The 57,671-nt window shown below is 72.8% G+C and carries 38 protein-coding genes and 4 pseudogenes; 28 read left to right on the top strand and 14 right to left on the bottom strand.

The genetic code is table 11. From position 1 onward, the window contains the following. Window positions 1–637 precede the first annotated feature (637 nt). From ACGFZN_RS37805 to ACGFZN_RS37785, 5 genes and pseudogenes are all read left to right on the top strand, one after another. On the top strand, window positions 638–1,354 hold the full coding sequence (locus tag ACGFZN_RS37805; RefSeq protein ID WP_393863009.1) for an SDR family NAD(P)-dependent oxidoreductase: 717 nt from the start codon (window positions 638–640) through the stop codon (window positions 1,352–1,354). A gap of 24 nt (window positions 1,355–1,378) precedes the next feature. After that, a complete protein-coding gene (locus ACGFZN_RS37800; protein WP_393863008.1) occupies window positions 1,379–2,965 on the top strand; it encodes a Na+/H+ antiporter in 1,587 nt (528 codons plus the stop codon). A 200-nt stretch (window positions 2,966–3,165) separates the two neighbouring features. Further along, window positions 3,166–3,730, top strand: a pseudogene (locus tag ACGFZN_RS37795) (DUF2243 domain-containing protein). Further along, window positions 3,730–4,569, top strand: coding sequence for a cytochrome c oxidase assembly protein (locus tag ACGFZN_RS37790; protein WP_393863007.1), 840 nt, complete (start codon window positions 3,730–3,732; stop codon window positions 4,567–4,569). Before ACGFZN_RS37795 ends, ACGFZN_RS37790 begins: the two are co-directional and overlap by 1 nt. A gap of 296 nt (window positions 4,570–4,865) precedes the next feature. Further along, window positions 4,866–7,298 carry a SpoIIE family protein phosphatase gene (locus ACGFZN_RS37785; protein WP_393863006.1) on the top strand — a complete coding sequence of 811 codons (2,433 nt, stop codon included), beginning with the start codon at window positions 4,866–4,868 and terminating at the stop codon, window positions 7,296–7,298. Here ACGFZN_RS37785 and ACGFZN_RS37780 read toward each other — a convergent pair. The 7 genes from ACGFZN_RS37780 to ACGFZN_RS37750 form a co-directional block, all read right to left on the bottom strand. Continuing rightward, window positions 7,238–8,305, bottom strand: a complete 1,068-nt coding sequence (locus ACGFZN_RS37780; RefSeq protein ID WP_393863005.1) for a histidinol-phosphate transaminase — start codon at window positions 8,303–8,305, stop codon at window positions 7,238–7,240. The genes ACGFZN_RS37785 and ACGFZN_RS37780 overlap by 61 nt on opposite strands. A 5-nt stretch (window positions 8,306–8,310) precedes the next feature. Then, window positions 8,311–9,330, bottom strand: a complete 1,020-nt coding sequence (locus tag ACGFZN_RS37775) for a 3-oxoacyl-ACP synthase III family protein (RefSeq protein ID WP_393863004.1) — start codon at window positions 9,328–9,330, stop codon at window positions 8,311–8,313. Then, window positions 9,327–9,980, bottom strand: a complete 654-nt coding sequence (locus tag ACGFZN_RS37770; RefSeq protein WP_393863003.1) for an SRPBCC family protein — start codon at window positions 9,978–9,980, stop codon at window positions 9,327–9,329. The genes ACGFZN_RS37775 and ACGFZN_RS37770 overlap by 4 nt, the downstream gene beginning before the upstream one ends. Beyond that, entirely contained in the window at window positions 9,952–11,700 is a 1,749-nt protein-coding gene (locus ACGFZN_RS37765; RefSeq protein ID WP_393863002.1) for a thiamine pyrophosphate-binding protein, read from the bottom strand. Before ACGFZN_RS37765 ends, ACGFZN_RS37770 begins: the two co-directional genes overlap by 29 nt. Further along, window positions 11,697–12,713: a GlxA family transcriptional regulator gene (locus ACGFZN_RS37760; RefSeq protein ID WP_393863001.1), complete on the bottom strand. Its 1,017-nt coding sequence runs from the start codon at window positions 12,711–12,713 to the stop codon at window positions 11,697–11,699. The genes ACGFZN_RS37765 and ACGFZN_RS37760 overlap by 4 nt, the downstream gene beginning before the upstream one ends. A gap of 154 nt (window positions 12,714–12,867) precedes the next feature. Further along, complete coding sequence (locus ACGFZN_RS37755; protein ID WP_393863000.1) at window positions 12,868–14,484, bottom strand: cation acetate symporter; 1,617 nt, start codon at window positions 14,482–14,484, stop codon at window positions 12,868–12,870. Further along, the gene (locus tag ACGFZN_RS37750; RefSeq protein WP_393862999.1) at window positions 14,481–15,059 is read right to left on the bottom strand and encodes a DUF485 domain-containing protein; all 579 of its coding nucleotides are present in this window, start codon (window positions 15,057–15,059) and stop codon (window positions 14,481–14,483) included. The genes ACGFZN_RS37755 and ACGFZN_RS37750 overlap by 4 nt, the downstream gene beginning before the upstream one ends. Before the next feature lie 275 nt (window positions 15,060–15,334). Between ACGFZN_RS37750 and ACGFZN_RS37745 the strand changes: the two genes are divergently transcribed. Continuing rightward, window positions 15,335–16,342: an NADP-dependent oxidoreductase gene (locus ACGFZN_RS37745; RefSeq protein WP_393862998.1), complete on the top strand. Its 1,008-nt coding sequence runs from the start codon at window positions 15,335–15,337 to the stop codon at window positions 16,340–16,342. Further along, a complete protein-coding gene (locus ACGFZN_RS37740; protein ID WP_393862997.1) occupies window positions 16,339–17,127 on the top strand; it encodes an SDR family NAD(P)-dependent oxidoreductase in 789 nt (262 codons plus the stop codon). The genes ACGFZN_RS37745 and ACGFZN_RS37740 overlap by 4 nt, the downstream gene beginning before the upstream one ends. Before the next feature lie 537 nt (window positions 17,128–17,664). Here ACGFZN_RS37740 and ACGFZN_RS37735 read toward each other — a convergent pair. Further along, window positions 17,665–18,576 carry an RNA repair domain-containing protein gene (locus tag ACGFZN_RS37735; RefSeq protein WP_393862996.1) on the bottom strand — a complete coding sequence of 304 codons (912 nt, stop codon included), beginning with the start codon at window positions 18,574–18,576 and terminating at the stop codon, window positions 17,665–17,667. A 99-nt stretch (window positions 18,577–18,675) separates the two neighbouring features. Between ACGFZN_RS37735 and ACGFZN_RS37730 the strand changes: the two genes are divergently transcribed. From ACGFZN_RS37730 to ACGFZN_RS37710, 5 genes are all read left to right on the top strand, one after another. Then, window positions 18,676–19,638, top strand: coding sequence for an SDR family NAD(P)-dependent oxidoreductase (locus ACGFZN_RS37730; RefSeq protein WP_393862995.1), 963 nt, complete (start codon window positions 18,676–18,678; stop codon window positions 19,636–19,638). A gap of 236 nt (window positions 19,639–19,874) precedes the next feature. Beyond that, window positions 19,875–22,493 carry a LamG-like jellyroll fold domain-containing protein gene (locus tag ACGFZN_RS37725; RefSeq protein WP_393862994.1) on the top strand — a complete coding sequence of 873 codons (2,619 nt, stop codon included), beginning with the start codon at window positions 19,875–19,877 and terminating at the stop codon, window positions 22,491–22,493. Window positions 22,494–22,691: 198 nt separating this feature from the next. Next, entirely contained in the window at window positions 22,692–23,678 is a 987-nt protein-coding gene (locus tag ACGFZN_RS37720) for a hypothetical protein (protein ID WP_393862993.1), read from the top strand. Between the two features lie 43 nt (window positions 23,679–23,721). Beyond that, entirely contained in the window at window positions 23,722–25,569 is a 1,848-nt protein-coding gene (locus ACGFZN_RS37715; RefSeq protein WP_393862992.1) for an HSP90 family protein, read from the top strand. 2 nt (window positions 25,570–25,571) lie between these two features. Then, window positions 25,572–28,502, top strand: a complete 2,931-nt coding sequence (locus ACGFZN_RS37710) for a hypothetical protein (RefSeq protein WP_393862991.1) — start codon at window positions 25,572–25,574, stop codon at window positions 28,500–28,502. A gap of 84 nt (window positions 28,503–28,586) precedes the next feature. On the opposite strand, the gene ACGFZN_RS37705 is transcribed toward ACGFZN_RS37710, so the two are convergent. After that, window positions 28,587–31,061, bottom strand: a complete 2,475-nt coding sequence (locus ACGFZN_RS37705) for a PQQ-dependent sugar dehydrogenase (protein ID WP_393862990.1) — start codon at window positions 31,059–31,061, stop codon at window positions 28,587–28,589. A gap of 536 nt (window positions 31,062–31,597) precedes the next feature. Between ACGFZN_RS37705 and ACGFZN_RS37700 the strand changes: the two genes are divergently transcribed. After that, on the top strand, window positions 31,598–32,590 hold the full coding sequence (locus ACGFZN_RS37700; protein WP_393862989.1) for a sugar phosphate isomerase/epimerase family protein: 993 nt from the start codon (window positions 31,598–31,600) through the stop codon (window positions 32,588–32,590). Window positions 32,591–32,681: 91 nt separating this feature from the next. Here the strand turns inward: ACGFZN_RS37700 and ACGFZN_RS37695 are convergent, their stop codons facing one another. The 5 genes and pseudogenes from ACGFZN_RS37695 to ACGFZN_RS37675 form a co-directional block, all read right to left on the bottom strand. After that, a complete protein-coding gene (locus tag ACGFZN_RS37695) occupies window positions 32,682–32,915 on the bottom strand; it encodes a LuxR C-terminal-related transcriptional regulator (RefSeq protein ID WP_393863031.1) in 234 nt (77 codons plus the stop codon). Between the two features lie 257 nt (window positions 32,916–33,172). Further along, a pseudogene (locus tag ACGFZN_RS37690) lies at window positions 33,173–34,279 on the bottom strand (family 16 glycoside hydrolase); the annotation flags it as partial. 36 nt (window positions 34,280–34,315) lie between these two features. Then, window positions 34,316–36,277: pseudogene (locus ACGFZN_RS37685) on the bottom strand (ThuA domain-containing protein); the annotation flags it as partial. After that, window positions 36,278–37,225 (bottom strand): annotated as a pseudogene (locus ACGFZN_RS37680) (ThuA domain-containing protein); the annotation flags it as partial. It lies immediately after the preceding pseudogene. A gap of 170 nt (window positions 37,226–37,395) precedes the next feature. After that, window positions 37,396–38,364 (bottom strand): multicopper oxidase domain-containing protein, encoded by a 969-nt coding sequence (locus tag ACGFZN_RS37675; RefSeq protein ID WP_393862988.1) that lies wholly within the window; start codon window positions 38,362–38,364, stop codon window positions 37,396–37,398. A 651-nt stretch (window positions 38,365–39,015) separates the two neighbouring features. On the opposite strand from ACGFZN_RS37675, the gene ACGFZN_RS37670 reads away from it, so the two are divergent. From ACGFZN_RS37670 to ACGFZN_RS37600, 15 genes are all read left to right on the top strand, one after another. Beyond that, window positions 39,016–40,839, top strand: coding sequence for an OmpL47-type beta-barrel domain-containing protein (locus ACGFZN_RS37670; protein WP_393863030.1), 1,824 nt, complete (start codon window positions 39,016–39,018; stop codon window positions 40,837–40,839). A 238-nt stretch (window positions 40,840–41,077) separates the two neighbouring features. Beyond that, a complete protein-coding gene (locus ACGFZN_RS37665) occupies window positions 41,078–42,259 on the top strand; it encodes an ROK family protein (RefSeq protein WP_393862987.1) in 1,182 nt (393 codons plus the stop codon). 86 nt (window positions 42,260–42,345) lie between these two features. Then, a complete protein-coding gene (locus tag ACGFZN_RS37660) occupies window positions 42,346–43,602 on the top strand; it encodes a Gfo/Idh/MocA family protein (protein ID WP_393862986.1) in 1,257 nt (418 codons plus the stop codon). 564 nt (window positions 43,603–44,166) lie between these two features. Beyond that, the gene (locus ACGFZN_RS37655) at window positions 44,167–45,678 is read left to right on the top strand and encodes a sugar ABC transporter ATP-binding protein (protein WP_393862985.1); all 1,512 of its coding nucleotides are present in this window, start codon (window positions 44,167–44,169) and stop codon (window positions 45,676–45,678) included. Further along, window positions 45,675–46,736, top strand: coding sequence for an ABC transporter permease (locus ACGFZN_RS37650; RefSeq protein WP_393862984.1), 1,062 nt, complete (start codon window positions 45,675–45,677; stop codon window positions 46,734–46,736). Before ACGFZN_RS37655 ends, ACGFZN_RS37650 begins: the two co-directional genes overlap by 4 nt. A gap of 131 nt (window positions 46,737–46,867) precedes the next feature. Next, window positions 46,868–47,929, top strand: a complete 1,062-nt coding sequence (locus tag ACGFZN_RS37645; RefSeq protein ID WP_393862983.1) for a substrate-binding domain-containing protein — start codon at window positions 46,868–46,870, stop codon at window positions 47,927–47,929. An 80-nt stretch (window positions 47,930–48,009) separates the two neighbouring features. Then, complete coding sequence (locus ACGFZN_RS37640; protein WP_393862982.1) at window positions 48,010–48,810, top strand: ThuA domain-containing protein; 801 nt, start codon at window positions 48,010–48,012, stop codon at window positions 48,808–48,810. Window positions 48,811–49,231: 421 nt separating this feature from the next. Next, on the top strand, window positions 49,232–50,398 hold the full coding sequence (locus tag ACGFZN_RS37635; protein ID WP_393862981.1) for an inositol-3-phosphate synthase: 1,167 nt from the start codon (window positions 49,232–49,234) through the stop codon (window positions 50,396–50,398). 101 nt (window positions 50,399–50,499) lie between these two features. Then, entirely contained in the window at window positions 50,500–51,408 is a 909-nt protein-coding gene (locus ACGFZN_RS37630; protein WP_393862980.1) for an SCO3242 family prenyltransferase, read from the top strand. After that, window positions 51,405–52,304: a sugar phosphate isomerase/epimerase family protein gene (locus ACGFZN_RS37625; RefSeq protein WP_393862979.1), complete on the top strand. Its 900-nt coding sequence runs from the start codon at window positions 51,405–51,407 to the stop codon at window positions 52,302–52,304. Before ACGFZN_RS37630 ends, ACGFZN_RS37625 begins: the two co-directional genes overlap by 4 nt. Then, window positions 52,301–52,993 (top strand): EboA domain-containing protein, encoded by a 693-nt coding sequence (locus ACGFZN_RS37620; protein ID WP_393862978.1) that lies wholly within the window; start codon window positions 52,301–52,303, stop codon window positions 52,991–52,993. Before ACGFZN_RS37625 ends, ACGFZN_RS37620 begins: the two co-directional genes overlap by 4 nt. Next, window positions 52,993–53,859: a TatD family hydrolase gene (locus ACGFZN_RS37615; protein WP_393862977.1), complete on the top strand. Its 867-nt coding sequence runs from the start codon at window positions 52,993–52,995 to the stop codon at window positions 53,857–53,859. Before ACGFZN_RS37620 ends, ACGFZN_RS37615 begins: the two co-directional genes overlap by 1 nt. 2 nt (window positions 53,860–53,861) lie before the next feature. Then, the gene (gene eboE / locus ACGFZN_RS37610; RefSeq protein WP_393862976.1) at window positions 53,862–55,028 is read left to right on the top strand and encodes a metabolite traffic protein EboE; all 1,167 of its coding nucleotides are present in this window, start codon (window positions 53,862–53,864) and stop codon (window positions 55,026–55,028) included. Next, complete coding sequence (locus ACGFZN_RS37605) at window positions 55,025–56,404, top strand: alkaline phosphatase family protein (protein ID WP_393862975.1); 1,380 nt, start codon at window positions 55,025–55,027, stop codon at window positions 56,402–56,404. The genes eboE and ACGFZN_RS37605 overlap by 4 nt, the downstream gene beginning before the upstream one ends. Window positions 56,405–56,435: 31 nt before the next feature. Further along, a complete protein-coding gene (locus ACGFZN_RS37600) occupies window positions 56,436–57,443 on the top strand; it encodes a sugar phosphate isomerase/epimerase family protein (RefSeq protein WP_393862974.1) in 1,008 nt (335 codons plus the stop codon). Window positions 57,444–57,671: the final 228 nt, after the last annotated feature.

Below are 57,671 nucleotides of genomic sequence, written 5' to 3'. Positions count from 1 at the left end.
GTCGGGCGGTATGACATTCGTGTCGTCGGGCGAAGCGGGCATGGCGGTCATGCGGCGGCTCCTGGGTTCGGGCCCCATGGGCCCGGTGCGGTGGGTGCGGGCAGTCCACGCCTTGCGGTGGGGCGGGCACGAGCACTGTTCGGCCAGGTGGGCCGAATCCCGGGGTCTGTGTCCGGACGGGGAGATGTGCGCAGAGGCTAGTACCGACCAGTCGGTACGGCCTAGGGGTGTGCGCGGGGATACCGAAACGTGACCTGGCGCCCGGGAAGCCGCGGGGCCCTGTTGCACCGGGAAGCGGCCGGGTCACGCGGCCGGGAGGTGCCCGCCTCCGTGCAGCCGACGGCGGTCACCCGGCGGATGCCCCCGTTCGAGGCGGCCGACGGCACGCTCGAAGCGTGCGCGGAGGCGGTCTTGGGCCAGGTGGTGCAAGCTTCGAAGAACAGGGCGGCACCTCGCCGGCGGGCGGCGGCGCCGGGTTCGCGGCACCGCGGCCTGCCCTGGGCGGGATGACCTGTGAAGGGTGATCATGAGTGTGAGGGATCCGGATGCCGGACACGCGGCAGCCGCGGATCAGCGCGTTGCGGCGGCAGGCGGCGCCGCCGGCGGCGACGCCCCCTTGGCGGGGTGCGCGGCGCTGGTGACGGGCGCGTCCAGCGGCATCGGTGCGGCCACGGCCCTGTCGCTCGCCCGGCAGGGCGCCGCCGTGGCAGTGGCCGCCCGCCGAACCGGGCGGCTGGAGGACCTGGCCGCGGTGATCCGCGACGAGGGCGGCTCCTGCCGGGTGCTCACCGCCGACCTCCGGGACGCGGCGCAGGCACGCCGGGCCGTCGAGGACGCCGTGGAGTGCTTCACCCGGTTGGACGTGCTGGTGAACAACGCGGGTTACGTGGCCATGGGCACCATCGAGGAGGGCGACCCGGCCGAGTGGGAACGGATGGTCGGTCTCAACCTCACCGCCGTCCTGCACCTGTCGCAGGCGGCCCTGCCGCATCTGCTCCGCGCGGCGGCGGACGGCCCGCGCGGGGTCGCCGATCTGGTGAACGTCAGCTCGGTCGGCGGCCGGGTGGCGCGCAGGAACAACGGTGTGTACTCGGCGACCAAGCACGCGGTGGGCGCGTTCAGCGAGGCCCTGCGCCAGGAGGTGACCGGAAGAGGCCTCCGGGTGGGGCTGGTCGAGCCGGGTCTGACGGCGACGGAGATGGGGGCCGGCCCCGGCGCCGCCGCCCGCGGCCTGCCGCGAGACGCCTGGCTGGCTGCCGAGGACATCGCCCGCGCCATCACCTTCGTGATCACCCAGCCCCGGCATGTCGCGGTCAACGAGATCATGGTCCGCCCCACCGCCCAGGAACACTGACCGCCGACCCCCCGGGGACGCTCCATGACCGGCCTGATCGTCGTCCTGCTGCTCGTCATCCTGGCCACGGCGGTGGCGGCCGGCGCCCGGCGCTGGAGCCTGCCCGCACCGTCGCTGCTCGTGATCGCCGGTGTGATCGTGGGGCTGATGCCGTGGGTTCCCGAGGTGCGGCTGGCGCCTCATGTGATCAGCGTGCTCGTGCTGCCACCCCTCCTGTACGCCTCGGCCGGGGAGATCTCCGTCCGCGACCTGCGCGCCGTGTGGAGGCCCGTGAGCGGGCTGGTCTTCGGCCTGGTCCTCGCCTCCGCCGTCGGCGTCGGGTACGTGGCCGCCGCGATCACCCCGCTCACCTCCGCGACCGCGCTCATCCTCGGCGCCGTCCTGGCCAGCACCGACCCCGTGGCCGTCACCGCGCTCGGCCGGCGGCTGGCGCTGCCGCCGCGCGTGCAGGCCCTGGTGCAGGCGGAAAGCCTGTTCAACGACGCCACCTCGCTGGTCCTGTACAAGGTCGCCGTGGCGACCGCGGTGACCGGCAGCGCCGTCAGCGTGCCCGGGACCGCCCTGCAGTTCCTCCTCCTGGCCGGCGGAGGAGCCCTCATGGGCGCGGCGGTCGCCACCGTGGTGACCCTGATCCGCAGACGGACCGACGACCTCATGCTGGAGACCGTCATCGCACTGGTCACCCCCTACGCCTCCTACGTCATCGCGGAGCAGGCGCACACCTCGGGCGTGACCGCCGTCATCGTGGCCGGGGTCGTCCTCGGCAGCACCGGCCACAAGCTCGGCGACGCCTCCGTCCGCCTCCAGGTCCACACCGTCTACGACACCGTGAGCTTCCTGCTGGAGAGCGTCGTCTTCGCGCTGATCGGCCTCGAGCTGCCCTCGGCCGTCCACCATCTCGCGCGCGACGAGCAGGGCTGGCCGCTGTGGGTGCCGGTGATCGCCTTCACCCTGCTGGCGATCCGGCTGCTGTGGATCTTCCCGTTGTCCGCCCTGATCCACCACCGGCATAGCCTGGGCGAGAACCGCCTGTCCTGGCGCGTTCCGGCCGTCCTGTCCTGGGCGGGCACCCGGGGCGTCATGCCGCTGGCCGCCGCGCTGGCCATCCCGCTGGTCACCCACACGGGCGCGCCGCTGCCGCACCGGGCCCTCATCCTCACGCTGACGACCGGGACCGTCGCGCTCACCCTCGTCTTCCAGGGGTTCACCCTGGCCCCTGTCGTGCGCCGCTCCGGTATCGCCCTGGAACCGGAGCACACCGCCCGCGAGGAGGCGCGGACCCGCCGGCGCATCGCCGCCGCCGCTCTCGAAGAGCTCAAGCAGGTCGGCGATCCGGACGAACTCGCCGACCTGGGCGCCGCCGCGCAGGCCGCGCTGAAACAGGCCCGGCGCCATCTGGAAGCGCGCATCCACCAAGTGGAAGACGCCCACTACAGCGACCCGGACGCCCGTCCCGCCGACGCCTACCGCGAGATCCGCCGGACCCTCATCGCCATCGAGGCGGCCGAACTGCAGCACCTCTACGAAGCGAACAGGATCAGCAACGCCACCCGGCGCCGTATCCAGCACGAACTCGACCTCGAAGAGGCCAGCCTCCGCCCCCGCGACTGACGGACGCCGGGTCCGGCGGGGACGGGACCGCCCCATCCGGTCAGGAAGCGACCCCGGGGACCGGCTGCGGCGGGGCCGGATGGCGGGGCCGGAAGGCGGGGCCGGATGGAGGACACGCCCGCGCGTGAGCGCCGCGGAGCGGGGAACCTGCCGCTGAGGCGACTTCCAGCGGACTCCAGAGGCGGGAGCGGGGACAGGCGATGGCCACCACGACGGGCGAGGCGCGGGCCGGCCTTCCGCAGCCGGGGAGCATCCGACTGCCGGGCATCGTGCTCGGTGTGGGGCTGGGCGGGTTCGTCGACGGCATCCTGTTGCACCAGCTGCTCCAGTGGCACCACATGCTCACCAGCACCAACCACGACCGCATCGGCGTGAAGTACTACGACCCCCACACGGTGTCCGGGCTGGAGATGAACACCGTGTGGGACGGCATCTTCCACGCCGTGTGCTGGCTCGCCGTACTCACCGGCCTGGCGATCCTGTACTCCCGGGTCACGCACCACCGGCGTGCGGTGTGGACCTCGCGCGTGCTGTGGGGCTGGATCCTGGCCGGGTGGGGCCTGTTTCAATCTGGTCGAGGGCCTCCTCGACCACCAGATCCTGGGGATCCACCACGTCCACGGCGGCCCCTACCAGGCGTGGTGGGACGCCGGATTCCTCGTGCTGGGCGGACTGTTCGTGATCGGCGGCCACCTGCTTCAGCGCAGCGGCCGGCCCTTCGACCCGGGCGACCCCGCCGACCGGCACGAGACCCGGCGCGCCTGATGGACCACTCGCACCTGCCCGCGCACGGGCACACCGCGGAACACGGCCTCGCGGGGTGGCTGCTGCCCGCGCTCGTCCTGGCGGCCGCCGCCTGCGCCTACCTGCTGCTCACCCGCCGGGCACGCCGCCGCAATCCGGCCCTGGGCCAAAACCGGTGGCGGACCGCCGGATTCCTGACCGGGACCGTCCTGCTCGCCGTCGCACTGCTGCCGCCCGTGGGCCCGTTCGCGCACGAGGACTTCCGCGGACACATGGCCCAGCACATGCTCATCGGCATGTACGCGCCGCTCGCGTTCGTCCTCTCGGCCCCCGTCACCCTCCTGCTGCGCACGCTGCCCGCGGCCCGGGCGCGGCAGCTGACCGCGGTGCTGCACAGCCCGCCCGCCCGCGTCGTCACCCACCCGGCGGTGGCGCTCGCGCTGTCCACGGGCAGCCTCGCCGTGCTCTACTTCACCCCCCTCTACAACGCGACCATGGCCGACCCGACGGCGCACCGGCTGCTGCACACACACTTCCTGCTGTCCGGATGCCTGTTCGCCCACGCCATAGCCGGACCCGACCCCGCACCCTCCCGCCCCGGCGTGCCCGCCCGGCTGGTCTGCCTCGGTGTCGCCATCGCGGCCCACGCGGTGATCGCCCAGCTGATGTACGGCGGCTTCTGGGTCGACATCCACGCGCCCGTCGACCAGGTCCGGGCGGGTGCGGAGATCATGTACTACGGCGGTGACATCGCCGAACTCCTGCTCGCCGCCGCGCTGGTCGCCACCTGGCGCCCCGCCCCCCGCCGTACGGCACGCCGGGCGGCTGCCGCTCCCCGGCGGGCATCGTCCGCCGTCTGACACCGCAGGCGCCGTCCACGGCGCCCTCCCCGCCGCCGGGCCGGGCCACGGCATCGGCAGCCCAGCACCCCGCTCGCCCGGCGGGCTGCGCTGCGGGGAAGGAGCGTCCGCCGCCGGAGCCGCGCGGCGGGCGCGAGCGCGGCCGGTCTCCGGTTTCAATAGGCTTGCAGGGCATCAGCAGGTCGGCGCGGCCCGGGGAACGCCGGGTCACCGCCCCGGACGCCGCCACGCCGGTCACCGGCCGGGGCGGGGACCTGCGGCACAACATCGGTGACCGTACAAGGTGGTGGCGAGCGGTGCAGAAGCGGACGAGCGAGCCCGGCGCGAGCCACGACGATCCGTTCGCCCCGCACCTCGCCGCCCTGGCGGTGCTCGACGACGCGGGCACCGTGGTCGGCTGGAGCCGGCGGGCCGAGGAACTGCTGGGCCACCCGGCTACGGCCGTGATCGGCCGTCCGGCCTGCCAGGTCCTCGTCGATCCGCGGGATCTGCCGGGCGTCCGGGAGGCCGTGGCGGGGTGCCGACGAGCCGGCTGCTGGTCCGGGATGCTCACGGTGCGGCACCGCGACGGACGGCTCGTGGAGCTGGGAATCCGGGCCCAGGCGCTGACCCGCGACGGCCGCGCCCGTGAGTGGCTTCTCGCCGGGGTGCTCGCGGCCGACGTCCTGGAGTGGCAGAGGGACAGCGCCGTACTCGACGGGCTGTACCGCCGCTGCCCGATCGGCCTGGTCGTCCACGGCCCCGACCTGAGGATTCTCCGGGTCAACCGGGCCATCGAACGCTTCACCGGCGTCCCGGCAGCGGAGTTCGTGGGGCTGCCCACCGGGCACATGCTCCTGCCCGACGACGCGCGCAGCGCCGTGGACCGGGTACGCCACGTCATCGACACCGGCAGACCGCTGATCTACTCCGAGCAATTCGCCCGCCTGGAGCGGGATCCGGCCCGGGAGCGGGTCGCGATGGTGTCGTCGTTCCGGATGCAGGACCCATCCGGCCGCATCCTGGGCGTGGCGGAGATGATCGAGGACATCACCGAACGCCACCGGGCCCAGCGTCGCCTCGCACTCCTCGACCAGGCCGGCAGCCGTATCGGAACCACCCTCGACGTGGCGGAGACCGCCCGGGAACTGGCCGAGGTGATGGTGCCTCATCTCGCCGACCACGCGTCGGTGGACCTGCTGCAGCCGGTGACGCGGGGTGAGGAGCCGGCGCGCGCCCTGGCCGGGCCCGTGGTGCGTGTGGGGGCCTGCGGTGTCGGCGCCCAGCAGCCCGGCCCGCCCCATCCCCAGGGCGAGCACGTCGAGTTCGGGTCCGGCACCCCGCAGGCCACGTGCCTGGCCGAGGGGCGGCCCGTGCTGGAACCGGTGCTCCCGCCCGACTGGTTCTCCCGGGAGGGCCGCGAGGGGGCCCACGCTCCGGACCTGGGCGTCCATTCGCTGATCGCGGTCCCTCTGGCCGCTCGTGGCCTGGTGCTGGGCGTGATGACCCTGTGGCGTTCGCGGCGCCCCGATCCCTTCGAGCCGGACGATCTCACCCTCGCCCAGGAACTCGCCTCGCGCGCCGCCGTCGCCGTCGACAACGCCCGGCGCTTCACCCAGCAGCAGCAGGCCGCGTTCACCCTGCAGAGCAGCCTGCTGCCCCGGGCGGTTCCGGACCAGTCGGCCGTCGAGGTGGCCCTGCGGTACCTGCCGGCCAGCGCGGCCCCGGGCCTGGGCGGCGACTGGTTCGACGTCATCCCGCTGTCCGGGGCCCGGGTCGCCCTCGTCGTCGGCGACGTGGTGGGACGCGGCATCCACGCCGCCGCCACCATGGGCCGGCTGCGCACCGCCGTCCACACGCTCGCCAGCCTCGACCTGGAGCCGGACGAGGTCCTGTCCCGGCTGGACGACCTGGTCGGCCTGCTGGCGGCCGAACAGGAGGCGGCCGGCGAACGGCCCGTGGGCGAGCAGGTCGTCGGCGCCACCTGCCTGTACGCCGTGTACGACCCGGTCTCCCGGCTGTGCTCCATGGCCCGCGCCGGCCACCCGCCGCCGGTGGTGACCGCTCCCGGCGGGCAGGCCGCTCCGCTGGACCTGCCCGCCGGCCCGCCGCTCGGTCTGGGCGGCCTGCCGTTCGAGGCGCAGGAGACCGAACTCGCCGAGGGAAGCCTGCTGTGCCTGTACACCAACGGACTCGTCGGCGAACGGCACATCGACGCCGACATCGGCCTGACCAGGCTGTGCGCAGCACTCGGCCGCCCTGCGGAGGCCCTCGAACGGACCTGCCAGGCGGTGGTCGACTCGCTCGTGCCCTCGCGCCCCACCGACGACGTCGCCCTGCTGCTCGCCCGCACCCGCATGCTGCCCCCGGACGACGTCGCCTCTTGGAAGCTGCCGCCGGAGCCCGCCAGCGCCGCCCTGGCCCGGGAACTGACCTCGGCCAAGCTGACCGAATGGGGCCTGGAGCACCTGGCGTTCACCACCGAGCTGATCGCCAGCGAACTGGTCACCAACGTCTACCGGTACGCCGGCGGCCCCGCGACCCTGCGGCTGATCCGTGAACGGTCTCTGGTGTGCGAGGTCAGCGACACCAGCCACACCTCGCCCCACCTGCGCCGCGCCCGCAGCACCGACGAGGGCGGGCGCGGCCTGTTCCTGGTGGCCCAGCTGACCGAACGCTGGGGCACCCGCTACTCCCGCGAGGGCAAGACGGTGTGGACCGAGCAGCCGCTGACCGGCACGCTCACCTGACGGGGTCGGCCCGCGCCGAGGCCCGTCAGCGCGGTGAGCACCGTGTCGTTGGCCTTCCGGGTGCCGACGGTGATCCGCAGTCCCTCGCCGGGGTAGTGGCGGGCCAGCACACCGGCCCCGGCGAGCACCGCGGCGCCCGCGTCGACCGGGTCGGGCGCGGCGAGCCAGACGGAGTTGGCGTGGCCCGGGCGCACATGCCAGCCGAGGCCGGCGAGTTCCCGGCGGAGCCGTTCGCGTTCGGTGACGATGGTGTCCACGCGCCGGCGCAGTTCGCCGCCGGCCCGCAGCGACGCCTCCACCGCCGCCGTCGCCACCGCGTTGATCCCGAAGGGCAGTTGCTGCCGGCGGACCCGCTCCACCAGGTCCGGGGCGCCGAGTCCGTAGCCGATCCGCAGGGCGGCGAGGCCGTACGCCTTGGAGAAGGTGCGCAGGACCAGCACGTTGGGGTGTGCGCCCAGGAACGCGGGCAGGTCCGGCGGCCCGGCGGCGCGGGCGAACTCCACGTACGCCTCGTCCAGGAGCACGGTCACGTGCCGGGGGACCCGGCGCAGGAACTCCGCCAGGGCGTCCGCGGCGATCAGGCTCCCGGTGGGGTTGTGCGGGTTGCACACCACCACGACCCGGGTGCGGTGGTCGACCGCGGCCAGCAGGGCGCCCAGATCCTGGTGCCCCTCCGGCGACAGGGGCACGGGCACGGGCCGGGCGCCCGTCATCCCCGCCAGCAGCGGATACGCGTCGAAGGTCCGCCAGGCGTGCACCATGGTGTCGCCCGGCTCGACGACCGCCCGCAGCAACTGCAGTGCCACCCCCACCGATCCGCTGCCGGCCGCGACGCTGTCCGGGGCCACCCGGCACCAGGCGGCGATCCGCTCGGTGAGGCCGTCGGGGTGGAACTGCGGGTACCGGTGCGCCTGCGCCACGGCCCGCCGCATCGCCCTGCGCACCGAGGGCAACGGAGGGTACGGGCTCTCGTTCAGGGCCAGCCGGTGCAGTACGGGAACGTCCACGGCCGTCACCTCCGCCCGCCGTGCCAGCGGACGGCGGCCGCCCCGGCGAAGTCGCCCGCGTGGGCGAAGCCCGCCAGCACCACCAGGTCACCGTCCTTGACCCGGCCCGAGCGGACCGCGTGGTCCAGGGTGACCGGAATCGCCGCTCCGAAGAGGTTCCCGTACCGGTCGAAGGTGTTCAGGTGCCGTTCGGCGGGCAGTTGCAGAGCCTCCCGCCAGTTCCGCAGGAAGGTGCGGTTGGGCTGGTTGGTGATGAGGACGTCGATGCCGGCGGCCGGCACGCCGAGCCGCCGGCACAGGTCCGTGACCACCTCGGGGACCAGCCGGTTGCCGCGTGCCAGGACCTTGGCGACGCTCGCGTCGGTGAACCCGATGCGCAGCTGGGACTCGCCCGGCTCCCAGTACTTGCGGCCGTCGTCGACCGCCACCGTCATGTCCCCGGCGTACGCGCCGATGTGCCGGGCCTCCACGTCGAGGACCGGGGCGCCGGCCGACGTCGTCACGTACCCCACGCCGCAGCCGTCGCCCGGGATGGCGGCCTGGGCGAGCTTGCGGACCTCGGACTGGGTGAACCACTGGCCCGCCGCGCTCTGCGCGTTGCAGATCAGCGCGGTCTTCGCGGCGGTGGTGGTGAGGATCTGCCGGGCCAGCTTCAGCATGTGCACGAAGGAGGCGCAGCCGGCGTTGGCCACGTCGACGAGCCACTCGGGGTTCAGGCCCAGCCGGCGCGCCACCTCGGTCCCGGCGCCCACGAACGGCAGGTCCGGCAGCTGGCTGTGCACCAGCAGCACGTCCACCCCTCGGATCTCCGCCCTGCCGTGCCGTTCGATCAGCGGCTGTACGGCGCGTTCGACCATGTCCGCGTTGGTCTCGTCCGGTGCCACGTGGTGCCGTGACGGCGGGACCTTGAACATCGGGTGGTCGCGGAGCTTGTCCTCCGCTCCGGGGTGGTCGGTGTAGAACGCGGCGGGGACCGGATCGCCGGGAAGGTAGCTCGCGACGTCGGTGAGACTGACCGTGGTCACCGCTCCACCGCCCGTGCCGGGGCCACGCCGACCGGCAGGCCGCGCCGGTGGCGGTGTTCCAGGATGGCCTTGAGGTTGTTCATCTCCACGGTGTGCCCGGCGTAGAAGAGGTCCCAGTAGTCGCCCACCCAGGGCCGGTCCGGGCGGGGCGCCTTCTCGGGGTGCGGGTTGGCGTCGTAGTAGGGGTGCCGGCAGTTGGTCCAGGTGATCACCGATCCCGGCTTGCCGAGCACCGATCGGGCCGGCACGACGCGCATCAGGTAGATCATCCACAGGGTGTCGCCCTGGTCCCAGGCGCAGTGGTAGTCCACGGTCATGGCCTCGGGGCTGGCCACCACCCTGCAGTAGATCCTGGTGTCGTCCTCCAGCCGGTCGCGGCCGACCCACAGCCCCGGCGTGCCGGACGGCGCGAAGTCCCGCAGGCTGCAGGTCCACTCCTCCAGATGATGACCCTGGCGCAGGTAGTCGTAGACCTGCTCGGGCGGGCAGTCGACGTACTCGTGGATGGTGCAGTACCGGCCGTACACCTGATGGTGGGGGTAGACGGCGTGGGTGAGTTCCACGCAGTGGGCGGTCAGCTCCTCCCGGCCCGTGTTCTCGATCCGCATCAGGCCGGGGATGTCAGCCAACGTGGACGACTTCTCGCTCATCCGGGTTCTCCTTGCTGTCGGGGTGTCCGGTACGGCCGGCGGCTTCGGCGAAGGGCCGGAAGGGGAGGAACGGGGGGATCTCCCGCGGGTCGCAGTCCAGCGCGACGAACGCCGGGCCGCCGCCCGCGTTGCCGCGCAGCAGCGCCTCGCGCAGCCGCGCCGCGTCCGCGGCGGCGGTGACGTCGAGGGACGGGAAGGCGGCGGCCACCCCGGCGGCGATGTCGGTCCGGCCGAACAGGTCGTCGCCGCGGACGCCGCCCTGGAGGAACTCCTCCCGCAGGGCGCACATGGCGTGGGCGTTGTTGTTGAAGATCACGAACGTCACGGGTGCGGCGTGCTCCACGGCGGTGTGCACTTCCATCCCGTGCATGAAGAAGGCCCCGTCGCCGGCGAGGACGTAGGTGCGCCGCCCGGTGGCGAGGGCGGCGCCGATGCCGGCGCCGAAGGTGTAGCCCATGCCGCCCATGCCGACCGCCACCACGAAACGTCCGCGGCGCGGTGCCGGGAGGAGATGGACCGCGCCGGCGCCGGCGTTGCCGGCGTCCACGAAGACGTGCGCGTCCTCGGGGAGCGCCGCCTCCACCGCGGCGATCGCCTGGGCGTAGGGGACGGCGCCCGCGCGGACGGCCGGGGCGGCAGGCGCCGGCAGGGGCCCGGTGTGCGGGGGGCAGGCAGGGGAGCGGGCCGGGAGCCGGCCGGTCACCGCGCGCAGCGCCTCCCGCAGGTCCCCGGAAAGCACGGTGCCCGGCACGAACGGCGGTTCCGCACCGAGGGACACGACATGGACGGCGCCCAGGGCCCGGTCGAGGCCGCCGCGCGCCAGGAGCGGCAGCCGGGTGCCCGCCAGCAGGCACACATCGGCCCGCCGCAGACACTCCTCGACGTTGGCATGGCCCATCACCCCGGCCACGCCCGCGAAGCGGGGGTCACGGTTGTCGAAGACGTCCTTGGCGTCGGGGGTGACCGCCACCCATGCCCCCAGACGCCGGGCCAGCGCGGCCAGTTCGGCGCGCGCGTCCGCGGTGGCGACGCCCTCTCCGGCGATGACGAGGACGCGGCCGGCCCCGCGAAGGGTGTCCGCCACGGCGGCGAGGGCCGCGCCGTCGAGTTCTGTCACCGGTGCCGTCGGCGCCGGCGCCGGGAGGCGGCCGGGCAACCGGATCCGGGCCTGCTGGACGTCCTTGGGCAGCAGCAGTACCGCCGGGCCGCGCGGACCGGCCTGGGCCGCCGCCATCGCCCGGGGCAGCAGCTCCGGGAGCGCGTCCGGGTCCTCGACCCGGGCGCAGAACCGGGAGACGGGGGCGAAGACCTCGCGGGCGTCGAAGGAGCCCGCCCTGCCGCTGGAGTCCTGGAACGCCCCGTGCCCCTCCTGGCCGGTCGGCGGCTGGCCCACCAGGGCCAGCACGGACACCCGGGACGCGTACGCCTCCGCCAGGCCCGGTACGAGGTTCATCGCGCCGCCGCCCGAGGTAGCGGCGACGACGCCCAGGCGCCGGGTGGTCCGCGCGCAGCCGTCGGCCATCGTGACGGCGGAGAACTCGTGCTTGGCCACGACGGGTCGGAGGACGCCGCCGCGGTGGACGGCGTCGTACAGGTCCTCGATGTTCGCGCCGCCGACGCCGAACAGGTGGGTGACGCCGGCCCTGGCCAGCTCCGCGGCCAGGTGGTCCACCAGCCGTACCGTGCCTGTCGTGGGTAAGTGCGGGGTCGTGGTGGTCATACGGGGGTCCTCTCCGTCTCGTGGTGCCGGTCGACGAGGCCGGACGGCGAGATGGTCTGGAAGCGGTGCCGGTACTCCTTCGGGGTGAGCCCCAGGGTCCGCCCGAAGGAGCGGCAGAACGTCTCGGGGGCGCCGAACCCGCAGCGGCCCGCTATCTGACTCATCGGCAGATCGGTGGTCTCCAGCAGCTCGCGGGCGCGGGCGATGCGGGTCCGCTCCACGTACTGGCCGGGGGTCGTGCCCACCTCGCGCCGGAAGACCCGGGCGAAGTTGCGCACGCTCATGTTGGCCCGCCGGGCGATCTCGGCCACGGGCAAGGGATGGTGCAGGTTCTGCAGGATCCACTCCTGCGCGGTCCGGATCGGCGGATGGTCGGCGAGCTGGGCGTCCAGGACCGCGCTGAACTGGGACTGCCCTCCGTGCCGTTTGAGGAAGAGCACCAGGAACCGCGCCGTCTCCAGCGCGAGCCCCGCGCCGTGGTCGGCCTCCACCAGGGCCAGCGCCATGTCGATCCCGGTCGACACACCCGCGGAGGTCACATAGGGGCCGTCCCAGACGAAGATCGGCTCGGCGTCCACCGTCACGTCCGGGTAGCGGCCGGCCATCGCCTCGCTGTACGCCCAGTGGGTGGTGGCTCGTCTGCCGTCCAGGAGCCCCGCCTCGGCCAGCAGAAAGGATCCGCCGCAGACGGAGGCGACCCTGCGGGACCGGGCCGCCGCCTCGCCGATCCACGACACCAGCGCCCGGTCCCGGAGCGCGTCACCGAGGCTCCAGCCGCCCGGGACGAGAAGGGTGTCGATGGGGCCCTGCCCCTCCTGGAGCGGGGAGGCCGCCACACTCACGCCGGAACTCGTGCGCACCAGCGGCGCGTCGGCCGAGACCAGGTCGATCCGGTAGGGGGCGGCCGCCGGGGCCAGGAGCCGGTTGGCGGTGTCGAACACTTCGATCGGTCCGGTGATGTCCAGGGCCATGGCGCCCGCGTACACCACCACCACAACACGTCGCTCTGCCACGGTCACAGCCTGTATCGGCTGCCGCACGGGCTGCAATGACAGTTTATTGACGCATCCGGCCATCAGGCGGCCGCCGGTCCGGTACGGGGCTGCCGACCAGGCGGTTCATGCGCGCCGGCAGCCCCGCCCGGTGAGGCAGTTCACAGTGACCGGGTCAGTCGGCCGCGGCCAGCAGCCGGGCCTCGCTCTCCTCGTACAGCCGCCGGTTCTCCTGGCTGTCGGCGGCGCGGCGGCGGTGGTCCAGCCGGCTGCCCAGCCAGCCCGCCAGATAGCCGAACGGCACCGAGACCAGGCCGGTGGACTGCAGCGGGAACCAGTGGAAGTCCGCGTGCGGGAAGACCGCGGCGGGGGTGCCGGAGACCGCCTTGGAGAAGACCATCAGCACCACCGCGCAGGCCGTGCCGCCGTAGAGGGAGGCGAGCAGGCCGGTGCGGGTGAACCTGCGCCAGAACAGCGAGTAGGTCAGCGCGGGCGCCACGGCCGACGCCCCGATGCAGACCGCCAGCGTGGTCAGCACGGCGACGTCCCAGTTCTGGACCATCACGGAGAGCAGGATGGCGACGGTCCCCACCGCCACGCTCGTCCACGCCGCCACCGTCATCTCCGTACGCGGCGCCGCCCTTTCCCGCCGTACCACGTGGGCGAACAGGTCGTGGGCGAGCGACGAGGCCGCGGCCAGCGTCATGCCCGCCACGGAGGACAGCAGGGTGAGGAACACCGTGCCCGCCATGGCCGCGTACAGAACCGTCGTGCCCACGGAGCCGGGGCCGCCGCCCAGCGCCCGGGACAGCATGAGCACCGACGTCCTGCCGTGCGGGTCGACGGCGGTGATGTACCGCGATCCGACCAGGGCCGCCGCGCCCGTGCCCATGATGATCACCGTGAGGCAGAAGGTGCTGACCGTGCCGACCGCCCAGGACATGGAGCGGCGCACGGCGGGCACGTCCCGCGCGGAGTACAGGCGCATCGTGATGTGCGGCAGGCAGGCCGCGCCGAGGATCACGGTGATCTGGAGACTGGCGAAGTCCAGCCGTTCGCTCGCCGACGTCCCCAGCTGGACGCCCTGCCGGAGGAAGGCCGGGCCGGTTCCGCTGCCGTGCTCGGCGGCCCGGAGCAGTGCGCCGAGGTCCCAGTCGAAGCGGTTCAGGACGAGGGCGGCCACGGTGAGGCTGGTGCCGAGCAGGATCACGATCTTGATCACGTGGATGAGCGCGGTGCCCCGCATGCCGCCGATCGCCGCGTAGATGATCATCAGGCTGCCGACCAGGGCGATGCACGCCGTCCTGGCGCCGGCCTCGTGCGGCAGGCCCACGATGAAGGTGAGCAGCGACCCGGCCCCGGAGAGCTGGACGACCAGGAAGGGCAGGGTCGCCGAGAGCGTCACCACGCAGGAGGCGATGCGCGCGGCCCGCCCGGGCACGGTGCGGGCCAGCACGTCGCCCATGGTGAAACTGCCGGAGTTGCGCAGCGGTTCGGCCAGCAGGAACATCATCAGCACCAGCGACAGGGCGGTGCTGACCGCCAGCACGTAACCGTCGTATCCGGCGAGCGCGATGATGCCGGTGGTGCTCAGCACCGTGGCCGCGGAGATGTAGTCGCCCGCGATCGCCAGGCCGTTCTTGAGCGGGGTGAGCGAGCGGTAGCCGGTGTAGAAGTTGGTCAGGTCGTCGCGGTCCGGTCCCGCCATCACGCACATCAGCAGGGTGAGGGTCACCAGCGTGCTGAACAGGACCAGGACGATCGCCTGCGTCCCCGAGCCGAAGTCGTTCATCCCGCCACCCCGGCGTCCCGGCCCGGCCGGACCGCTCGCTCCCTGACGGCCAGCGCCAGCGGGTCCACGGAGCGCCGTGCGCTGCGCCCGTACCACAGGACGGCCGCGAAGGTGACGACCAGTTGGAGGATCCCCAGGCCCATGCCCAGGCTCAGTCCTCCGGCGATCCCGGACCCCATCAGGTCCGGCGCACAGCAGGACAGGACCACGTACACCGCGAAGGAACCGAGCGCGGTGAGCGTGGAGACCCGGCGGAGCACCTGGTAGGCCGAGCGGAGGGCGGCGAGGTCGGTGCCGTGCGGACGGCTCTCGTACGCGTGCGGTTCGCGCGCGGGGGCCTGTCCGTACGGGTCGAAGCCGAAGGCGCCGGGTCCCCAGGGGGCGTCCTGCGGCGCGTGGTGTCCGTACGGCTCCTGCGGTGGAGATCCGTACGGCGCCTGGGGCGGCCGGCCGTACGGCTCCTGGCGCTGAGCCGGCCGGTACGGCTCGGGGCGTGGGGCGTGGCCACGGGGCTCGGTCCGCTGTGTCCATCCCGGCGGTGCTGGCGGCGGGTACCGGTCGTCGGGGTGTGTCATCGCATGGCCTTCCGGTGCGGCTCGGATCCGTGGGAGGTGGCGGTGCAGCGTCGGTGTGGCGGCGCACGATACCGACTGGTTGGGATGCCTGATAACCCCGCCGAAAATCACGTTTTCGGCTCGTTGCGGCATCCGGTCGGCGGCGGTCCGCCGGAGGGTGCGCGGCCCCCGGACCCTAGCCCCCCGGCCCCCCGGACGGCCTGTGGGGAATGTCACGCCACCGGGCCTACCTACTGGTCGGTATGGTCACGGGAGCCGCGACAACAGGAGGCGCGATGTCCGTGACCAACCGTCAGATCCGTCTGGCAGCCCGCCCGGTGGGCGACGTGAAACCCGAAGACTGGGAGCACTGTTCGGCGCCGCTCGAGGAACCCGGTCCGGGCCGGTTCGCCGGCCGGACGCGCGTCATCTCCCTGGATCCTGCCATGCGGGGCTGGCTGGACGACCGCCCCTCCTACCTGCCGCCGGTGGGCATCGGAGAGGTGATGCGCGCCGGATCGGTCGTCGAGGTCACCGCCTCCGACCACCCCGGCTTCCAGCCCGGCGACCACGTCGTCGGCACCTTCGGCGTCCAGGAGTACGTGGTCTCCGACGGCCGGGGCGCCCTGAAGATCGACACCTCCCTCGCCCCGCCCTCGACCTACCTGGGAGCGCTGGGCATGCCCGGCATGACCGCCTACTTCGGCCTGCTGGACGTCGGCGCGCTGAAGGAGGGCGAGACCGTCGTGGTGTCCGGTGCCGCCGGCGCGGTCGGCACCATCGCGGGCCAGATCGCGAAGGCCAGGGGCTGCCGTGTCGTGGGCATCGCCGGCGGGCCGGAGAAGTGCGCCATGCTCACCGGTGAACTGGGCTTCGACGCGGCGATCGACTACCGCGCCGACGACGTGAAGAAGGCGCTGCGCGCGCACGCCCCCGACGGCATCGACGTCTACTTCGACAACGTCGGAGGCGACATCCTCGACATCGCCCTGACCCGGCTGGCGATGCACGCCCGCGTCGTGGTCTGCGGCGCGATCAGCCAGTACAACAACGCCACGCCGGTCAAGGGCCCCTCCAACTACCTGTCGCTGCTGGTGCGCCGCGCCCGCATGGAGGGTTTCGTCGTCTTCGACTACGCCAAGCGCTACCCGGAGGCCGCGCGGGAGATCGCCGCCTGGATCGGCGACGGCCGCATCAAGGTCAAGGAACACGTGGTGCGCGGCACCGTGGACGACTTCCCCGAGACCCTCCAGATGCTCTTCCGCGGCGAGAACGTCGGCAAGCTCGTGCTGGAGCTGGCATGACCGCCGCTCCGCGGGGTGAGCGGCAGGGCGGCGGGGTTCTCCAGGGCAAGGTGGCGATCGTCACCGGCGCCGCGAGCGGACTGGGCCGGGCCTCGGCGCTGGCACTGGCGAGGGCGGGCGCGCGCGTGGTCGTCGCCGACCTCGACGAGCAGGGCGGCCGGGAGGTGGCCGGCCTGGTCGACGGCCACTTCCGCGTCTGCGACGTCTCCGACCTCGACGCCAACCGCGCGCTGGTGGAGTTCACCCGGGAACGGTACGGCGGTGTCGACATCGCCCTGCTCAACGCGGGGGTGGCGACCGGATGCGGGGTCGGCGAGGACTTCGACCCCGCGCGCTACCGCCGGGCGATGGGCGCCAACCTCGACGGCGTGGTCTACGGCACCCACGCGGTGCTGCCCGCGCTGCGGGCCCGCGGCGGAGGATCCATCGTGGCGACCGCGTCGCTCGCGGGCCTGGCCGCGGTGCCGCTCGATCCGCTGTACGCGGCCAACAAGCACGCGGTCGTGGGACTCGCGCGCTCCCTGGGGCCGGCTCTCGCCCCGGACAACGTACGGTTCAACGCGGTCTGCCCCGGGTTCGCCGAGTCGCGCATCATCGACCACCTGCGCGGCATGCTCTCCGAGCAGGGCCTGCCGGTCATCCCGGCCGAGGCAGTCGCGGACACCGTGCTGCGGATCATCACCGGCGGGGGCACGGGGGAGTGCTGGTTCGTCCAGGCCGGCCGCGAACCGGAGCCGTTCCGCTTCCGCAACGTGCCCGGCCCGGCCACGCCGGCCGGCGTCTGAGCGGGCGGGACGGCCGGTCCGCCGGCGGGCGGGCGGATGCCGATGCGCTGAGCGGCCGGACCCCGTCGCGTGACGGTCCGGTCGCTTCGGCGGTGCGGCTCACCTGCCGGTGATCGGGGTGAGCCAGGTGGTGTGCTTCGGCTCGGCCTCTTCGGGTCGTGTGGGCTCGTCTGTTGGTGATTGGTGAGCCGTGTGGTGTGCTTCGGGTCCGGGCGTTTCGGGTCGTGCGGGTTCACCTGCCGGTGATCGGGGTGAGCCGCGCGGTGTCCTCCGGGCTCGGCCTCTTCGGGCAGCGCGGGCTCATCGGCTGGTGATCGGGGTGAGCCGCGCGGTGTCCTCCGGGCTCGGCCGTTTCGGGTCGGGCGGGTTCACCTGCCGGTGATCGGGGTGAGCCGCGCCGTATCCTCCGGGCCCGGCCTCTTCGGGCGGTGCGGGCTTGTCTGCTGGTGATTGGGGGAGCCGTGCGGTGTGTTTCGGGCTTGGCCGTTTCGAGCCATGTGGTGTGCTTCGGGCTCGGCCGCTTCGGGTCGGGCGGGCTCATCGGCTGGTGATCGGGGTGAGCCACGCCGTGTCCTCCGGGCCCGGTGTTTCCGGGTCGGGCGGGGGGAGACGGCGGATCTCGCCGGTGCGCAGGGCGACCGTGGCCCGTGGCCGCATCGGGCCGTCGCCCCGGCGGGAGAGCAGGACGAGTTCCCAGACCGTCGCCGTCATGGCCTCGAGCCGGGCGGCGCAGTCGGCGCCGGCCCGCCACGGGTCCCGGGTCCGGCCGAGCGACAGATGCGGGGTGAAGTCCTCGGCGGGCCCACGACAGCGCGGGAACCGCTGCCGCAGTGCGCGGTGCAGCTCCGTCCACGGCGCGCTGCCGGCCGCCGCCGGGTCGAGCCACACGGTGGAGTACGCCCGGTGCCGGAAGGTGCGCACCCCGTCCAGCCGGGCGGTGAACACCGGGATCTCGGCCGTCGCGGCGGTCAGCAGCGGGGCGGCCCGCTCGAAGTCGGACTCCGGTACGAAGCCGAAGAGGACGTTGACGTGCGGCGGCCAGCGGTGGATCTGCGGATCGTAGTCCCGGCGGATGTCCTGGACCGGCGGCCACAGCTCCGCGGGCGGGATCCAGGCCACCGCCGTGCGGGCCGTCGGCGGCACGTCCAGGACACCGGCGGGCGTGGCCGCGCCGGGGCTCGTGCCGAAGCCCCCGTCGTGCCGTTCCCGCACCCGGCCGGCGTCCGACGCGTCGATGCGGTCCACACCCGTGGCCCGGTCCCAGACCACCTCGCCGTCCACCTCGACGAAGACCACCCGGTGCCACGGGATGTCGCCCCCCGGCACGAAGGAGGACAGCGGGAGGCGGGTGCAGCCACCTCCGCGCCGGCTGATCCCCAGCACGAACCGGGCCGGGTCGAACCGAGGGTCCCAGCGGATGCGGTGATAGATCTCGTCGCTGGTGCGCATGAGAGCACCTCCTCTTCCAGGGTGCGCCAAGGAGGTCGCCTTCCAGAGCGCGGCGTCACGCTTGACTTCGAGTGCGCTCGAATTCGTAGCGTTCCGGACATGACTACCGCACAGCACAAGATCGGATCCGGCTTCGGCGCCACCAGCACCGCCGACGACGTCCTGCGGGGGATCGACCTGACCGGGAAGCTCGCCCTCGTCACCGGCGGCTACTCGGGGATCGGCCTGGAGACCACCCGGGCGCTCGCCGGGGCCGGGGCCCGCGTGGTCGTGCCCGCCCGCCGCCCGGACGTGGCCGAGCAGGCGCTGACCGGCATCCCCGGAGCCGAGCTGGACGAGCTGGACCTCGCCGACCTGGAGAGTGTGCGCGGCTTCTCCGAGCGGTTCCTGGCCTCCGGACGGACCCTCGACATGGTGATCGACAGCGCCGGGATCATGGCGTGCCCGGAGACACGGGTGGGGCCGGGCTGGGAGATGCAGTTCGCCACCAACCACCTCGGCCACTTCGCCCTCGTCAACCGTCTGTGGCCCGCGATCGCGCCGGGCGGCGCCCGGGTCGTCTCCGTCTCCTCCCGCGGCCACCACTTCTCCGGCATCCGCTGGGACGACGTCCACTGGCGGCAGGGCTACGACAAGTGGGGCGCCTACGGCCAGGCCAAGACCGCCAACGTCCTGTTCGCCGTCCACCTCGACAAGCTCGGCCGGGACGCCGGCGTCCGCGCCTTCGCCCTGCACCCCGGCGGCATCATCACCCCGCTCCAACGGCACCTGCCCAAGGAGGAGATGATCGAGCGCGGCTGGATCGACGAGGACGGCAACGTGCTCAACCCCGAGGGCTTCAAGACCCCGCAGCAGGGCGCGGCCACCCAGGTGTGGGCGGCGACCTCACCGCAGCTGGACGGCCTCGGCGGCGTCTATCTGGAGGACTGCGACATCGCCGAGCCCGCGCCCGAGGGCGAGGAGCGGCTCGGCGTGAAGGACTGGGCGATCGACCCGGAGCAGGCGGCTCGCCTGTGGCAGCTGTCGGCGGAACTGACCGGCGTCGACGCGTTCGCCGCGTAGAACTGCCCGGAAGGGGAGCGGTGTTGGGGGGCCGGGCGTGCACCGGCCCCCCGATCCGGGCTGACGGCCGCTGGGGACGGTGAGGCGGACGACGTCTCGAGAAGCATTGCCGTACGAGGGGTGTTGACGGGTCGTTCCGACGCTCTAGGATCCCTGCTGCTCGAAGTACCGACCGTCGTACGGTATATCGAACGGCGGTGCGTCACGCAACGGTCCGTCACAAAGGAATGAGCCGCATGCCTTCAGAAGCCGGAGTGCCGCGCAGAACCGTCCTCAGCGTCCTCGGAGCGGCCTCCCTCGCCGGGACCTTCGCCGCCGCCGCTCCCGCCGGGGCCGCCCAGCTCACCGGCACCGCCGCGGGCGCCGCGGCCGCGGACCTCCCCGCCGCAGCCGCCCACTGGGCCTTCGACGAGGGCTCCGGCACCTCGGCCGCCGACTCCTCCGGCAACGGCCGTACCGCCACGCTGCAGGGCGCGGCCGGCTGGGGCACGGGGAAGGCCGGCGCCCACAGCCTGAGCCTCACGGTGGGCGGCAACGCCACGGCGTCCGGGCCGGCCCTCGACACCTCCAAGGCGTTCTCGGTGGGCGCCTGGGTGAACCTCGCCCAGCTCGGCGGCTACCAGACTGCCGTCAGCGTCGACGGCAAGGCCGTCAGCTCCTTCTACCTGGGGCTGCGCGACGACACCGGCACCTTCGCCTTCGCCCGGCTGGCCTCGGACGCCACCCAGAACGCCGCCGTGGCGGCCGCCGCCTCCGCGCCGTCCACCGGCGCCTGGACCCATCTGACCGGCGTCAGCGACCCGGCCGCCGGCGTCATCCGCCTCTACGTCAACGGCGTACTGGAGGGCGAGACCGCCTACACCGCGGGCTGGGCCGGCAGCGGCGACACCGCCATCGGCCGTGCGCTGTACGGCGGCGGGCATGTCGACCAGTGGCACGGCCTGATCGACGACGTGTGGATGTTCCCGTCCGCCCTCACCTCCGAGCAGGTGGCGGCGCTGGCCGGGGTGCCCGTGGAGACCATGACGCCGCTGCTGAGCGTGGACGCCGGCACGCCCGCGCACGCCGTGTCGCCCATCCTGCCCGGGTTGATGTTCGAGGACATCAACCACTCCGGGGAGGGCGGCATCTACGCCGAACTGGTGCAGAACCGCTCGATGATGGCCAGTGACACCGAGCCCGTCCACTGGTCCGCCGTCGGCGGCACCACCCTCGCACTCGACACCGACACCCCGCTCAACGCCGCGCTCGACCGTTCCCTCAAGGTCGTGCTGCCGAGCGGCACCGGCGCCGGGAACCGGGGCGGCGTCGCCAACGACGGCTTCTGGGGCATACCGGTGCGGCCCGGAACCACCTACACCGCCCGGCTGTTCGCCAAGGCCTCGCGCCGCATCGGCCCGCTGACGGTGGCCCTGGAGTCGGCGGACGGCACGGCCGTGTACGCGTCAGCGCGGGTGCCGTACATCGGCACCGCCTTCCCCGGCCGCCCCTTCGAGCTGACCCTGCGCACCGGCGCGCGCACCCCCGTGACCGGGGACGCGAGGCTGACCGTCACCACCGCCGACCCCGCCGCAGCGGGCGAGACGCTGTGGCTCCAGCACGTGTCCCTCTTCCCGCCCACCTACAACAACCGCCCCAACGGCCTGCGCATCGACCTGATGGAGAAACTGGTCGCGCTGAAGCCGAAGTTCCTGCGCCTGCCCGGCGGGAACTACCTCGAGGGCAACACGATCGCGACCCGGTTCGACTGGAAGAACACCATCGGCCCGGTGTGGGAACGCCCCGGCCACATGGACGACGCCTGGGGCTACTGGTCCACGGACGGCCTCGGACTCCTCGAATACCTGCAGTGGGCCGAGGACATGCACGCCCAGCCGGTCCTCGCCGTGTACGCCGGCTACTCCCTCAAGGGGGAACACGTCACCGGGGACGCGCTGAAGCCGTTCGTCCAGGACGCGCTGGACGAGATCGAGTACGTCACCGGTCCGGTCACCAGCACCTGGGGCGCACGGCGTGCCGCCGGCGGACACCCGGAGCCATTCCCGCTCCGGTTCGTGGAGATCGGCAACGAGGACTGGTTCGACGCCTCGGGGTCGTACGACGAGCGGTTCGCGGCCTTCCACGACGCGATCAAGGCGAAGTACCCGCATCTGAAGCTGATCGCCACGACACCGGTGACGAGCCGCACACCGGACCTGATCGACGAGCACTACTACCTCGCGCCGTCCGCCGCGCAGGCCTCCACCCACAAGTACGACAACCGGGACCGCGGTTCGACGAAGGTCTTCGTCGGCGAGTGGGCCGCCCAGGAGGGCCGTCCCACGCCCGACCTCAACGCGGCGCTCGGCGACGCCGCCTGGCTGGCCGGGCTGATCCGCAACTCCGACCAGGTCCTCATGGAGTGCTACGCGCCGCTGTTCTCGCACGTCAAGAACAACGTCTGGGCCACCAACCTGATCGCCTACGACAACCTCACCAGCTATGTGTCGCCCAGCTACTGGGCGCAGCACATGCTGACGAGCAGACTCGGCGACACGGTGCTGCCGGCCACCGCACGGGCGCTGCCCGGCCTCGCCACCGTGGCCACCCGCTCCGGAAACCGCCTCTACCTCACGGTCGTCAACTGCGGGACGGAGAAGCTGAGCGTGCCGGTCGAGCTGAAGGGGCTGGCCAAGGGCGTCAGGAGCCAGGCCACCGCGACGGTGCTGACCGGCCCCGCGCGCACCACCACCAACACGCTGACCGCGCCCGACACGCTGGTGCCCAGGACGACGACCGTGACCGGCGCGGCGGCGTCCTTCACCAGCATCGTGCCGCCGCTCTCGGTCACCGTACTGGAACTCGTCCTGACCTGACCGGCCACCGCCCGGCGCCCCGGCACGGCAGCGAGGGCCTCGGCCTCTGGGCCGCGGTCCTCGCTCGCGCGGACGGGACGCCGGGTCCCGCGGCAGCGGGGGAGGGGGAGCGGGCCGGCGGAAACCCTGTGGAAGCGGTGTCGGTGGTGACGCTTATGCTGCACCGAACGATCACGCGGAACCTGGGGAGGGCGCGGCATGTTCGGCAAGCTGTTCGGCAGGGGCGGGGACAGACCGGCGGCGGATCCGCACGCCCTGCCCGTCCCGCGCGCCGCGAAGAACGGGATGTACACGCTGCACGCGCTCGGCGACGCGCGGGTGCTGGCGCTGGTGGAGGCGGCGGGCAGCGGCGACTGGCCTGCGGTCAGGGCGGCGCTGGCCCCCTTCGACCTCGGCCGCGACCATCAGGTCCTCGCTGAACTGGCCGACCTGGACGGTGTGCAGGACTGGATCGGCCGGGCCGTCGAGGACGACAAGGAGAACCGGCCGACGGCCCTGCTGATATCCGGGGCGCGCCACATCGCCTGGGGCTGGGAGGCCCGCACCTCCGCGCGTGCCGTGGACGTCACCCAGGAGCAGTGGCGGATCTTCCACGAGCGGCTCCGCATCGCCGAGGAACAGCTCTTCGAGGCCGCCGAGGCGCGACCGGACTGGATCACGCCGTGGCGCCGCCTGCTGACCTCCGCCCGCGGCATGTCGCTGGGCCCCGCCGTCAGCGAGACCCGGCTCGACGCCGCCCTGCGCCGCGACCCGCTGGACCTGGAGACCCACATCGAGTGGGTGTCGCAGCTGCAGCCCCGCTGGGGCGGCGAGCCGGGCCAGGCCCTGGCGTTCGCCCGCGAAGCGTTCACCCGGGCGCCCGAGGGCCACCGCCTCGGCTGTGTGATCGCCATGGCGCACATCGAGGACTGGGTGGAGTCGGACAGCAAGGACTGCCTCGACCGGCCCGAGATCCAGGCCGAGTTGGCACAGGCGGCCCGGCACAGCATCCTCCACCCCGCCTACGAGCGCCGCCCGGGCTGGCAGCAGGACTTCAACGTGTTCGCCATGGCGCTGGGCCTGTCCGCCGAGAGCGTCGTGGCCCCGCGTGTCTTCCACGAGCTGGGCGGCGCCTACACCCCTTGGCCATGGAAGTACATGGCGCAGCCGGAGAAGATGTACGCCCGCTTCCGGCGCACCGCCTGACCCCGCCACCCCGACCGTCACGATCAACACCCCGGACTGCCCGATGACTCTGCCCGTCACACCGCCCGGCCCGGCCGGCGCCGACCGCACCTTCCAGGTGGACCTGCGCGGCCTCGTCGACCTCCTGTCCCACCACCTCTACTCCAGCCCCCGCGTCTACCTGCGCGAACTGATGCAGAACGCGGTGGACGCGCTGACCGCCCGGCACGGCGTCGAACCCGCCGCCCCCGCCGGCGCCTTCGGCATCCGCCTGTACGCCGACGGTTCGGTCGTACGCGTCGAGGACGACGGCGTCGGCCTCACCGAGGCCGACGTGCACACCTTCCTCGCCACGATCGGCCGCAGCAGCAAGCGCGCCGACCAGATCGCCGAACAGCGCGGCGACTTCATTGGCCAGTTCGGCATCGGCCTGCTCTCCTGCTTCCTGGTCGCGGACGAGATCCACGTCCTCAGCCGCTCCGCCCGCACCCCCGACGCACCCGCCGTGGAGTGGCGCGGACGCGGCGACGGCAGCTACACCGTGCGCACCCTGCCCGCCTCCGCCCGCCCCCGGCCCGGCACCACCGTCACCCTGACCCCGCGCGCCGACGCCGGCGAGTGGACCCGGCCCGCCCAGGTGCAGGCGCTGGCCCGCCACTTCGGCTCCCTGCTGCGCCACCCGGTGACCTTCGATGACGGCACCGGTGGTCCCGGCGCGCCCGTCAACCCCGAGCCCGCACCCTGGGCGCGCACGTACCCCACGCCGGGCGCACGCTCCCGCGCGCTCGCCGCGTACGGCGAGGAGGTCTTCGACTTCACGCCGCTGGACACCATCGAGCTGGACCTGCCGGCCGTGGGCCTGAAGGGCATCGCGTGCGTGCTGCCCGAGGCGGTGCCGGCCGGACGCCGCCACGGCCACCGCGTGCACGTCAAGGGCATGCTGCTGTCCGAGCAGGCCGCGGAGATCCTGCCCGAGTGGGCGTTCTTCGTCCGCTGCGTCGTCGACGCCGAGAGCCTGCGCCCGACGGCGTCCCGCGAGTCCCTGTACGAGGACGACACCCTCGCCGCCGTACGCGACGCACTCGCCGAACGGCTGCGCGCGTGGATCGCCCGCACCGCCGCCAGCGACCCGGACCTCCTCGGCCGCTTCCTCCAGGCCCACCACCTGGCCGTGAAGTCGCTGGCCGTGCACGACGACGAGATCCTGCGGATGCTGCTGCCCTGGCTGCCGTTCGAGACCACCGACGGACACGCCACCCTGGACGAGTTCGCCCGCACCCACCGCACCGTGCTCGTGACCTCCAGCGTGGAGGAGTTCCGGCAGATCGCGGCGATCGCCTCGGCCGCCGGACTCGGCGTCGTCAACGGCGGCTACACCTACGACCGCGAACTGGTCCACCGGCTGCCGGAGATCAGGCCGGAGGTGAGCGTCGCCGACCTCGACCCGGCCACCCTCACCGCCCACCTCGACCCCGTCGACCGGGAGACGGAACTGGCCGCCGCGGCCTACCTCACCCTGGCCCGCGACGCGCTCGCCGTCTTCGACTGCGACGTCGCGCTGCGCACCTTCCAGCCCGCCTCCGCCCCCGCCCTGCTCCTCGACAGCCGCGAGGCCCGGCACGAGCGCACCCGCTCCCGGCTCGCCCGCGAGCAGCAGGGCGGTGTGTGGGGCGACATCCTCGGCCACCTGCGCCAGGAGGCCCCGCGCGCCCAGCTGATCCTCAACCAGCTCAACCCGCTGGTCCGCAGCGCCGTCACCATCGACGAACCCGAACTGGCCCGCACCAGCGCCGAAGCCCTCTACGGGCAGGCCGCGATGCTGTCCCGGCGCCCGCTCAGGCCCGCCGAGTCCAGCCTGATCAACCGCTCCTTCCTCGACCTTCTCGCCCACGCCCTCCGCAAGGACAGCTGACGATGCCGACCGCGCCCCAGACCATCGACGAGCTGTACCAGGCGCTCCAGGAGAACGACCGGCGCCCCTACGGCCGCACCCGCACCGTCACCGCGGAGGAACTGGCCGAGGCGGCCGAGCAGTTCGCCGAGCCCCTGCCGCTCGTCCACGCGCTCCTCGAACTGCAGGAGGCGTACACCTACGGCTCCGAACCCCGCAAGTCGCCCGTCGTCTTCGCCCGCCTGCTCACCCTCTTCGACGAGCAGCCCGACGTCTTCGACGAGCGCCTGCGCCACTCGCTGTTCTGGCGGTTCAAGTGGGTGGCGAACGCCCTGCGCCAGCTGCCCGAGATACCGCTGGCCAGCCTGCGCCAGTGGCTGACGGAGATGCGCGACCGGTACGAGAAGGCCGGCCTCGGGCTGCAGCCGTACTACGGGCAGGCCTACCAGCTCGCCGCCCACGTCGGCGAGGACACCACCCGCGCCTACGAGCTGTGGGCGGGCCGCGCCCGCACCCGGCTCAGCGACTGCGAGGCCTGCGAGACCTGCGAACGCGCCCTCTACCACCTCGCGGCGGGCGACGACGAGCGGGCCCTCGCCACCTGGGAGCCCGTCCTGGCCGGGAAGGAGTCCTGCCGGGAGGAGCCCGCCCGGTCCGTCTCCTACGCGCTGCTGCCCCTGCTGCGCACCGGCCACGCCGACCGGGCCCGCGCACTGCACCTCGCCGGCTACCGCGCCTGCCGCCGCGACCCCTCGATGTCCGGGGAGGTCGGCCGGCACCTGGAGTTCTGCGCGCTGACCGGCAACGAGGCACGCGGCCTGGAACTGCTCGCCGAGAACCGGACCCTGTTCGACGAGGTCGACTCGCCGCTGGACCAGCTCGGCTTCCTCACCGGCGTCGAGGTCCTGCTGAACCGCGTCGAACTCCTCGGCCACGGCGACCTGCCCGCCGCCGGATACGCGGGCCGCACCTGGACGGTGACCGCGCTGCGCGCCGAGGTGCGCCGCCGTGCCGACGACCTCGCCGCCCGCTTCGACGCGCGCAACGGCACCACGGCCCACACCGACCGGCGCAGGGCCCGCCTGGAGCGCGCCCCCCTCCTGGACGCGCTCGAACTGACCCTGCGCACCCGCGCCCTCGACGACGTGGCCCCCGCCGCCCCGGCCGCCGCACCCGCCACCCGCACCGCCGAGGACCTCCCCGCATCGCTGCCCGAACTCATCCTGCGCGCACGGGAACTGGACGAGCAGGGACACCCGGACGCGGCGGCCTGCTGGGCCCGGCTGCGCACCCTCGTCGCCGCCCCCGGCTACGCCCACCCCGACGACCCGGCCGTCGGGCCCCTCGCGCGGCTGCGCGCCGACCTGCTCGCCGACGAGGCGAGCCGGGAGGGCGACAAGGACCGCTTCGAGGCATCCGCCGCCCTGTACGAGGAGGCCGCGCGCCTGTACGACGAGGCGGCGGCGCCGGAACACGCGGTGGTCGCCCGCGGCTGCGCCCTGCTCCAGGCAGCCCAGGCCGCCGAGCCGGCCGGCGACGGCGAGGCGCAGGCCGCCGCGCTGACCGACGCCCACACGCGCCTCGTCCGGCTGCACGAGGAGGCGCCCGGCCTCGCCCCGTACCAGGAGGCCCGGCTGCTGCGGCTGCGGGCGACCGCGCTGGGCCTGCGGCTGCAGGTGTCGGGCGACAAGGAGTACGGCGCGCCGGTCTTCGCCGAGGTGGACCTGCTGCTCGACTTCGCCACCCGGCACGGCATCGCCGGGCAGGTCTCCGGCGCCCTGCTGCTGCGGGCCGGCACCCACGCCCTGGCCGGCGACCTGCCCGCCGCGGCCGCGGAGACCGACGCCCTCCTCGACCGGCTGAAGGCACACGGACCCGCCTGGCACCTGCCCCGTACGCTCGGACTGCGCGCCCGCATCCGGCTCGGCCTGCGGGACGCGCAGGCCGCGCACGCGGACCTCACTGAAAGCCTGCGCCTGGCCGCCGAATGGCCGTCCGACACGGCCGACACCGCCCGCCTCCACGGCGACCTGGCCCAGACCTGCATGTACCTGGGCCGCCCCGACGAGGCGCTGCGGCACCTGACGCGCTCCGCGGAGCTCGACCTTCGCCGCGGCAGCCGCACGGACGCGTTCTGCACCTACAGCAACGCGGCCCGGCTCAGCCTGGATCTCGGCCGCGTCGAGGACTGCATCGCGCTGCTCGACTCCCTCCTGGCCGAACCGGACGTCGCCGCCGGAGAGCTGGACGACCGGCTCGTCGCCCAGCTGCGCCTGACCCGCGCCCGCGCCCTGCACGCCGGCGAGGACCTCAAGGCGGCCACGGCGGAGTTCGCCGCCCTCGCGGCCGAGTCGGCCGGCTGGGACGACGACCCCGGCAGCCACGCCATGATCGCCGCGGAGACCGCCGTACTCCTCGGCGAGTCCGGCGAGTTCGGCCGGGCCCGCGAGGCCGCCGACCAGGCCCTCGCCGCCCACGCCAAGGCCCCGCGCTACGAGCAGCTCAGCAACTGCCTGCGCGAACTCGCCCGTCTCCAGGCCCAGCAGCAGGGCTCCGAGGGCCTGCCGGGCGCCCTCGCCTTCCTCGCCGACGCCGGCCGGGTCGCCGACGAGGCGCGCGCCGCGGAATACGAGGCCCGCGGCCGGTCCCTGGACCCCGCCCTCGCCTACGAACACGGACGGGTCAACGCCTACGCCGGTGAGTACGAGACCGCCCTGACCGCCCTGGAGAAGGCTCTCACCCTGCTCGGCGAGCCCGGCCCCGACGCGGACCAGGCCGGCGAGTGGGCCGAGTGCGTCCGTCTCACGGCCGCCGTGGAGGGCATCTACCTGGAACGCCCCGCCCCGGCCCTGACCCGCCTGGACGCGGCGGTCTCCCGCCTCACGACGCTGGGCCACACCGAGGAGGCCGGACCGCTGACCTCGCTGGCGGCCCGTCTGCGCGACGAGGCGTGAGGCGGCGCACGCACCCGCCGGGGCACGCCCCGGCACCGGAACGAAGGGCCCCTGCGCACAGGGGCCCTTCGTCGTGTGCGGCTGTCAGCTCATCGTGAAGGAGTCCAGGCTGAACAGGTCGCCGCTGCCGCCCTTGAAGACGAAGTACAGCTTGTGCGTCCCGCCCGGGTCGGTCACCGGTGCGCTGACCGTCGTGAAGGCGCCGGAGGTGTCGCCGACCGTCGCCGTGCCCGCCAGCGGGCCGTCGGGGGCGTCGGTGCGGACCTCGATGGTGCCGCCGGCGCCGTTGGACGCCACCCGGAAGTCGATCTTGCTGACACCCTGGAGGTCGTACGGGTCGAACTCGATCCAGTCACCGTTGCCGATCGACGTGACCGCCTCGCCGCCCTGGGCGCCGGCGACGGAGGTCGTCTGCACACCGGACTGCGTGCGGTAGAACTCCGCCTGCCGGCCCTTGGGCATCAGGATGATCTGCGTCGTGCCGGTGAGGTCGGGGACCCCGGCGGTCGGGGAGCTGTCGGTGTAGCTCGCCGAGAAGATGCCGTAGAAGTCGTCGGAATCCGTGTGGCCCGCCGTGGTCATGGTGAACGTCCCGCTGCACCCCGTGGCCTGCGAGAGGTTGTGGGCGTGCATGTCGTGGCCGAGCGAGTAGCCGACCTGGACCTTGGAGCAGTCCACCGGGGTGCCGTCCGGGTCGGTCGCGTCGATCTTCCACGCGACCTGGTCCCCGTCCTTGAACGTCAGCCCGTTCGGGGGCTCGGAGAACTTCAGCACCGGCGCGGAGTTGCCCACCGTGACCAGGATGGCGGCGACGCCCGTCCGGCCGCTCGGGTCGCTGACCGTGAGCTTGGCGTGGTACTGCCCGTTCGCGGAGTAGGTGAACGAGGGGCTGGCGCTCGTGGAGTCGGTCGTGCCGTCGTTGTCGAAGTCCCACGCGTAGGTGAGGGCGTCGTTCTCGGGGTCGGTCGAGCCCGTGCCGTCGAACTTCACCGTCAGCGGGTTCTTGCCCGACGTGGTGTCCGTCTTGATCACCGCGGTCGGTGCCTTGTTGCCCGGCGAGTACTCGATCTTGTAGAGCCCGGCGTCCAGGGAACCGCCGAACCAGGCGCTGCCGTAGTCGAGCACGTACAGCGAGCCGTCGGGACCGAACTCGGTGTCGATGGGCTCGACCAGGCGGGCCCAGTCGTTGCCGCCGGTCAGCGTGTCGATCGACTGGATCTTTCCGCTGGCGTCCGAGGTGATCGGCTTGATCCAGTGGGCGCCGAACTCGTAGGCGAAGAACTTCCCGTCATAGCTCTGGGGGAACTTGACCGCGGACTTCAGCCCCGGGTCGTAGTCGTAGACGGGGCCGCCCATCGGCGCGCCCTCGCCGCCGAGCTGGGGGAACAGCGGGTTGCCCGCGTAGTGGTTCCAGATCCAGGCCGGCTGGGCCGGGGGCAGGTTCTTCAGACCGGTGTTCAGCGGTGCGTCGTTCACCGGGTGGGCGCAGTCGAAGGGCTGCCCGGACTCCCTGGTGGCGAAGTCGTACTGGACGTACGGGGTGTTGTTCCCGATGCAGTACGGCCAGCCGAAGAAGCCGGGCTTGGTGATCCGGTTGAACTCGACGGTGTTCTCCGGCCCGCGCTTGGGGTTCGCGGTGCTGGCGTCCGGCCCGTAGTCGGCCAGGTAGATCACGCCGGTCTTCTGGTCGACGCTGAACCGGAAGGGGTTGCGGAAGCCCATCGCGTAGATTTCGGGACGGGTCTTGGCGGTGCCCTTCGGGAACAGGTTGCCGTCCGGGATCGTGTAGGTGCCGTTGTCGTGCACCTTGATCCGCAGCAGCTTGCCGCGCAGGTCGTTGGTGTTGGCCGTGGAACGCTCGTTGTCGAAGACGGGGTTGCGGCCCGGGCGCCGGTCGATGGGGGCGTAGCCGTCGGACTCGAACGGGTTGGAGTCGTCGCCGGTGCTCAGCAGCAGGTTGCCGTCGCCGTCGAAGTGCATGTCGCCGGCGACATGGCAGCACTGCCCGCGGTCGGTGTCGACGCGCAGGATCTTCTTCTCGCTGGACAGGTCCAGCTTGCCGTCGGTGAAGGTGAACCGGGACAGCTGGTTGTAGCCCTTGTACGGCGCGAAGTCGGCGGCCGTCCCGTTCTCCGGGGCGTCGGTCATGGGGGTGTCGAGCCGCGGCGCGTAGTACGCGTACACCCAGTGGTTCTTGGCGAAGTGCGGGTCGAGCGCGATGGTCTGCAACCCGTCCTCGTCATGGGTGTACACCGACAGCTTCGCCGCCACGTCGGTGAGCCCGTCGAGGGTCGTGTGGTAGACGGTGCCGTCGCGGGAGCTGTGCAGTGCGCTGCCGTCGGGCAGCACCGCGAGCCCCATCGGCTCGCCCACCTGCTCCGGTCCCTTGGCCAGTGTGACCTGCTGGAAGTCGGACGTCGCCGCGGCGGAGGCGGCCGCTGCCGTTCTGTCCGGTGCCTGGGTGCGCGCATGCGCGGACGTCACTCCGGCCACCGCGACCCCCACGCCGAGCATGGTGCTCAGCGTGGCGGTGAGTAGCCGGCTCACTGGTGTACGCACGTACTGCCTGCCTCTCTTGGGGCGCTGCGAATGGACATCGGCGCGAGCGGTCGCGTCGCGCGGGGCCGGCCGGACCCGGACGCCCGGGCCGGCGGGAGCCGGTCGATCGGTCGATCGGTCGAGGGGGCGAGCGGGCGGGTGGCCGTGGGAGGAAGAGAGGGCTCGCAGGGGTTCGCGGCCCCCTGGTGAAGCGTCATGAGCGTGGCTCCATGACCATGGCCCGTCAAGGAGGTACTGCTCGGTAGCAGCGTTTTGCGCCCTGAAGTGGACACATCTTTTGCTCATCTGGTGAAAAGTGACGCCGGTCTGTGCTCAACTATCGACGACTTCAGGCGTTCATCGTCCTCCAGAGACGCTCGTGACTCCGGTCGCCCCGCACCCCGTCAGGCCGACCGCCCGATCCGCCCGACCGCCCGGACGCCCCGGCCGATGAACGCCCCGCACCACCACGCCGCCCGGACGCCGGGCGGGGCGGCTCCCCTTGACGGCCCCTCGCCGCAGCCCACCGCGGCCGGGTGCTTCCCAACGAAGGAGTGATGATGGGTCAGTTCGCCCATGACTTCGACCGCAGAGGCTTCCTGCGTGCGGCAGCCGCAGGCACGGTGGCCATCGGCGCGGCCACCCTCGCCGGCGCGGCCCCCGCCGCCGCCCGGACGACCGCCCCGGACGCCCCGCCCAACGGCGCCGCCCTGAGCATCCCCAAGGACGCCATCGGCATCCAGCTCTACAGCGTCCGCGACAAGGTCTACCAACTCGGCTTCCGCGTCGTCTTCGAGGAACTGTCGCGGATGGGCTTCAAGGAGGTCGAGTTCGCCGGCTACACGCAGGACCCCGCCATCCTCGGCCGGCAGATCACCGTCCGGGAGATCCGCACGCTGCTCGACGACAACGGCCTGCGGGCCATCGGCAGCCACATCGGCATCGGCAGCTTCCGCAGCAACCTGCAGCAGGAGCTCGACAACGCCGAGATCCTCGGCATGCCGAACATCGGCACCCCGAACGCCCCCTCGGACACCCCGACGGTCGCCGGGTACCAGGCGGCCGCCGAGGAGTTCAACCGCTGGGGCGCGGCCGCGTCGGCACGCGGACTCAAGCTCTACCAGCACAACCACTGGTCCGAGTTCGCCTTCGCCGCGGACCAGCCCGCGGTGCGCCTGTACGACGTGTTCCTGCAGAACACCGACCCCGCCCACGTGTACCTCGAGATGGACGTGTACTGGGCCTTCGTCGGCCAGTTCCGCTACCCGGGCTTCGACCCCGCCGCGTACGTGCGCAACCACCCCTACCGCTACACGCTGTTCCACATGAAGGACGGCACGTCCGACGCCAACGCCGACGACGGTTACGACATGACCGAGTTCGGCGCCGGCGACATGCCCTACCAGCGCTTCATCCACGCGATCGGGCCGTTCGGCAACCACCACGGCATCTGGGAGCAGGACACCGCCCCCGACACCCGGCCCAACCCGCCCGGCTCGTTCGGCGCCGCCCAGCGCAGCTACACGGCGCTCGCCGACCTGCTCTCCTGACCCACCGACACATCCGCGCCCTGCCGCAGCCGGAAGGCTCGGCAGGGCGCGGACGCGTGTGGTGCGGGAATGCGGGGAACCGGGGGCGGGTTCAGATCAGGCCGCGCCGTGCGGCCCAGGCGACGGCCTCGATGACGCTGCTGACGCCTATCTTGTCGCACACGCCTCGGTAACGTCGCCGCACGGTGCGGGGGCAGACGTGGAGCCGCCGGGCGACGGACTCGACCGGCAGGCCGGTCGCCAGAAGCGACAGCAGGTGCACCTCGTCGCTGCGCAGACAGGGGTTGCCGGCCTGGGGCCGCCGGTCCGTCTCGTGGCTGAGCATGGACACTTTCGTCCTCCTTCGCCAGTGCGGCCGGCAGGGAACGCGGGGAAGGCCGCCGCCCGGAGAGGTGGCCAGAACCCGTGATCGACCGCGGGTCGTCAATCGCTGTCACGTTTCAACTAGCTTGGGTAACTGATCGCATGCGCAGGGTCAAGAGTGGCGCCGCCGCATCGATGGGGCCTGCGTGAAAGGTTTCATCCCGGTCCGCGCGGAGCCGGGCCCGGGGCCGCCGCCCCGAGCCCGGCAGGAACCGCTCCTTACGACAGGTCCCGTACCCGGATGTTGCGGAACTCGATCAGGTCGTCGTCACTGTGGTTCTGCAGCCCCACGTAGCCGCGGACGAACTGACGCAGGTCCGTGGGCGGATCGCCCGCCCGCGACGACGACTTGCCGGGCGTGTTGTCGAACTCGTTGATCACCACGCCGTTGCGGATGATCGTGTAGTGCTGCCCGACGACCCGGATCTCGTAGTCGTTCCACTGGTTCTTCGCGGTGACCCTCGCATGGTCCAGGTCGACCGGATCGAAGTTGTACACCGAGCCGGTCTTCTGGGGTTCGCCGGTGCCACCGTCGTAGATCTGGATCTCGTTGCCGCAGTAGATCGCCACCCACTCCGGAGCGGTGCGCGCCGATCCCGTCGTACTGCAGCCCTCGGGCCGCTGGTCCAGCGGCGTCCGCGGGTCGGGGAACCGCACGAACACACCGCTGTTGGCCCGGTGGCCGTCGGGAGCGACGTCCCGGAACTGCAGCCGGATCGAGTAGTCCGCGAACTGCTGCTTGCTGTACCACAGCATGCCCATGCCGCCGGAACTGCGCAGGGTGCCGTCCGGCTGGACCGAGAACCGGCCCGCGCCCGCCTGGCTCCAGCCGGCGAGGTCGGCCGCCGATCCGTCGAAGAGGGACGTGTACCCGGGTGTCTTGCCGATGGGCGACTTGGCGCCCTCCTTGCTGAGCGTCGCCGCCTCGTGGTTGTCGATGACACCGTCCTTGCGGAACTGGTCCACCAGGGCGTTGAGACTGCTGACGAAGGCGCCGTGGCTGGGCCAGGCGGCCTCGTCGTCGATCAGGTCGTTGATCGTGCAGCCGCCGCCGGCCTTGTGGTTGGCCACACCGGTGTCGCTGTCGAGCAGCCAGACCGTGGAGCGGGCGTCGGGCGCCGTGCAGCCCGCCGTCACGTCGATCTTCCCGGTGGCGTGCTCGCCGTTGGCGTACGTCACCTTCAAGGTGGCGTGGTAGGTGCCGTAAGAGGCGTACGTGTGCGTCGGATTGGCCTCGTGCGAGGGGTTGCTGCCGTCACCGAAGTCCCACTCCCAGGCGACACCGCCCGCCTTCGCCGCCGAGAACTGGATCGTGCGCGGCTTGCTCTGCGCGACCGCGCGGCCCGAGGCGTCGCTCGGGTTCGGGGTGGCCGGGCCGCCGTGGTAGGTGACGCGGACCAGCTTCTGGTTCGGGTCCAGGCTGAAGAAGCCGCCGGCGTAGTCCAGCATGTACAGCGCGCCGTCCGGGCCGAACTTGGCGTCCATCCAGCTCTGGATCTTGGTGTCACCGGTGCCGCCGGGGAGGATCTGCCGCAGGTCCTCGCCGAACTGCGGCTGGGACTGGTTCTTCACGTCGTCCGGGGTGACGGTGACCGCGACGCGGTTGCCGGCGTTGGACTCGTCACCGATGAACCACTTGTCGTCCCAGTACGCGGGCCAGGCGACACCGCTGTTCGTGTCGACCTCCGAGCGGTGGTAGGTCGGGCCGTCCATGACGGCCTGGCCGCCGCCCTTGAGGTAGGGCTCGGTGTACTTCTCGTCGCTCTGCACGTACGTGGGCAGCCCGCTGCCGTCACCGCGCTTGGGGTAGACCACGCCGCCGCCCTGCGGCGAGTACCAGATCATGTTGCTGCGGACCGGCGGCAGGTCCACCAGTCCGGTGTTGCGGGGCGAGGTGTTCCTCGGGTGGTCGCAGTCGTACCAGCCGGTCAGCACGCTCGCGTCGGTGTTGCTGCGGTCGCGGTACGGCTGCTTGTTTCCCATGCAGTACGGCCAGCCCTGGTTGCCCGCGGAGGTGATGACGGTCGCGGTCTCGTACTTGGCCGGGCCGAGCTCAGGGTCGGGTGTCGGCGCGTCGGGGCCGACCCAGGCCGCGGTCAGCCAGTGGTGGGTCTTGTCCCAGGCGATCCGGGCGATGTTGCGGACGCCCATGACGTAGATCTCGGGACGGGTCTTGCCGCCGCCCTCCTCGTCGCCGGTGAACAGGTTGCCCTTGGGGACGGTGTACGTGCCGTCGGGCTCGGGGTGGATCCGCAGGATCTTGCCGTTGAGGTCGTTGGTGTTGCCGGCCGTACGGCGGGCGTCCTGGAAGGACAGGCCCTTGTAGTCCTTGGTCCAGTTGTTCCCGGAGTAGCCCGCCCCGGCTCCCTGCGAGGAGTTGTCGTCGCCGACGCCGACGTAGAGGTTGCCCTCGTCGTCGAACGTCATGCCGCCGCCGGTGTGGCAGCAGCTGTGGATCTGGGCGGTCCAGTGCAGCAGGTCCTTGCGGCTGCTCTTGTCGATCGACTGGTCCTTGAAGTCGTAGGTCAGCCGCGAGACGGTGCGCTGGCCCGTCTGCTTGTCCCGGTCGACGGACTCGTGCGGCATCCAGTAGACGTAGATCCAGCCGTTCTGCTCGAACTTCGGGTCGAGTGTGATGCCGACCAGACCCTCCTCGTTCTTGACCAGTTCGTCGCCGCTGCCCCGGTTGCCCATCACGTCGAGCGTGGTCAGCAGCTTGACCTTCTTTGTCCTGGGGTCCCACTGGTGGATGGTGCCGCAGCCCAGGCCCACCTTGGGGTCGTTCCAGTCGGGGATCGGTCCGCTCGGGCAGGCCGCCTTGCCGATGTAGAAGACCTTGCCGTCGGGGGCGATCGTCAGGCCGTGCGGCTCACCGATCTGGTCGAGCTGTCCCTGCTGGTTCTTGCCCGTGAGCCGTTCCACCGAGTAGTTCGAGGCGATGGTCGCCTGGCAGTCGCCGCGGACCATGCCGGTCGTCCACTCGATGGCGCCGAGCAGATGGCTCCGGAACCTGGTGTCCGAGGTGTAGCTGTCCTCGGTGCGGCCCATGCCGGTGTAGAAGGACCGGCCGCCGTCGTAGTCCCGGCACCAGGAGACCGGGTGGAAGGCGCCGTTGCCCGCCGGTCCCGCGTCGTAGGAGTTCTCCTCGACCTGGGCGACCGTCTGGACCTTGCCGTTCGGGTTCGGGTCCCAGTTCATCCACTGGTCGGACCGGGTCCACTTCAGCGGCAGGCCCTTGGTCGCCGGGTGCTGACGGTCGGTCACGTCCACGACGGCCTGCTGCACCTTGGTCTCCGGTGCGGGCGCCGGGTCGGCGCCGAACAGCCGCAGCTCGGCCAACTGGGTCAGCGGCTCACCGGAGTTGGCGGTGATGTCCAGCCGGTAGTACGGGTAGGCCGTGGTGTTGGAGAACGTGTACTGCCTGGTCTGGAAGCGGTCCGGGAAGTTCTGGCCGGTCCGGGTGTCCAGCGTCTTCCAGTCCTTCCCGTCCTGGGAGCCCTGCAGCGTCCAGTCCTTGGGGTCCCGGCCCGGGTAGTCGTTGGCCGACGTCAGCGCGTACTGGGCCACCGCGACCGCGTGGTCCATCTTCGCCGTCACCCACGCGGTGTTCTGGTGCGCCAGCCACTTGGTGGTGCTGCTGCCGTCGAAGAGCTTGGCCTTCGTCTCGTTCGGCGGGTTGTCGTCGCTGGCCGTGACGTCCGCGACCTTCTCGGAGGCGGGCAGGCTGGCGGCCGGACGCGTGCCGATCAGACCGGTGAACCAGTCGGATCCGGCGTCCGCGCGCGCGGCGTCGTGGACGCCGACGAAGCCGCCACCGCCCTTGACGTAGGCCTGGAACGCGGACTCCTCGTCGGAGGTCAGGGACACCCCCTTGGCCGACAGGAAGACCACGCCGCGGTAGCGGGCCAGGCGGTCGGGGGTGAAGACGGACGGGTCGTCCGACTCGTCCACGGAGAAGCCGTTCTTCCGGCCCAGTTCCTCCACCGTCGACACGGCGGCCGCGACGGGGTCGTCCTGCTGGTCGGCCGGCCCGTGGAAGACCAGGACGTTCACCGGGGATCCGGCGCCGGCGTCCTGGTCGGGGCTGTTGGCGGACGGTGCCTGCGCCTGTGCCTGCACGGCCGGCAGCGCGGACAGCCCCAGTGCCAGCGCCGAGGCGGACAGCAGGACGACCGCGCGGCGCCAGGCCGGCGCCCGGCGGGGGATCCGGGCGGAGGGCGACGGCGGCGCTCCACTTCGTCGTGACAGGGTGAACCGGTCTCTTCGGCCCATGGTCGCTCCTTGACTCGATCCGGCAACGGAAGACTGGTCAGGGGTGGAGCAGGGCTGCCGCACGGGCCTCGCACGGCAGGTGGAACACGCCCGTCGGACCGTCCGGTCCGGTCAGGTCGGACGGGCGTGGCTTGGGGGCGGGGAAGGGGGACGGGCGCGGGCCGCCCGGTCTACATGGGCATGCCGCCGCCGGGAACCGTGCCGTCGGCCTCGGTCACCAGGAAGACGCCGGACATCCCCATGTCCGAGTGGCTCTGGACGTGGCAGTGGTACATCCAGGCGCCCGCGCCGACGCGTTCCCCGGCGATCACCTGGAACCCGAAGGAGTCCGCGGGTCCGGTGGTCTTCGTGTCGATCACCCGGCTGACGTCCTGCGGGCCTTCGAGGATCCCGGTGCGGTTGTCTACCCAGCGGTGGCCGTGCACGTGGAAGGTGTGGAAGAAGTCGCCGTGGGTGATCACGACGAACTCCACCCGCTCACCGCGGACCGCCCTGAAGGTGGGGGTGGCGGGAGCGACCCTGTTGTTGATGGTCATGTCGTTGAACACGACCGTGAACTGCTTGTCGGGCAGCACATCGCCCTTGCGGCGCACCACCACGGGGCCGTACAGGCCCTTCTTGATCCCGCCGGTGCCGTGCTCGGTGCCCACGTTGTGGTCGTGGTAGTGCCAGTACCCGGCGCTTCCGGCCTCCCAGGTGCCGTCGTGGCGCCGGCCCGGGGCATGGGTGCGCCAGACGTAGGTGCGCCGCTCACCGGGCTGTACGACGCTGTCGTTCATCTTCGTGCCGTCGCTGGCGGTGTCGTAGTCCAGGCCGTGCACATGCAGGCTGGCGGCGACGTCGAGGTTGTTGACCACCTCGATGTTCATCGTGTCGCCCTCGGTCAGCTCGATGAGCGGGCCCGGAATCGTCGCCTGGCCGGGGTGGAGGCCATAGCCCATCTCCCCGTTCGGCAGCTTCTCCATGTACAGCGTCAGGTTGCGGACCTGACCGCCCTTGTCGTCCCCGGCGGGCTTGTCCGAGGGCGCGGCGGCCGCGGTGCCGCCGAGCACCGCGGGGGTGACGGCCGCCGCCACGGCCGAGGCGGCGAACGAACGCCGGGACAAGAGGCGTCTCGCGCCTGCGCCTGAGTCGGTCATCGCTCTCCAATCCGCGACAGGCGTCGGTGCCTGCGGGCGTTTCGTGGTCGTGGAGTACGCCGCACCGGTCGACACGGCATCCGGGCGCGGCGGTGTGCGGTGGTGCGCGGGCGTTCGGCCCCGCGGGGCCGGCACGGGAGTCCTCGGTGGGGCGCCGGTCCGGGGGCCGTACGGCCGGCGGTGCGGTGGTACGGCCGAGACGGGCTCGGCACAGCGAGGCGAACCGCGCCTCGGAACGGCCTCACCGTAACGGCGCTCGGCCAGTTTTTCCAGACTCGGGTCAAAGTTGGTCGTGTTGTGGTCATAGACCTTGGCGGGCCGTCAAAAGACCGCTAGCTTCCCAGCATTGGCGCCATCCGAGAGCGATGGGTGAGCCGCGCACGACAGTTCAGGGCGTCGGTCAGGTGACAGACCGTGCGCCGTCGCAGCCCAGGGACCGAGCCCCGCGCGGCACACGGCCGGACAGACCCCACGACGCGGTCGTCCCGGCGGCTGGTCGTCCACCCGGCGGGACCGCCGGTCCGTACGCGGTACCGCAACGAGCGATGCGCGAAAGGTGCAGCGGTGTTCAGAAGACTGCTTCATGCCCAGACGGATCCGCCCCCCTCCGGACCCGCCCCACGCGGCCGGTCCGGCCTCCACCCGGCCTGGGTGGCGCTGGTGGCCCTCGTGCTCACGGCGTTCTCGCTGGCCGCGCCGGCCGCGTATGCGGCGCTGGCCCCCGACAACTCCGCGGCGACCCAGGTGCTGACGTGGACGGCCGGGGACGGCTACATGGGGTACACGTCCGCCCCGACCACGGCGGTCGCCGGCCCGGCGACGATCGTGTTCGAGAACAGCGCGGCCACCGGCAACACGACGGGGATGCCGCACACGCTGACGTTCGACACCTCCAACCCCGACTACAACACCGACGTCAGCCTCAACATCCAGGCGAGCCCGTCGGACTCCAGCGCGGGACGCCACACCGCGGAGGTCACCCTGACCCCCGGCGTCTACCACTACTACTGCGCGATGCCCGGTCACATGATGTCGGGCGAACTGACCGTCACCGCGGCCCCCGGGGACGACACCACCGCACCGGACACCTCCGCCTCCGTGTCGGGGACCAAGGACGCATCCGGCGACTACGTCGACAGCGCGACCGTGACGCTGTCGGCCTCGGACTCCGGTTCCGGGGTGGACACGATCGAGTACGCCCTCGACGGCGCGGCCTACGCGACCTACACCGACGCGGTGCGGGTGAGCGGAGCCGGCCGGCACACGCTGGCGTACCGGGCCACCGACAAGGCGGGCAACACGTCGGCGGTGAAGTCGGTGTCGTTCACGGTGGTGGCCGCTCCGCCCGAGGACACGACTCCTCCGGAGACGTCGGCGACGGTGTCGGGGACGAAGGACGCCTCCGGTGACTATGTCTCCGGTGCGACCGTGACGGTGACGGCTTCCGACACCGGGTCGGGCGTGGCCGGGATCGAGTACGCGCTCGACGGCGGGGCCTACCGGGACTACACCGCGCCGGTGCTGGTGAGCGATGTGGGCCGGCACACGCTGGCGTACCGGGCGACCGACAAGGCGGGCAACACGTCGGCGGTGAAGTCGGTGTCGTTCACGGTGGTGGCCGCTCCGCCCGAGGACACGACTCCTCCGGAGACGTCGGCGACGGTGTCGGGGACGAAGGACGCCTCCGGTGACTATGTCTCCGGTGCGACCGTGACGGTGACGGCTTCCGACACCGGGTCGGGCGTGGCCGGGATCGAGTACGCGCTCGACGGCGGGGCCTACCGGGACTACACCGCGCCGGTGCTGGTGAGCGATGTGGGCCGGCACACGCTGGCGTACCGGGCCACCGACAAGGCGGGCAACACCTCCGCCGCGCAGACGGTGTCGTTCACGGTGGTCGCCGCGCCGCCGCAGGACACCACTCCGCCCGAGGTGTCGGCCTCCGTCTCCGGCACGAAGGACGCCTCCGGGAACTACGTCGGCGGCGCGACGGTCACGGTGACGGCGTCGGACTCCGGGTCGGGCGTCGCCGCGACCGAGTACTCCCTGGACGGCGGCCCCTACCTGCCGTACTCCGCGCCGGTGGCGGTGGACCGGGCGGGCAGCCACACCTTCCTGTACCGGGCCACCGACAAGGCCGGCAACACGTCCGCGGCCAAGTCGCTGACGCTGACCGTCGTCGACAGCAAGCCGCCCACGAACTGCCCCGAGACGGACGATCGTTCGACGGTGTTCGCCGGCACGCTCGACACGGGCATCCCGAACCGCGTCACGACGAACGGCTGCACGATCAACGAGCTGATCGAGGACCACAGGGCCTGGGCGAGCCACGGCGCGTTCGTCTCGCACGTCGAGAAGCTCGTCGCGGACCTGCGGAACCAGGGCGTCGTCGACCAGCGGGAGGCCGGCGACATCAAGAAGGCCGCCGGCCGCTGCGACGTCGGCAAGGTCCACTCCGCGCACACGGAGCGGTGAACTGACGGCCGCCACAGGCCTGACGGGGCCGGCGCACCGGCCGCAGGCCCCCGCGACCCCGTCAGGTCTTCCCGGCCCACACCAGGCTTTGTCCACTGCGAGATGAAAGTGCATCGGAATGCTGCACAAGTTCTTTCGGGCTCAGCAGGACGGTGCTACGGTCCTTTTGAAAGTCGCGCCCCAACCTGCCGGGCGTGCCCAGGACTTCGGCGACGACGGGAGGGGCGGCGTGAGGCGTATGACGGCTCGACCGGCCAATGTCCACCAGGCCGGGCTGCTCCGCCTGCTGCGCGACCTCGGCCCGCAGTCCCGGGTCGCCCTCGGCGACCGGGTCGAGCTGTCACGCTCCAAGCTCGCGGTGGAGATCGACCGGCTGCTGGAGACCGGCCTCGTCGTCCAGGACGGTCTCGCCGCCTCCCGCGGCGGCCGCCGCTCGCACAACGTCCGGATCGCCCCCTCCCTGCGCTTCCTCGGCGTGGACATCGGCGCCACCTCGGTGGACGTCGCCGTCACCAACGCGGAGCTGGAGGTCCTCGGCCACCTGGCCGAGCCGCTGGACGTGCGCGACGGCCCGGTGGCCGTGTTCGAGCGGGTGCTCGCCCTCGCCGCCAAGCTGCGCGAGGCCGGTCTCGCGGAGCACTTCGACGGCGCCGGGATCGGGGTGCCGGGACCCGTCCGTTTCCCGGAGGGCGTCCCCGTCGCACCGCCGATCATGCCCGGCTGGGACGGCTTCCCCGTCCGCGAGGCGCTCAGCCAGGAACTCGGCTGCCCCGTCCTCGTCGACAACGATGTGAATCTGATGGCCCTGGGCGAGCAGCAGGCCGGGGTCGCCCGGTCCGTACGCGACTTCCTGTGGGTCAAGGTCGGGACCGGCATCGGCTGCGGCATCGTCGTGCGCGGCGAGGTCCACCGGGGTGTCACCGGCAGCGCCGGCGACATCGGGCACATCCAGGTGGACCCGGAAGGGCCGCCGTGCGCCTGTGGCAACATCGGCTGCCTGGAGGCGCACTTCGGCGGCAACGCCCTGGTGCGCGACGCGACCGCGCTCGCCCAGGCCGGCCGCTCGGCCGAGCTGGCCGGGCGGCTGGAGACGGCGGGCCGGCTGACCCCCGAGGACGTGTCGGCGGCCGCCGGCGCAGGAGACGCCGCCGCCCTCGACCTGATCCGCACCGGCGGAAGCCGCGTCGGTCAGGTGATCGCCGGCCTGGTCAGCTTCTTCAACCCCGGCCTCGTCGTCATCGGGGGAGGGCTCACCGGGCTGGGACACACCCTCCTGGCCAGCATCCGCACCCAGGTCTACCGGCAGTCCCTGCCGCTCGCGACCGGCAACCTGCCGATCGTCCTCGGCGAACTCGGCCAGACCGCCGGCGTCGTCGGCGCCACCCGGCTGATCAGCGACCACATCTTCTCACCGGCCTGACGCGCCCCCGCGCGGCCGGAATCCGTTCCCCGCGAACGGACGCGTTCCCGCGTCCGTTGCCCGCGCCCACGAGCATTGGAGCGCCTATGGACAGTCAGCACGGCTCGCCCGCGATCGGGGTGGGCATGGTCGGATACGCCTTCATGGGCCGCACGCACTCGCACGCCTGGCGTACCGCCGCCTGCGCCTTCGATCTGCCCATGCGCCCGGTCATGGCCGCCCTCGCCGGACGCGAGCGAGCAGCCCTGGAAGACGCGGCCCGCCGGCAGGCCTGGGCCGCGACCGAGACCGACTGGCGGGACCTCGTCGCCCGCCCCGACGTACAACTGGTCGACATCTGCACACCCGGTTCCAGCCACGCCGAGATCGCGATCGCGGCGCTGGAGGCCGGCAAGCACGTGCTGTGCGAGAAGCCGCTCGCCAACACCGTCGAGGAGGCGGAGGCGATGGCCGAGGCCGCCGCCGCGGCCGCGCGCCGCGGGGTGCGCTCCATGGTGGGGTTCAGCTACCGGCGCACCCCGGCGCTCGCACTCGCCCGCAGGCTGATCGCCGAGGGCCGTCTCGGCACGCTGCGGCACGTACGGGCGCAGTACCTCCAGGACTGGATCGTGGATCCGGAGTTCCCGCTGGTGTGGCGGCTGCAGCGCGAGCACGCCGGCTCCGGCGCGCTGGGTGACATCGGCGCCCACATCGTCGACCTCGCCCAGTTCCTGGTCGGGGAGCCGCTGTCGGGAGTCTCCGCGCTGACCGAGACCTTCGTCCGCGAACGGCCGCTGCCCACCGCGTCGTCGGGGCTCGCGGCCGTCGCCGACGGGGCTGCGCCGCGCGGACCCGTGACGGTGGACGACGCCGCACTGTTCACCGGCCGGTTCCCCGGGGGTGCCGTCGCCTCCTTCGAGGCCACGCGGTTCGCCGCCGGCCGGAAGAACGCCCTGCGCATCGAGATCAACGGCGACCGCGGCAGCCTCGCCTTCGACCTGGAGCGCCTCAACGAACTGGAGTTCCACGACCACACCGAGCCGGCCGCCACGGCGGGCTTCCGGCGGATCCTCGTCACCGAACCCGACCATCCCTATCTCGAGGGGTGGTGGCCGCCGGGGCACGGACTCGGCTACGACCACACCTTCGTGCACCAGGTGCGCGACCTGCTGCACGCCATCGTCGAGGGTCGGGACCCCGAACCGTCGTTCGCCGACGGACTGCAGGTGCAGCGGGTGCTGGCGGCGGTGGAGCACAGCGCCGCGCACGGCAGCGTCTGGACGCCCGTCGCGCGCACCGAAGCGTCGCGGCAGAACCCGCCGATGCCGTCCGGCGCCGGCGGCCCCGTCGCGGTCGCTCCCTGACCGCACGGAAAGGAGGATTCCCGGGAAATCCCCGGACGGAAAACACGCGACGGCACGGCCGTAAAAGCCGGGGCATATTCCACCGAGTGCTCCGGGAATACCTGCCTGCCTCGGTTCGAGGCGTGCACCCGCGGATGCCTTCTATTCCCATTTCTCGCGGGCAACGGGCAGGCGGGGAGGGGTGTACGGCCTCCTCGGCGGCCAACGCCCAAAAGTGTTACACCCGTTGCCGCATCCGGCCACGATCCGCCCGAACGGTTCGCGGACCCTTTTCAAACCGCGCCACGAGAACTACCTTCCTCTCAGCCCGCAGGGCGACATGGGGCGGCTTGTTCCGGAAAACAGGGAAACCCCCGACCCGGACCACGGAAGTCCGCCCGGAAGGAATGCGCCAAGGATTCACGACGGGCCCCGGCCCGCCCCCGGATCACCTGCCGTCCGCGACACGTCGGGCCCCTCACGAGCCTCCTCGGCGAGGCCGGCCGCGAGGGCAAGGTGACCAGAAGCCGACGAACCGCCTGAGGCCCGGTGCGGGCCGGCGGACACCGCATCAGAGGGAGACCCATGAGTGCCCCGCTGCTCGAGATGCAAGGCGTCGTCAAGGAGTTCCCCGGCGTCCGGGCCCTCGACGGTGTCGACCTCGACGTGGTCGCCGGAGAGGTGCACTGCCTGCTGGGCCAGAACGGCGCCGGCAAGTCGACGCTCATCAAGGTCCTCGCCGGCGCCCACCAGCCCGACGCGGGACACATCGCCTGGGAGGGCGAACCGGTGACCCTGCCGACCCCGACGGCCGCCATGCGCCACGGCATCGCCACCATCTACCAGGAACTCGACCTGGCCGACGGCCTGTCGGTGGCGGAGAACATCTACCTGGGACACGAGCAGTCCCGGCTGGGGTTCACCCGGCGCTCGCGGATGCACGACGCCGCCCGGGGACTGCTGCGCAGACTGGGGCATCCGGAGATCCCGGTCACCCGTGAGGTGGGCGAGCTGTCGGCGGCCGGCAAGCAACTCGTGTCCATGGCGCGCGCCCTCTCGCACGACGCACGGCTGATCATCATGGACGAGCCGTCCGCCGTACTCGCCCACGACGAGGTGGACAACCTCTTCCGCATCATCGGCGACCTCACCGCCGCCGGCGTGGCGGTCGTCTACATCTCCCACCGGATGGAGGAGATCCGCCGGATCGGGGACCGCGTCACCGTCCTGAAGGACGGCCGCACGGTCGCCCGGGGACTGCCCGCGCGCACCACCCCCACCTCCGAGCTGGTCTCGCTGATGACCGGCCGCACCGTCGAGTACGTCTTCCCGCCGCGGCCCGAGAACCCGGGCCCGGACGAGCGGCCGGTGCTGCTGGAGGTCGAACACCTCAGCCGCCCGGGGGAGTTCCACGACGTGTCCTTCACCGTCCGGGCGGGCGAGATCGTCGGGCTCGCGGGCCTGGTCGGCTCCGGCCGCTCGGAGATCCTCGAAACGGTCTACGGAGCCCGCCGGCCGGCCGCAGGGCGCATCCGCGTGGCGGGATCCGCCCTGCGGCCCGGCAGCGTCACCGCCGCCGTCCGGGCGGGCCTCGGGCTCGCCCCGGAGGAGCGCAAGAGCCAGGCGCTGTTCCTGCAGTCCTCCATCGCCCACAACGTGTCCCTGTCCTCGCTGCGCCGGTTCGCCCGCGCCGGGTTCCTCGACTCCCGCGGCGAACTGGCCGCGACCACACAGGCTGTCCGCAGCCTCGACCTGCGGCCCCCCGACCCGACCCGGCCGGTGCGCACCCTCTCCGGCGGCAACCAGCAGAAGGCCGTCGTCGCCCGCTGGCTGCTCAAGGACTGCCGGCTGCTGCTGCTGGACGAGCCCACCCGCGGCGTGGACGTCGGGGCGCGGGCGGAGCTGTACACGCTCATCCGGCGGCTCGCGGACTCGGGAGTCGGTGTGCTCCTCGTCTCCAGCGAGGTGCCCGAGGTCCTCGGCCTCGCCGACCGCGTCCTCGTACTGCGCGAGGGGCGGGTGGTCCGGGAGGCCGCCGCCCCGGACCTCGACGAATCGCATGTGCTCGACCTCGTCATGGAAGGGAGCTCCGCGTGAGCCGGCAGACCAGTCCCCCCGGCGGGAGCGGTCCGCTGCCCGTCGCAGGCCAGGAACCACCGGCCGGATCCGTCCGGCGGACCGGCACCCCACCCGGGAAGGGCGGCAGAGCCTCCCTCCTCCGACACATGGGCAGGGTCCGCAACCTGGGCCTGTTCGCCGTCCTCGTCCTGCTCTGCGTCATCGGTGCGCTGACCTCGGACAACTTCGCGACCAGCCAGAACGCCCTGGTCATCCTCAGCAGTGCGGCCGTCATCGGGGTCATCACGATCGGCCAGACGTTCATCATCATCGGCGGCGGCATCGACCTGTCCGTCGGCGCGATCGTGGCGCTCGCCTCCGTGTGGTGCACCACCGTGGCCACCCAGTCCTACGGCCTCGGCGGCATGGTCTTCTGCGCGCTCGCCGTCGGCGCGGTCGTCGGCCTCGTCAACGGCCTGATCATCGCCTACGGCAACATCGTGGCGTTCATCACCACCATCGCCATGATGGCGAGCGCCCGCGGACTGGCCGAGCGGATCTCCGACCGGCAGTCCCAGGTGGTCACCGTCGAGTCGTTCAACTCCATCGCCTCCACCAAGTGGCTCGGCATTCCCCTGCTGGTCTACATCCTGGCGGTGGCCGTGCTCGCCGGCTGGGTGCTGCTCAACCGCACCACCTTCGGCCGGCGCACGTTCGCCATCGGCGGCAACCAGGAGGCCGCCCGCCTCGCCGGCCTCGACGTGCGCCGCCACACCGTGGTGCTCTACGTCCTGTCCGGACTGTGCTGCGGCATCGCCGCCGTCATGCTGACCGCGCGGACCACCTCGGGAGCCAGCAACCTCGGCGACCTGTACGAACTGGACTCGATCGCCGCGGTGATCATCGGCGGCACCCTGCTGACCGGCGGCCGCGGCTCGCTCGTCGGCTCGATACTGGGCGTCCTGGTGTTCACCACGATCACCAACATCTTCGTACTGAACAACCTCACGACCGACATCCAGCAGATCGCCAAGGGCCTGATCATCGTCGCCGCCGTGCTGGTCCAGCGACGCGGCCGCAGAACCGCCACCCCCTGAGCGCGGCGCGGACGGCGGCTCCGTCCCCGCTGCCGCCGCCCGCGCCGCCCAGGCCCGGCCGCGCGGCACGTCCGCATCGACCACGGCAGGCGCGACCCATGCAGGACCCGTGACTGGAAGGACTCAGCGAGATGGACAAGCGCGGACCCGGCGGACTGGACCGCAGACGGCTCCTCCTCGGCGGCGCGGTACTCGGCGGCGCCCTGGTCGCCGGCTGCACCAGCAACAAGAGCGACGCCTCCACCGACGACGTCAAGGCGGCGACCAAGGCCGGCACCGACAACGACAAGCCGGGCAGGACCGTGTCGATCGGGTTCTCGGCGCCGGCCGCCGACCACGGCTGGATGGCGGCCATCACCAAGAACGCCATGGCCCAGGCGAAGCAGTACTCCGACGTGCACTTCGAGGCCGTGGAGGGCACCAACGACGTCAACGCCCAGATCAGCCAGGTGCAGACGCTGATCGGCAAGAAGGTCGACGCCCTGGTGATCCTGCCCTTCGACGGCAAGGCGCTGACCGCCGTGGCCCAGCAGGCGATGGACGCGGGCATCCCCGTGATCAACCTGGACCGGGTCTTCGACACGCCCCTGGCCTACCGGACCTGGGTCGGCGGCGACAACTTCGGCATGGGCCTCAACGCCGGTCTCTACATCGGCAGGACCCTCAAGGCCAAGGGCGTCTCCTCACCGGTGATCGGCGAGATCGCCGGGATCGACAACCTCGAACTCACCAAGCAGCGCAGCGCGGGATTCAAGCGGGGCCTGGCCAAGTACGGCTTCCGCGTGGGCATCCGGCAGGCCGCCAACTTCACCGCGGACTCCGGCCAGCAGGTGATGAGCAACGTCCTGCAGGCACGCTCGCACCTCGACGCGGTGTGGAACCACGACGACGACCAGGGCATCGGCGTCGAGGCGGCCATCAAACAGGCCGGCCGGAGCGAGTTCTTCATGGTCGGCGGCGCCGGCTCCAAGCACGCCATGCAGGAGATCAAGGCCGACAGCTCCGTGCTCAAGGCCACCGTGGTCTACCCGTCGAACATGTCCGCCTCGGCCGTCAAGCTCGCCCGGCTCATCGCCCAGCACAAGGGCATGGGCGACCTCGTCGGGCAGGACCTGCCGTCCTCGCTGACCCTGTTCTCCGCCACCGTGACGAAGGAGAACGTCGACCAGTACCTTCCCGGCGCCTTCAGCTGACCCGGCGTCACCGCCCCCGCAAGCATTGTCACCGCTCCCGTAAGCAGGTCACGTCCCCGCAAGCAGGTCACGAAAGGTTGATGATGTCCCGCAGAGGTATCGCCGCGCTGCTCTCGGCCGCCGCCCTGGCCCTGCCGCTCGCGGCCACGAGCGCCACCGCACACGCCGCGGCACCGGCGTTCCGGGTGCTGGTGTTCTCCAAGACCACCGGCTACCGGCACGCCTCCATCCCCGACGGCGTCGCCGCGATCGAGAAACTCGGCCAGGAGCACGGCTTCGCGGTCGACGCGACCGAGGACGCCACCCGGTTCAACGACACCGAGCTGGCCAAGTACCAGACGGTCGTCTTCGTGTCCACCACCGGCGACCCCCTGGACCAGCAGTCCGAGAAGGACGCCTTCCAGCGCTACATCGAGCACGGCGGCGGCTACGTCGGCATCCACGCCGCCGCCGACTCCGGTTACACCTGGGCGTGGTACGGCGGCCTGGTCGGCGCCTACTTCAAGGACCACCCGGCGATCCAGCAGGCGACGGTGAACGTCGCGGGCCAGGGCACCGCGGCCACCCGGGACCTGCCCAACCGCTGGACCCGCACCGACGAGTGGTACAACTACCAGTCCAACCCCCGTGCCGGCGTGCGGGTCCTGGCCACGCTGGACGAGCGGACGTACGACCCGGTCGGCTACAACGGCGGCTCGATGGGCGCCGACCACCCCATCTCCTGGTGCCACCCCTACGACGGCGGCCGCTCCTTCTACACCGGCCTGGGCCACACCTCGGAGAGCTACACCGAGCCGCGGTTCCTGTCGCACATCCTCGGCGGCATCGAGATGACGGCCGGCGCGGCGAAGTTCAACTGCGACCCGGACGACACCGACTGAACGACACCGGCCGAACGACACCGACGCAACCCCGGCCCCCGAAGGCCGCGCGGCCCAGCCCGCGGGGCCGCTGAGGGCGGCGGCCGGCGGCCGGCGGCCGGCGGTGACGTCCGCGGCCGTCGCCGCCCTCGGCCATCCCCGGTCCGGCGGCACCGGCCACCACACGGCCCGTTCCGACGCCGTAGCCCTTCCCGCGCTCCACGCGTCGTGGACTCCTGCCGGCCGGCCCTCGCCAGCGAGGCGGCTCACCGCCGCGGCGGCCTCGCGCAGGGACCGGGGCGCCGGCGTCCGGACCGGCGGCCGCGCCCGGACCGGGACGGCCGGCCCGGGGGGCGGAAAGCACAGGACAGGGGGCGGCGACATCGACAGCGAGGAACGAGGCGGCCGGGTGCTCCCGCGACCGGCCGACGGAGGTGACGACATGTCAGAGCGAGTCAGTCGCACGGGAATATGGCTGGCGGGGGCGCGCGGATCGGTGGCCACCACGGTCGTCGCCGGCACGGCCGCGCTGCGGGCGGGGCTGGCCGGGCCGGCCGGGTGCGTCACCGAACAGCCGGGGTTCCCCGACGCCGGCCTGCCCGCCCTGTCCGACCTGGTCTTCGGGGGCCACGACGTGGCCTGCACGCCGCTGCCGAAACGGGCCGAGCAACTGGTCGCGGCCGGCGTGCTGCCCCACGGGCTGCCCGCCGCCGTCCACGACGGCCTGGCCGCCGCCGACGCCGAGATACGCCCCGCCCCCCTGCCCGACTCCGACAGGAGCCAGCAGGACGCCGTAGAGGCGATACGGGCCGACATCGACGCCTTCCGCGCGCGGCACGGCCTCGCCCGGGTGGTCGTCGTCAACGTGTCCTCGACCGAACCGCCCGCCACCGCTCACCCGGCGCACGCCTCGGCCGCGGCCCTGCGCGCCGCGCTCGCCGCCGGCGAGCACGTGCTGCCGCCCAGCTCCCAGTACGCCCTGGCCGCGCTCACGGCCGGGTGCGCCCACGTCGACTTCACCCCGTCCACCGGCATGCGGATCCCGGCGCTGCGGGAACTGGCCGAGGAAGCCGGCCTGCCCTACGCCGGGAACGACGGCAAGACGGGGGAGACCCTGCTCAAGGCGACCCTCGGGCCGATGTTCGCCGCCCGGGGCCTGCGGGTGCGGACCTGGTCCGGCACCAATCTGCTCGGCGGCGGCGACGGCGAGACCCTCGCCGACCCGGCCGCGATGGCCAGCAAGGCGGCCTCCAAACAGCGGGTGCTCGCCGAGACGCTGGGACACCCCGTCGAGGGCGAGGTCCACATCGACTACGTGCCCTCCCTCGGCGACTGGAAGACCGCCTGGGACCACGTGACGTTCGAGGGCTTCCTGGGCGTGCGGATGAACCTCCAGTTCACCTGGGCGGGTTGTGACTCGGCCCTGGCCGCGCCCCTGGTACTCGACCTCGCCCGGCTGGCGGCCCGGGCCCATGAGCGGGGCGTCCGCGGCCCCCTCGGCGAGCTGGCCTTCTTCTTCAAGGATCCCGTCGGCGCCGACGAGCACGCCGTGATGACCCAGTACGAGACGCTGCGGGCGTTCGCCGCCCGGCTCGGGGGCGCGCGGTGATCCGCCCGGCCGTACGCCGGGCCGGCCCGGACCCCGTGCGGAGCGAAGGCGGGGACGCGGGGCCGGGTGACGGACGGGCCGCGCTCGCGGGTCCCGGATCCGTGGCGTGCGCGCCGGTTCCGCCGCCGACGCGTCCACGCCTGCGCGATCTGGCCGAACTGGTGCGCGCCCCGGCCGCGTTGACCGTTCCCGGGGACGTCCTGGCCGGGGCGGCCGCCGCGGGCCGCCGCCCCGACGGGGCCACGGCCGCCCTGGCCGCCTCCTCGGTCTGCCTGTACTGGGCCGGGATGGCGCTCAACGACTGGGCCGACCGCGACCTCGACGCGGTGGAACGCCCCGAGCGGCCGATCCCCTCCGGCCGCGTGAGCGCACCCGTCGCGCTGTCCGCCGCCGGGGCCCTGACCGCGGCCGCCCTCGGCCTGGCCGCGGCCGCCGAAGGCCGTCGCGCGCTGACGGTCGCCGTACCGCTCGCGGCGACCGTCTGGGGCTACGACCTGTGGGCCAAGTCCCGTCCGGCGGGCCCCGCGGTGATGGCGGCCGCCCGGGGACTCGACGTCCTGCTCGGCGCTCGCGCGGGCCGGCTGGGAGACGCCCTCCCGGCCGCCGCGACCGTCGCCGCGCACACCCTCGCGGTCACCGCGCTCAGCCGCGCCGAGGTCACGGGCGCCGAACCAGGGCTGCCCCGGGCCACGCTCGCCGCCACCGGCGCCGTCACGGCCGCGACCGCGCTCCGCGCCCGCCCGGCCCGGCGGGGCACGACCCGCGGACGCCGGCCGGCCGTCGCGGTCGGGCTCGCCGTCTACGGCGCGACGGCCGGCCGAGCCCAGGCGCGCGCCGTCGCCGATCCTTCGCCGGCCGGGGTCCGCAGGGCCGTCGGCGCCGGGATCCTCGGCCTGATCCCGCTGCAGGCCGCGCTCACCGCGGGCGCGGGCGCAGTGCGCTCCGCCCTTCCGCTCGCCGCGGCCTTTCCGCTCGCCCGGGCGCTGTCCAGAAGGGTGTCCCCGACATGACCGCACCTCGCCACGGCCACGGCACGCCCGCCGAACCGGCCCTGCGCTACGGCTTCGGCACCAACGGCTTCGCCAACCACCGGCTTGAGGACGCGCTCACCGTCATCGCCGGACTCGGCTACGACGGAGTCGCCCTCACCCTCGACCACCACCACCTCGATCCCTTCGCGCCCGGCCTGGCCGCACGGACGGCGGCCCTCGCCCGGCGGCTCGACCGTCTCGGGCTCGGCGTGGTGATCGAGACCGGGGCACGCTACCTGCTCGACCCCTGGCACAAGCACGAGCCCACCCTCCTCGCGGCCGACGGACGCGAACGCAGGCTGGACTTCCTGCGCCGGGCGGTGGCCGTCGGCGCCGACCTCGGCGCGCAGGCCGTCTCCTTCTGGGCCGGCGTCCGGCCCGCGCGGCTCGACCCGCGCACAGCCTGGGACCGGCTGGTCGCCGGCTGCGCCGAGGTCGTCGAGGCCGCGGAGAAGGCGGGCGTCGTCCTGGGCTTCGAACCCGAACCGGGCATGCTCGTGGAGACCGTCGACGAGTACTCCGGGCTGGCCGCGGCGCTCGGCGACCCGGCCCCGTTCGGCCTGACCCTCGACATCGGCCACTGCCGCTGCCTGGAGCCGTACCCCGTCCCCGAGTGCGTGCGCCGGGCCGGCCGCCGCCTGGTGAACGTGCAGATCGACGACATGCGCCGGGGCACGCACGAGCACCTGGAGTTCGGCAGCGGCGAGATCGACTTCCCGCCCGTGCTCCGTGCCCTCGACGAGGCCGGCTACCGCGGGCTGGTCGCCGTCGAGCTGCCCCGGCACAGCCACGACGCCCCGGGAGTGGCCCGCCGCTCACTGGACTTCCTGCGGTCGTGCGACCCCGCGGTCCACCGTGAGGAGGAGATGGCATGACACCCGACCAGCTCAGAACCGCCTTGGCCGACCGCATGACCCAGCAGGGCTGGAGGTGGCTCGACGGCGCGTGCGCCTCGGTGGCCGCCGACCCGGCGGCCGTCGGCGGCCTGTTCCCGCTGGCCGGACGGCGATGCGGACGCGTGCGCCTGGACCCCGGCGACCCCTACGGCTGGACGGTCGACGACGCGGCCCGCTGCCTGATGCTGGCCGCGCTGCCGCTGACCGGCACCCCGCTGCTGGAGCAGCTCGAAGCCCTCTACCGGACCGGTGACGCGGCCGAACGGCGCGCCGTACTGCGCGCCCTGCCGCTGCTGCCCGTCGGCGACGGCGCGCTGCCCCTGGTGCGCGACGCCCTACGCACCAACGACACCCGGCTGGTCGCGGCGGCCCTCGGCGACTACGCGACCGGCCACCTGGACGCGGAGACCTACCGCCAGGGCGTCCTCAAGTGCGTCTTCACCGGCATCCCGCTGTCCGCGCTGCCGGGCCTGCCCGGCCGGGCGGACGTCCGGCTGGCCCGCATGATGGCCGCGTACGCCGAGGAGCGGACCGCCGCCGGACGCGACGTGCCAGCCGACATCGGACCCGTCCTCGCGCTCTTCCCGGACGTGACGGCGCCCGGCCACGCAGCCCCGCAACCCGTCCCCACCGCGACCACCGACCGCCGAAGCCCCCGGGAGGCGTGATGCGGATCTTCGACCCGCACATCCACATGACCTCGCGCACCACCGACGACTACGAGGCGATGCACGCGGCCGGTGTGCGCGCCCTGGTGGAGCCCGCGTTCTGGCTCGGCCAGCCGCGCACCTCCGTCGGCAGCTTCCTGGACTACTTCGACTCCCTCATCGGATGGGAGCCGTTCCGCGCCGCCCAGTTCGGCATCCGCCACCACTGCACCATCGCCCTCAACCCCAAGGAGGCCAACGACCCGCGCTGCGCGGAGGTGCTTCAGCACCTGCCGCGCTATCTGCTCAAGGACGGCGTGGTCGCCGTGGGGGAGATCGGCTACGACTCGATGACGCCCGAGGAGGACGAGGCGTTCGCCGCCCAGCTGCAGCTCGCGGTCGCCCACGGCCTGCCGGCTCTCGTCCACACCCCGCACCGCGACAAGGCAGCCGGCGTCGAGCGCACCCTCGCCGTGGTGAAGGAGTCCGGAATCGCTCCCGAGCGGGTCGTCGTCGACCACCTCAACGAGGTGACAGTACGTCAGGTGGCCGATGCAGGCTGCTGGATGGGGTTCTCCATCTACCCCGACACCAAGATGGACGAGCGCCGCATGGTCGCGGTGCTGCGCGAGTTCGGCACCGAACGGATCCTCGTCAACTCGGCCGCCGACTGGGGGAGAAGCGATCCGCTGAAGACCCGGAAGACCGGGGACGCCATGCTCGCCACCGGCTTCTCCGCCGACGACGTGGACCAGGTCCTGTGGCGCAACCCCGTCGCCTTCTACGGCCAGAGCGGCAAGCTGGAGCCGGCCGGCGCCGGCGCGCCCGGCACCGACGCCACCTACAAGGGCAACTCCGTGCTGCGCGGCGCCCGCGCGGAGGTGTGACCGTGCGCCTGCTCCACCCCGACGGCACCGTCGTCCACCTCGCCTACTGCACCAACGTCCACCCCGCCGAGGACCTCGACGGGGTCCTCGCCCAGCTGGCCCGGCACGCCGAGCCGGTACGCGAGCGGCTGGGCGTGCCCGTCCTCGGGCTCGGCCTGTGGCTGGCCCGCGACGCCGCGGCGGCCCTCGCCACGGACGACACGGCGGTCGGCAGGCTCCGCCGGGAGCTGACCGCACGCGGCCTGGAGGTCGTCACCCTCAACGGCTTCCCCTACCGCGGCTTCCACGACCCCGTCGTCAAGCACGCCGTCTACCGGCCCGACTGGACCGAGCCCGACCGGCTGCACTACACCCTCGACCTCGCCCGTGTCCTCGCGGCCCTGCTGCCCGCCGACGCCGCGTACGGCAGCGTCTCCACCGTGCCGCTGGCCTGGCGGACCCCGTGGACGGACCGGCAGGCCGACGCCGCCGCCCGCACCCTCGACAGACTGGCCCGGGGCCTTGCGGACCTCGCCGACGACACCGGCCGCACCATCCGGGTCGGCCTGGAACCCGAGCCCGGCTGCGTCGTGGAGAGCACCGCACAGGCCGCTCGCCACCTCGCCCGCGTGGCCACCGACCGCATCGGCGTCTGCCTGGACGCCTGCCACCTGGCGGTCGGCTTCGAGGAGCCGGCCGCCGCACTCGCCCGCCTCGACGCCGCCGGACTCCCGATCGTCAAGACCCAGGCGTCCTGCGCCCTGCAGGCCGACGACCCGTCCGATCCCGCGACACGAGCGGCGCTGGCCGCCTTCACCGAACCGCGCTTCCTGCACCAGGTCCGCGAGCGAGGCACCCCGCCCAGGGCCGTGGACGACCTGGACGCCGCCCTGGCCGGCGCCCTGCCCGGCCGCGACCCCTGGCGCGTCCACTTCCACGTGCCGCTGCACGCCGACCCGGAGCCCCCGCTGACCACCACCCGCCCCGAACTGGAGGCGACCCTCGCCGCCCTGCTCGGCGCGGACACCGCCCGCACCGCACACATCGAGGCCGAGACCTACACCTGGGGCGTGCTCCCCGAAGCCGCCCGGCCGCAGGGCCCCGGCGCCCTGGCCGACGGCATCGCCGCCGAACTGGCCTTCACCCGCGACCACCTGATCTCCCTCGGCCTGAAGGAGGCAGCCCCGTGAGCCCCGCCCCGCTGCTCGTCCTCGACGTCGTCGGCCTCACCCCCCGGCTGCTCGCCCATATGCCACGGCTGCGCGCCCTGGGCGAGGCGGGCTTCACCGCGACGCTCGGCACCGCGTTCCCCGCCGTCACCTGCACCGTGCAGTCCACCCTGCTCACCGGGCAGCCCGCCGCCGGCCACGGCATCGTCGGCAACGGCTGGTACTTCCGCGAACTCGGCGAGGTGCTGCTGTGGCGGCAGCACAACGCGCTCGTCGGCGGGGAGAAGCTGTGGGAGGCGGCGCGGCGCTCCCACCCCGGCTACCGCGTCGCCAACATCTGCTGGTGGTACGCCATGGGCGCCGACGTCGACCTCACCGTCACCCCGCGGCCGATCTACTACTCCGACGGCCGCAAGGAACCCGACTGCTACACCCACCCGCCGCAGCTGCACGACGAACTCACCGCCAAACTCGGCACGTTCCCGCTGTTCACCTACTGGGGGCCGACCGCCTCCCTCACCTCCTCCCGCTGGATCGTCGGCGCGGCCCGGCACATCCTCGCCACCCACGCCCCCGACCTCACCCTCGTCTACGTCCCCCACCTCGACTACGACCTCCAGCGCCACGGCCCCGACGATCCCCGCGCCGCCGCGGCGGCCGCCGACGTCGACCGGGTCCTCGCCCCGCTGCTCGACGACGCCGCCGCGCGCTCGATGACCGTGGTGGCCCTGTCCGAGTACGGCATCACGAACGTCTCCAGGGCGGTGGACGTCAACCGCGTGCTGCGCCGGGCCGGGCTGCTGCACGTCCACACCCAGGACGGCATGGAGTACCTCGACCCGTGGACGTCGGCCGCCTTCGCCGTCGCCGACCACCAGGTCGCCCACGTCTACGTCGCCGACCCGGCCGACACCGAGCGCGTCCGCGAACTGCTGGCGGACACCGACGGTGTGGCCGAGGTGCTCACCGAGGCCGGCAAGAAGGTGTACGGCATCGACCACCCGCGCGCCGGGGACCTGGTCGCGGTCGCCGAGCCCGACGCGTGGTTCACGTACTACTACTGGCTCGACGACGACCGCGCCCCGGACTTCGCCCGCCTGGTCGAGATCCACCGCAAGCCGGGCTACGACCCGGCCGAGCTGTTCATGGACCCGAAGGACCCCAAGGTCAAACTGCGCGCCGCCGCCGCGCTCGCCCGCAAGAAGCTCGGCATGCGCTACCGCATGAGCGTCGTCCCCCTCGACCCGTCCCCGGTGCGCGGCAGCCACGGCCGCCCGCCGGACCACCCCGACGACGGCCCCGTACTGCTGTGCTCCCGGCCCGCCGAGGCACGCGACCACTACGACGCCACCGAGGTCAAGGACCTGCTGCTGCGCCTGGCGGACCCGGCGCACTGAAACCGAGCCACGAACCACCGGAGGAACCCAGATGCCACGCCCGATCACCCTGTTCACCGGCCAGTGGGCCGACATGCCGTTCGAGGAGGTGTGCCGGCTGGCGGCCAAGTGGGGCTACGACGGGTTGGAGATCGCCTGCTGGGGCGACCACTTCGAGGTCGACAAGGCCCTGGCCGACGACGACTACATCCCGCGCCGCCGGGCCCTGCTGGAGAAGTACAACCTGCGGTGCTGGACCCTGTCCTGCCACCTGACGGGCCAGGCCGTCTGCGACCACCCCATCGACGAACGGCACAAGGGCATCCTGCCGGCCCGCATCTGGGGCGACGGCGAACCGGAGGGCGTGCGGCAGCGCGCCGCGCAGGAGGTCAAGGACACCGCGCGCGCCGCCGCCGCCTTCGGGGTGAAGACCGTCGTCGGCTTCACGGGTTCCTCGATCTGGCACACGGTGGCGATGTTCCCGCCCGTGCCGCCCGAGATGATCGAGCGCGGCTACGCGGACTTCGCCGAGCGGTGGAACCCCATCCTCGACGTCTTCGACGAGGTCGGCGTGCGCTTCGCCCACGAGGTCCACCCCTCGGAGATCGCCTACGACTACTGGACGACGGTGCGCACTCTGGAGGCGATCGGCCACCGGGAGGCGTTCGGGCTGAACTTCGACCCGTCCCACTTCGTCTGGCAGGACCTGGACCCGGTCGGCTTCCTGTGGGACTTCCGGGACCGGATCTACCACGTGGACTGCAAGGAGTCCGTCAAGCGGTTCAACGGACGCAACGGCCGCCTCGGCTCCCATCTTCCGTGGGCGGACCCGCGCCGCGGCTGGGACTTCGTCTCCACCGGGCACGGCGACGTGCCCTGGGAGGCCTGCTTCCGGATGCTCAACTCGATCGGCTACGACGGCCCGATCTCGGTGGAGTGGGAGGACGCCGGCATGGACCGCCTGGCCGGGGCCCCGGACGCGCTGCGGTTCATCCGCAAGCTCGTGGCGATCGAGCCGTCGGCCCAGTCCTTCGACTCGGCGTTCTCCTCGGGCGACTGACGGCCCCCCCGCGACGCCACCTCGACCGGGCCGACCGCCCGCCGGCCGTCACCGGCGCCCGGCCGTACGCCTCCTCGGGCGGCCGGGCCGGCCGGGCCGGTGACGGAGCGGCCGGGGACCGGCGCGGCTAGTCCCAATGCCGTGTAGTTAGGGGCTGAGCTGTTGTGTCAAGGTGCCTGAAGCAGAGATGGAGCTCCTGCTAGAACCGTGTCGACCAAGATCACTGTT

Source organism: Streptomyces sp. NPDC048192, from assembly GCF_043202415.1.
Lineage (GTDB): Bacteria > Actinomycetota > Actinomycetes > Streptomycetales > Streptomycetaceae > Streptomyces.
Note: the sequence above shows the minus strand (reverse complement) of the source record. Positions and strands in the feature narration are given on the sequence as shown.

What these genes read in the sequence shown, in the direction of transcription:
- ACGFZN_RS37730 (WP_393862995.1), top strand. Translation starts at nt 18,676, where the DNA reads ATGACTACCGCACAGCACAAGATCGGATCCGGCTTCGGCGCCACCAGC.
- ACGFZN_RS37740 (WP_393862997.1), top strand. Translation starts at nt 16,339, where the DNA reads ATGACCGCCGCTCCGCGGGGTGAGCGGCAGGGCGGCGGGGTTCTCCAG.
- ACGFZN_RS37665 (WP_393862987.1), top strand. Translation starts at nt 41,078, where the DNA reads ATGACGGCTCGACCGGCCAATGTCCACCAGGCCGGGCTGCTCCGCCTG.
- ACGFZN_RS37660 (WP_393862986.1), top strand. Translation starts at nt 42,346, where the DNA reads ATGGACAGTCAGCACGGCTCGCCCGCGATCGGGGTGGGCATGGTCGGA.
- ACGFZN_RS37735 (WP_393862996.1), bottom strand. Translation starts at nt 18,576, where the DNA reads ATGCGCACCAGCGACGAGATCTATCACCGCATCCGCTGGGACCCTCGG.
- ACGFZN_RS37710 (WP_393862991.1), top strand. Translation starts at nt 25,572, where the DNA reads ATGCCGACCGCGCCCCAGACCATCGACGAGCTGTACCAGGCGCTCCAG.
- ACGFZN_RS37765 (WP_393863002.1), bottom strand. Translation starts at nt 11,700, where the DNA reads ATGACCACCACGACCCCGCACTTACCCACGACAGGCACGGTACGGCTG.
- ACGFZN_RS37745 (WP_393862998.1), top strand. Translation starts at nt 15,335, where the DNA reads ATGTCCGTGACCAACCGTCAGATCCGTCTGGCAGCCCGCCCGGTGGGC.
- ACGFZN_RS37720 (WP_393862993.1), top strand. Translation starts at nt 22,692, where the DNA reads ATGTTCGGCAAGCTGTTCGGCAGGGGCGGGGACAGACCGGCGGCGGAT.
- ACGFZN_RS37625 (WP_393862979.1), top strand. Translation starts at nt 51,405, where the DNA reads ATGACCGCACCTCGCCACGGCCACGGCACGCCCGCCGAACCGGCCCTG.
- ACGFZN_RS37615 (WP_393862977.1), top strand. Translation starts at nt 52,993, where the DNA reads ATGCGGATCTTCGACCCGCACATCCACATGACCTCGCGCACCACCGAC.
- ACGFZN_RS37790 (WP_393863007.1), top strand. Translation starts at nt 3,730, where the DNA reads ATGGACCACTCGCACCTGCCCGCGCACGGGCACACCGCGGAACACGGC.
- ACGFZN_RS37645 (WP_393862983.1), top strand. Translation starts at nt 46,868, where the DNA reads ATGGACAAGCGCGGACCCGGCGGACTGGACCGCAGACGGCTCCTCCTC.
- ACGFZN_RS37770 (WP_393863003.1), bottom strand. Translation starts at nt 9,980, where the DNA reads ATGAGCGAGAAGTCGTCCACGTTGGCTGACATCCCCGGCCTGATGCGG.
- ACGFZN_RS37715 (WP_393862992.1), top strand. Translation starts at nt 23,722, where the DNA reads ATGACTCTGCCCGTCACACCGCCCGGCCCGGCCGGCGCCGACCGCACC.
- ACGFZN_RS37640 (WP_393862982.1), top strand. Translation starts at nt 48,010, where the DNA reads ATGATGTCCCGCAGAGGTATCGCCGCGCTGCTCTCGGCCGCCGCCCTG.
- ACGFZN_RS37635 (WP_393862981.1), top strand. Translation starts at nt 49,232, where the DNA reads ATGTCAGAGCGAGTCAGTCGCACGGGAATATGGCTGGCGGGGGCGCGC.
- ACGFZN_RS37750 (WP_393862999.1), bottom strand. Translation starts at nt 15,059, where the DNA reads ATGACACACCCCGACGACCGGTACCCGCCGCCAGCACCGCCGGGATGG.
- ACGFZN_RS37800 (WP_393863008.1), top strand. Translation starts at nt 1,379, where the DNA reads ATGACCGGCCTGATCGTCGTCCTGCTGCTCGTCATCCTGGCCACGGCG.
- ACGFZN_RS37675 (WP_393862988.1), bottom strand. Translation starts at nt 38,364, where the DNA reads ATGACCGACTCAGGCGCAGGCGCGAGACGCCTCTTGTCCCGGCGTTCG.
- ACGFZN_RS37725 (WP_393862994.1), top strand. Translation starts at nt 19,875, where the DNA reads ATGCCTTCAGAAGCCGGAGTGCCGCGCAGAACCGTCCTCAGCGTCCTC.
- ACGFZN_RS37700 (WP_393862989.1), top strand. Translation starts at nt 31,598, where the DNA reads ATGATGGGTCAGTTCGCCCATGACTTCGACCGCAGAGGCTTCCTGCGT.
- ACGFZN_RS37695 (WP_393863031.1), bottom strand. Translation starts at nt 32,915, where the DNA reads ATGCTCAGCCACGAGACGGACCGGCGGCCCCAGGCCGGCAACCCCTGT.
- ACGFZN_RS37655 (WP_393862985.1), top strand. Translation starts at nt 44,167, where the DNA reads ATGAGTGCCCCGCTGCTCGAGATGCAAGGCGTCGTCAAGGAGTTCCCC.
- ACGFZN_RS37620 (WP_393862978.1), top strand. Translation starts at nt 52,301, where the DNA reads ATGACACCCGACCAGCTCAGAACCGCCTTGGCCGACCGCATGACCCAG.
- ACGFZN_RS37600 (WP_393862974.1), top strand. Translation starts at nt 56,436, where the DNA reads ATGCCACGCCCGATCACCCTGTTCACCGGCCAGTGGGCCGACATGCCG.
- ACGFZN_RS37755 (WP_393863000.1), bottom strand. Translation starts at nt 14,484, where the DNA reads ATGAACGACTTCGGCTCGGGGACGCAGGCGATCGTCCTGGTCCTGTTC.